This window comes from Paraburkholderia tuberum STM678 (genome assembly GCF_902833905.1).
Classification (GTDB): Bacteria; Pseudomonadota; Gammaproteobacteria; order Burkholderiales; family Burkholderiaceae; genus Paraburkholderia; species Paraburkholderia tuberum.
Genome location: NZ_CADFGP010000023.1, coordinates 55,370 through 111,484 on the forward strand (window position 1 = coordinate 55,370; position 56,115 = coordinate 111,484).

Here is a 56,115-nt window from a genome sequence, read left to right on the forward strand (position 1 = left end):
CGCGCGGCACGTGGGGCGAAGTGCAGCTCGAAGCCTTGCTCGAACAAGTGCTGACCGTCGATCAATACGCGAAGAACGTCGCGACGGTGCCGAAGAGCGCCGATCGCGTGGAGTTCGCGATTCGTCTGCCGGGGCGGCCGGAGCCCGGCGGCGCGAATACGCCGGTATGGCTACCGATCGACGCCAAATTCCCGCGCGAGGACTACGAGCGGCTGATCGAAGCGCAGGAGCGCGCCGATCCGGTCGCGGTCGAGGAAGCATCGCGCGCGCTCGAAGTGCGAATTCGCGCGGAGGCGCGCACGATCGCGGAGAAGTACGTGGCGCCGCCGCATACGACCGACTTCGCGCTGCTGTTCCTGCCGACCGAAGGCCTGTACGCGGAAGTGCTGCGCCGACCGGGACTCACGGATCTGCTGCAGCGGGACTATCGCGTGACGATTGCGGGGCCGACCACGCTGACCGCGTTGCTCAATAGTCTGCAGATGGGTTTCCGCACGCTCGCGATCGAAAAGCGTTCGAGCGAGGTGTGGCAGGTACTCGGCGCGGTGAAGACGGAGTTCGGCAAATTCGGCGACGTGCTCGCGAAGACCAAGGCGCAGCTCGAAACCGTCACGCGTTCGATTGAGGCCGCGGAAACGCGCACGCGCATGATGAACCGCAAGCTGCGCGACGTCGAGGCGTTACCGGGCGACGAGGCGAGCGGGTTGCTCGGCGATGCGCTGTCGAATGTGGAGCCTGATGAGCAATGAGGGGCGAGGCACTGGAATTCACGCCCTTGCAGCCAGCCGCGCCAGCGCATCGCCCGTCACGCGCACGACGCGCCAGTCCGGCAACACCGTCGCCCCCATCTTCTGATAGAAGCTGATCGCCGGCTGATTCCAGTCGAGCACGGTCCACTCGAAGCGCGCGCATTGCCGCTCCACCGCCAGTGCCGCGACGTGTCGCAGAAGCGCGGTGCCGAGCCCGCTGCCCCGCTGCGCGGGCTGCACGTAGACGTCTTCGAGATAGAGCCCGCGGCGGCCCGCGAAGCTCGAAAAATTGTGGAAGAACAGTGCATAGCCCACGATGCTCCCCGCGTCTTCGGCAACCAGCGCTTCGATCGACGGCCGCGCGCCGAACAGCGCGTCGCGCAGGCTATGTTCCGTCGCGACGAAGATGTGCGTGAGGTTCTCGAACTGCGCGAGTTCGTAGGTGAGCGCGAAGATCGCGCCGGTATCCGCGGGCTTGGCGGCGCGGATCGTCGCGGGCATTACGCTTCTTCCGGTGCGTCGGCCAGATGGATTTCGATACCACCGAAGCGCGACGCGACCCAGTTGTAGGCGTGGCACGCGATCCACAACAGCACGAAGCCGAGGATCGCGTTCAGCAGCAGCGCGCTGAACACCGTGCTCAGCTCGACCGAGCCATAGCGCACGAACGCGACCACCACGCCGAGCAGCACGATCGGCACCGAGAACGTCAGATACACGAGGATCAGCGCTTTGGCCGTCTGTCCTGGTGCGATGAACGAGATCTGTTTTTTCATGTAAGTCAAACCCGTGTGTGTCGTAGTAGTGATAGTGGGTGGCGTGTCGATGAAGTGCTGCTGTGGTGCCGATGTCGTGCGATCGATGCGCCGCCTGGAACGTCAGATGAGACCGTCGAACAGCATGATCGACACGCGATCGCCGACGTCGATGTCGCCCTCGTCGTGGCCGAGCACGATGAAGCAGTTCGCTTCGCTCATCGAGCTCAGCACGCCTGAGCTTTGCGACCCGGTCGGGCTCACATGCCAGTGTCCGTGCGCGTCCTGTTCGGCGATGCCGCGCTGGAATTCGGTGCGGCCCGCGCGCTTGCCCACCGCCACGCGGCTCGTCGCGTGAATCACCGGCAGCGGCCGCGGCGTCGCGCCGGCCATCAGCAGCAGCGCTTCGCGCACGATCTGATAGAACGTCACCATCACGGCGACCGGGTTGCCGGGCAGGCCGAAGAATAGCGCAGGTTTGCCGAGCCCGGGCTGTGCGCCGGACCACAGGCGGCCGAACGCGAGCGGCCGGCCGGGGCGCATCGCGAGACTCCAGAAGGCGACGTCGCCGAAGGTCTGTAGCAGCTGCTTCGTGAAGTCCGCTTCGCCCACCGACACGCCGCCCGAAGTCAGCACCACGTCGGCGTTGGCCGCGGCACTGCGCAGCGCGGCTTCGAGCGCGGCCGGCTCGTCACGCACGACGCCGAGATCGAGCGCGTCGACGTTCAGGTGCCGCAGCATCGCAAACAGCGTGTAGCGGTTGCTGTCGTAGACCGAGCCCGCGTCGAGCGGCTCGCCGAGCGAGCGCAGTTCGTCGCCGGTCGAAAAGAACGCGACGCGCAAACGCCGCCGCACGCTGACTTCGCCAATGCCGAGCGACGCGAGCAGGCCGAGGTCCGACGCGCGCACGATGCGGCCGGCATGCAGCGCGACGTGGCCGCGCGCGAGATCTTCGCCGGCGCGGCGGCGGTTCGCACCCGCCGCCGCCGCGCTGGCGGCGAAGCGGATCGAGGTGGAATCCGCACCGTCGCGCTCCACCTGTTCCTGCGGCACGACGGTGTCGCAACCGGCAGGCATGCAGGCGCCCGTCATCACGCGCACGCACTGGTTCGCCGCGACGCGGCCCGCGAACGGATGACCGGCGAGCGCCTTGCCGGCGACCGTCAGCTCGACGCTGTCCGCGCCGCCTCGCATAGCGGCCGCGAGCGCCGCGTGATTGAACGCATAGCCGTCCATCGCGGAGTTGTCGTGCGCGGGCACGTCGATCGGCGACACGATGTCGGCGGCTAGCACGCGGTCGAGTGCATCGCGCAACGCCAGGCGCTCGACGGCCGCGACCGGCGTCGCCCACTGCCGGACGATCGCCTGAGCGGCCGGGACGGGTAGCGCATGAGGATCGTACTGCGCGACGCAGCGGGAAAAGTCGTTGAGCGTGGTCATGAATGGCTGGGCGTCGCGACCGGTGATGGGCGCGGCTGTTGCCGTGCGGCCGGAGCGGATGTCAGCCGGGGCCCCGATTGCGTTCGAGGTCGGCGAGTTCTTGTAACGAGTTGGCATTGTAGAACGCGCGCTCGTCGGCAAAGACGACTTCGACCGTCTTGTGGCGCGCGTACCACGCGCGGACCTTGCGCTCGCCGGAGGCCAGAAACGCGGCCAGGTCGTCCGCGACGGCGGTGCGCATCAGCGCGAATACCGGGTGCAGGGAGGTTTCTCCACCGGTGTCGACGGTGGTGACCGTTGCGATGTCGGCGTGGTTCGCGTCGAGCGCATCCGCGAGGCGCGCGGCGAGGTCGGCCGGTAGCCACGGCGAATCGCAGGGCGCGCTCAGCAGGTACGCCGTGCCGGCGGCGCGCAGTCCGGCGAGCATGCCGGCGAGCGGGCCGGGAAAGTCGGGGAGGGTGTCGGCGACGAGCGTTGCGCGATATGGCGCGCCGAGCGCCGCATAGGTGTCGGGATGGCGGTTCGCGCTGATCATCAGCGGGCCGGTCTGCGGCGCGAGGCGCCGCAGCACGTGAGCGGCGAGCGGTTCGCCGTGCAGCGGCTGCAACCCCTTGTCGACGCCGCCCATGCGCGTGCCGCGCCCGCCCGCGAGCACGAGGCCAGTGATCTGTTCGCGGGGGATGGACATGCGTCGGCCGCTCAGCCGCCGATGTAGGACATTTCCACGCGACGCTTGGCCGGCTCGCCCTGATCGGCCGGCTGGCTGCCGCGCAGCTGCGAGTAGCGGTCGCCGCGGCCCTGCCAGATTTCGGCGATGGCGGTGGCGATCCCGGCATCGCTCGCACCGCCGCGCAACAGCGCGCGCAAGTCATGTCCGGTCGATGCGAACAGGCACAGGTATAGCTTGCCCTCGGTCGACAAACGCGCGCGCGTGCAATTGCCGCAGAACGCGCGGGTGACGCTCGAAATGACGCCGATCTCGCCGCCGCCGTCGACATAACCCCAGCGTTGCGCAGTTTCGGCGGCGCTGTGCGCTTCGAGCGGCACCAGCGGGAAATGCTCGGCGATGCGCGTGACGACCTCGGCGGAAGGCAGCACTTCGGTCATGTTCCAGCCGTTCGAGGTGCCGACGTCCATGTACTCGATGAAGCGCAGCACCGCGCCCGTGCCTTTGAAATGACGCGCCATGGGGACGATTTCGCCGTCGTTGGTACCGCGTTTGACGACCATGTTTACTTTGACCGGCGCGAGTCCGACCGCGTGCGCGGCGGCGATGCCGTCGAGCACGTCGGCGACCGCGAAGTCGGCGTCGTTCATGCGGCGGAACAGCGCGTCGTCGAGCGCATCGAGGCTGACGGTCACGCGCGTGAGGCCGGCGTCCTTCAGGCTGCGCGCCTTGCGCGCGAGCAGCGAGCCGTTGGTGGTCAGCGTGAGATCGAGCGGACGGCCCGCGGGCGTGGTCAACCGGGCGAGCCGGTCGACCAGGAATTCGAGGTTTTTGCGCAGTAGCGGCTCGCCGCCGGTCAGGCGAATTTTCTCGACGCCATGCGCGACGAACAACTGCGCGAGCCGCTCGATCTCCTCGAAACTCAACAACGCGCTGTGCGGCAGGAAAGCATAGTCCTTGTCGAACACGGCGCGCGGCATGCAATACACGCAGCGGAAGTTGCAGCGGTCCGTCACCGAGATGCGCAGATCGTGCAGCGGACGCGCGAGCGCATCGTGCAGCACGCCGCTAGGTGTCTGCACTGGGCCGGTGATGACCGGCGCCGCGCTGAGATCGGCAACAGGGATGATGCGTCGTGACATGAAATGGTTCGTCAGGTGCTTTAACGGACGGGGATGATTTGATTCTATCGGAAATGCCGGTGGCGGCAGATGCGCGACGGACGTTGTGGGGGTATACGGGGAGCGGCGCGGCTCGCGGCGCGGCGCGCGGCGACAAACGACCGCCTAAAGAAAAAGCCCGCCGGAAAGGGCGGGCTTTTTCACGAACAACGACGCGGCTTACTGCGGATGCTTGATCGTTTCGACCTGTTGCATCGGCGCGTGGTCGTCTGGCGGCAGCGCCTTGCGCTCACGGATCACGCGCGGCGGCTTGACGGTCTGCGCCGCCGCTTCCTGCGCGGCACGCAGCTTGTCGGCGTCAGTGTTCACCCAGACCAGGCCAGCCTGCTCGAGGACCGGCTGCAAGGCGTCGGCCGACGCGGCGGCGGGGGCTGCGCTGCGGACGGGGGCCGGCTGCGGGGCCGCGGCGACGGGCGCCGGTTCGACCGCGGCCGGTTCCGATGCGACGACCGGTTGCGGCTCGACGATTTCGGCCTGCGGTGCCGGCACGGCTGCCGGCGCCTCGACGATCGTGGCCGGAGCCGCGGTGTCGAGCGCAGCCGGGACGGCTCGCGGTTCGGTCGGGACGGTCGGCTGCACTTCCAGGGCCGGCTCGACTGCCGGGGATCCGGCACGCGCGGCGGATTCGACCGAAGCGGCCGGCGTAACCGGTTCGCTCGCGGCCGACGCGGCTTGCTCTGCCTGCGCTGGCGCTTCGATAGCCGGCTCCGCCGCCACGGGTTCGATCGACGCCGCCGGGGCCTCTTCGACCGGCACGACCTTTTCGGTCTTCGCGGCATTTTCCGCGGCGAGAGCCGGCGTTTCGGCTGCCGCATGCAGTTCGGCCACGACGGCGCTTTCCGTTGCGACAGCGGCGACCACCACTTCGACCGGGGTCACTTCCTTCGCTTCGCTGGCTGCAGGCGTGTGCTCGACCGGCTGCTGGGTGCGCACCGGCGCTTCGTCGCTGGCGGCAACGTTGTCGCCTTCTGCTTCCGCGACATCCGCCGCGAGATTGCCATTCACGTCCTCTTCACGCTCGCGACGACCACCACGACGGCCACGGCGGCGACGACGACGCTCTTCGCCGTCACGTGCGACTGTTTCCTGATCGACCGGCACGCCGTTTTCACCCGCTGCGGCGCGGTTGCGCGCCAGTTCGTCGGCAGCTTGCGTGTCGGTTTGCGTCAGCGCCGAGGCGACTTCCGCCTGCGGCTTGCGACGCTCGCCACGCTCGACGCGTTCAGCGCGCTCGCCACGCTCGCGACGCTCACCGCGTGCCGTGCCTTCGACGGCTTCCGCGCGCTCGGCGCCGCGGGTGTCGCGTTCGCGAGCCTCGCGCGGTTCACGCGCTTCACGCGGCTCGCGAGCCTCACGCGGTTCACGGCCTTCACGGGCCTCACGCGGTTCGCGTTGCTCACGCGGCGCGCGCGGTTCGCGGCCCTCGCGTGCCTCGCGGCCTTCGCGTTCCTCGCGACGCGGCGACGGCTGCTGACCTTGCGCCTGACGGCCGCCGGTCACGCCTTCGCCACGCGCTGCCGCGTCGCGACCGCCGGCGCCGCCACGGCGATTGCGGTTTCGATCGCCGCCGCGCTCGCCCGTGCGCTCACCGCGCTCGGTGCGTTCACCGCGTTGCGGACGGGCCTGCTTGTCGGTGGTGGCCGGCGCCGCAGGTGCCGGAACAGCCGGCTGCATGCCGAACAGATTCTTCAGCCAGCCGATGAAGCCGCCACTGGCCGGCGTCACCGCGACCGGAGCGGGGATGGCCGCCGGGCGGGCCGGCGCGCTCGGAGCCGGCTTCTCGGGCGTGATGCCCTTGACCGCCGCTTCCTGCTTCGGCTTCACTTCCTCAGCGCGCTTGCTGTAGCCGGTTTCCGATTCGAGTTCGCGGGCCGCTTCTTCGGCCATCTTCCACGATGCGCGCGGCTCGTCGAGGCGCGCGTCGTCGTGACGCAGACGCTCGAGCTTGTAGTGCGGCGTGTCGAGGTGCTTATTCGGGATCAGCACGACGTTGACCTTGAAACGCGACTCGATCTTGTTGATTTCGGCGCGCTTCTCGTTCAACAGGAAGGCGGTCACTTCGACCGGCACCTGGCAGTGGATCGCCGCGGTGTTTTCCTTCATCGCTTCTTCCTGAATGATCCGCAGCACTTGCAGCGCGGACGATTCGGTATCGCGGATGTGGCCCGTGCCGTTACAGCGCGGACACGTGACGTGGCTGCCTTCCGACAGCGCCGGACGCAGACGCTGACGCGACAGCTCCATGAGGCCGAAGCGCGAGATCTTGCCCATCTGGACGCGGGCGCGGTCGTGCTTCAGCGCGTCTTTCAGGCGCTGTTCGACTTCGCGCTGGCTCTTGGCCGATTCCATGTCGATGAAGTCGATCACGATCAGGCCGCCCAGGTCGCGCAGACGCAGCTGGCGAGCGACTTCGTCGGCGGCTTCGAGGTTCGTGCGCGCGGCCGTTTCCTCGATGTCCGCGCCTTTGGTGGCGCGCGCCGAGTTCACGTCGATCGCGACGAGCGCTTCGGTGTGATCGATGACGATCGCGCCGCCCGACGGCAGCGGCACGGTGCGTGAGTACGCGGTTTCGATCTGGTGCTCGATCTGGAAGCGCGAGAAGAGCGGCACGTCGTCGTGGTAGCGCTTTACCTTGCCGACGTTGTCCGGCATCACGATGTCCATGAAGGCGCGGGCCTGGTCATGGATTTCGGTCGTGTCGATCAGGATTTCGCCGATATCGGGCTGGAAGTAGTCGCGAATCGCGCGGATCACGAGGCTCGATTCGAGATAGATCAGCATCGGCTGGCCGGCCGTGCCACTTTGCGACGCGGCTTCGATTGCGCGCCACAGCTGCATCAGGTAGTTCAGGTCCCACTGCAGCTCTTCGGCGCTGCGGCCGATGCCGGCCGTGCGCGCGATGATGCTCATGCCTTCCGGCAGTTGCAGCTGCGCCATGGTTTCGCGCAGTTCCTGACGGTCGTCGCCTTCGATCCGGCGCGACACGCCGCCGCCGCGCGGGTTGTTCGGCATCAGCACCAGATAGCGGCCGGCGAGCGAGATGAACGTGGTCAAGGCTGCGCCCTTGTTGCCGCGTTCTTCCTTTTCGACCTGGACGATCAGTTCCTGACCTTCCTTCAATGCGTCCTGAATGCGTGCGGAACGCATGTCGACGCCGTCGCGGAAGTACTGGCGGGCGACTTCCTTGAACGGCAGGAAGCCGTGACGGTCTTCGCCGTAGTTGACGAAGCAGGCCTCGAGCGACGGCTCGATGCGCGTGATGATGCCCTTGTAAATATTGCCTTTGCGCTGTTCGCGACCGGCGGTTTCGATATCGATGTCGATGAGTTTTTGCCCATCGACGATGGCGACGCGCAGCTCTTCCTGCTGCGTCGCGTTGAACAACATTCGTTTCATTGAACGGCTCCAGAGCGGCCTCGCCAGCCCAGCTGCGCGGTTGTCAGTCGCGAGAGCGGGGAGAGTAGGCGTGCCGCGTCTTATTGTGTTTTCACAAACACGCTGGAGCGGGAAAGATGGCGGGAGAATTGCCTGAGAGGGCCCAGCCCGATAAAAAAAAGGGCACGGTGCCGCAGGGCACATGCGAACACGGCTTCAAATCATGGCCTGACACGCCGCGTTTAGCCAGCAGACCTTCATAAGTCTTCGCCCTCTGAAGCCGGCGCGCCAAATGGGCGCGCGAGCAAAGGGCCGAAGTCCGCGGTCATGCCGCAACGGGAAGTTCGCGCAGGCGGCGCGTCTTTTCCTGCTGGGGGTGTCTCGCCTTCTTTTGACGTCGCCATGTCTTGTACTTTCTACAAGACGCCTTGGGCGCACGCCGTATTTTCGCGACTTGCAGCTTCGTCCAGCTGGGCGTCATACCACCCGGATCACGAAGCTGAAAGCTAAATTCTTTTTTACCAAAATTCCGTTACCGTCGAAGCCGACCTTGACCGAACGCGCCTGCGGGCGCCGTCCCTGCCGGGAGCTGACTTCGTGCGTGCAACTTGTTGCATCTCATTTTCAGGGCGAGCAACCAGACCCCGGCGCAAGTAAAATAACGGTTTATCGCTTGCGCTCGCGCAATCCGCCGCATTCCGGACACTGCGCCGGCCGTCGCGGACTGCTGGGCAAATTATATTCAGAATGAAAGAGTTAGGCAAAACATCCCAGAGATCGGTTGCAGGCGCGGTCGAAGACTCGGTTTCAAGCGACCAGGTTTCGCTGATCGAAATCGACGACCGCTCGGCTGGTCAGCGCATCGACAATTTCCTGCTGCGCGTCTGCAAGGGCGTGCCGAAAAGCCATATTTATCGCATCCTGCGCAGCGGTGAAGTGCGCGTGAACAAGGGCCGGATCGACGCGCAGTACCGGCTCGAACTGGGCGATCTGGTGCGTGTGCCGCCGATCCGCGTCGCGCAGCCGAATCAGGCCGCAGCCCGCGTGCCCGTGCCCGCGCCGCGCTTTCACATCCTGTTCGAAGACGAGCATCTGCTCGTGATCGACAAGCCGGCCGGCGTTGCGGTCCACGGGGGCAGCGGTGTCGCGTTCGGTGTGATCGAGCAGATGCGCGAGGCGCGGCCGCAGGCGAAATTCCTGGAACTCGTGCATCGACTGGATCGAGAGACCTCGGGCATCCTGATGCTCGCGAAGAAGCGCGCGGCGCTCGTCAATCTGCACGAGCAGATTCGCGATAACCGGATGGACAAGCGCTACTACGCGTGCGTGCACGGCGAATGGGCGAGCGACTGGGGTCGCCGCCGCGCGGTAAAGGAGCCACTTCACAAGTACCTGACCGCCGACGGCGAGCGCCGCGTGCGCGTGCAGGCCGATGGCCTCGCTTCGCACACGATCTTCAATCTGGTCGAGCGCTGGCCGGAATATGCGCTGCTTGAGGCGGAACTGAAGACGGGGCGTACGCACCAGATTCGCGTGCATCTGCAGCATCTGGCACTACCGATCGTCGGTGACGCCAAATATGGCGATTTCGCGCTGAACAAGGCGCTTGCGCGCGCCAACGCGAAGCCCGGCATCAAGCGGATGTTTCTGCACGCTTACCGGCTCAAGCTCACGCATCCGGCGACGGGCGCGCCGCTGCAGTTGGAGGCACCGCTGCCTGCCGACTGCCGCGGCTTTATAGAACAACTCAACGAACTACGCACTGGGTTCAACCCGGAGACGACCTTGCATGGCTAGAGAGCAATTCGATCTGATCGTGTTTGACTGGGATGGCACGCTGATGGATTCCACCGCGCATATCACGCGCAGCATCCAGGCGGCGTGCCGCGATCTCCGCCTGCCGGTTCCCGCGGACGAAGCCGCGAGCTACGTCATCGGCCTCGGCCTGCGCGACGCGCTGCAGATTGCCGCGCCGACGCTCGATCCGGCCGACTACCCGCGGCTTTCTGAGCGTTACCGCTTTCATTTTCTTGTAAAAGACCAGACTACGGAGCTGTTCCCCGGCGTGCGCGAGATGCTCCAGGAGTTGCGCGACGTCGGCTATCTGCTCGCGGTCGCGACCGGCAAGAGCCGCGTCGGGCTCAATCGCGCGCTTGACCAGGCGCGCCTGACGAGCCTGTTCGACGGCACGCGCTGCGCTGACGAAACCTTCTCGAAACCGCATCCGGCCATGCTGCACGAGCTCACCCGCGAATTGGGGCAGGATACGGCGCGCACGGTCATGGTCGGCGATACGACACACGATCTGCAGATGGCGCTCAACGCCGGCGTGGCGGGCATTGGCGTGACTTATGGCGCGCATCCGGCGAATTCGCTGAATGCGATGTCACCGAAGTTCGTGGCGTCGAGCATCAGCGATCTGTCCGGTTGGCTGCGGGAGAACGCATGAGCGCCGACGGCGTGGATACTACTACTGCCGCGGCTGCGCAGGCAGTGCGCATTTGCGCGGCCGACGAGCTGGTCGACGGTGGCGACGGCATCCGGCGCGACGCGCGGCTCTGCGGGCAGGATGCCGTGGTGTTTTTCGTCCGCTATGATGGCTGCGCCTACGGCTATTTGAACCGTTGCGCTCATGTGCCGATGGAGCTCGACTGGCAGGAAGGGCAGTTCTTCGAATCGTCCGGCTTATACTTGATGTGCGCGACACATGGCGCGATTTACGCGCCGGATACGGGCAAATGCGTCGGTGGTCCGTGTCGCGGGGGCAGATTGCGTCCCGTGCAGGTCGAGGAACGCGACACGCTCGAGGGCCGTGCGGTATTCTGGCTGCCTGACGGCGATTTGCTGCCGGTTACGCGCTGATTTCCTCTTCCAATTTTCCACTGTCCGCATGTCCGACAACTTGACCCCCGAAAAAGACCCTGCCTCGGGAGGCGGCTCCCGTGCACCCGCCGACCAGCCCGGCTGGGAAAGGGCCGCGCTCGAGCGCATCGCGCTGGCCGCGATCAACGAGCAACGCGCCTCGCGACGTTGGCGGATTTTCTTCCGCTTCCTGTTCCTCGTAGTGCTCGCACTGGCGGTATGGGGTGCGCTGAACTTCTCGGGCGAGCGGGTCGCCACGACTGGCCGTCATACGGCAATGGTTTCGCTTGATGGCGAGATCGCGACCGATACGAGTGCGAACGCCCAAGATATCAACACTGCACTCGATTCCGCGTTTGAGGATTCCGATACAGCCGGCGTGATTCTTTATTGCAACAGCCCGGGCGGCAGTCCAGTGCAAGCGGGCATTATCAACAGCGAAATTCGGCGATTGCGCGGCAAATATCCGTCTATTCCGCTGTATGTCGTGGTCGGCGACATGTGCGCGTCCGGCGGCTACTACGCGGCCGCGGCGGCGGAGAAGATCTATGTCGACAAGGCGAGTATCGTCGGTTCGATCGGCGTGCTGATGGACGGCTTTGGTTTCACCGGCCTGATGGACAAGTTGGGGATTCAGCGCCGACTGCACACATCGGGTGAGAACAAAGGCTTTTTTGATCCGTTTTCGCCCGAAACGCCGAAGATGGACGAACATGCGCAGGTTATGCTCGATCAGATCCACGCGCAGTTCATCGACGCGGTGCGTCAAGGGCGCGGCAAGCGTCTGCACGAGACGTCGGACATGTTCTCGGGTCTATTCTGGACGGGGCAGAAGAGCGTCGAACTTGGACTCACGGACGGTTTTGGCGATGCAGATTACGTCGCGCGTGAGATCTTCAAGGCGCCGGATATCGTCGATTACACGGTGAAAGAGAGCATTGCGGATCGCGTTGCCCGCAAATTCGGCGCGGCCATCGGCGCCGGCGCGGTTCGGGCGATGGCGCTCGGCGCGAAAATGAATCTGCGTTGAATCCACAGTTTTAAAAAGACGCCCGCGCGGTCGGTTTTGGCCGATCGCGCGGACTTTGCGTTGTGAGTTTCGGGCCTGGTCGCTCTCAGTTGCCTGGCCGGTGTCTACGTTCAGGCCGCCAGAATCAGAAAAATCGCCGGCCGCTTATGCAGGTCGATCTCCGCCTTCTTTTTCCAGTCGGCGACGCTCCGGCTTGCGATCAGTTCGCTCGGCAGCGTCAGATCGACCGCCACGCAGACCAGCGTCGACGGCGCGCAGGTCGCGAGCAAGGTATCGAGCAGCGCGCGATTCCGGTACGGCGTTTCAATGAAGATCTGCGTTTGCTTGCTCTTGCGCGACTGCTGCTCGAGATCGCGCAGACGTTTGGCGCGCTCGGTGACGTCGACGGGCAGGTAGCCGTGAAACGCGAAGCTTTGGCCGTTCAGCCCCGATGCCATCAGCGCGAGCAGAATCGAACTCGGCCCGACCAGCGGCACGACCTTTACGCCGCGCTCGTGCGCGCGTCGCACCAGCAGCGCGCCCGGGTCCGCCACTGCCGGGCAGCCAGCCTCGGAGACGAGGCCCGCGTCGGTGCCCGACAGCAGCGGCGCGAGCAGCCTGTCGATTTCGCCGGCCGGCGTATTGACGTTCAGTTCGCGAATCTCGATTTCTTGAATCGGCCGATCGGGGCCGACTTTCTTCAGGAACGCGCGCGTGGTTTTGGCGTTTTCGCCAATGTAATAGTGCAGCAACGCCGCGCGGGCGCGTACGGGCGCGGGCAGTACCAGATCGAGCGCGCTTGCGTCGCCTTCGCCGAGCGTGTTGGGAATGAGATAGAGCGTACCGGTCATCGGGCCCCCAAAAGCGGGTAGTTGGCCGCGAGCAGCATGTGCGACAGCGCGATAAGCGGCAGGCCGACGAGCGCGGTCGGGTCGTCGGAATGGATGGCCTCCAGCAGCGCGATGCCAAGCCCTTCGGATTTGGCGCTGCCGGCCACGTCGTACGGCGTTTCAGCGTGCAGGTAGGCGTCGAGCGCCGCGTCCGGCAGATCGCGAAAGCGCACGCGGGTGATCACGTCGATCGTTTGCGCGCTGTCCGTCGCGCTGTCGAACAGACACAGCGCGCTGTGGAACAACACGTCGTGGCCGCGCATCGCCTGCAATTGCGCGAGCGCCCTGTCGTGCGTGCCGGGTTTGCCGATCTGCAGGCCGTCGTAGGTGGCGACCTGGTCGGAGCCGATCACGAGCGCGTGTTCGTCGGCGGCGAGGCCTTGGGCGACCGCACGCGCTTTGGCTTCGGCGAGGCGCAGCGCAGTGGCTTCGGGCGTTTCGGCGGCGAGCGGGGTTTCGTCGATCGCAGGCACGACGACGTCGAACGGCACGCGCAGGCGTTCGAGCAACTCGCGGCGATACCGCGAACTCGACGCCAGAATCAGGCGTGGCGGGCGTTTGGAGGATTCAGGCATAGTTTGCGGGCAACGGGAGCGGCGGGTCGTACGGGGTCGCGCGAGGCAACCGTACGTACGGGCTTAAGTGTTTGACTCGAAAAGACAAAACGGATATGATTTCGGGCTTTTCACGGTATGCTTGCACTTGAAGGGTCTCGGCGCGTTCAGCGGCTTTCGGCACTTTCGGCAGTCGGAAGGTTGAAGAAAGCCCGGCAGGGTGAACGCAACGGCCGCGGGCCCCACTGGCTGCCCCGCACGCCGGATTATCGTCGCGGCGGATCTGATCATCCTTCGCGAATCACCCCGGCAACATGCTTGCCGACGCAGGAGCGCACATGACTCAACATCCTGGCAAACCTGCAGGTCTGTCCGACCCGCATGAACTCGATCTGTTCGAATTTGCGCGGAGCGGGCGTCAGGCCGCGGGTGTCGTGCGCGTCTCGCAACTGCCGCGCATGTTAAACGAAGTCCCGGCGGAAGCGCCAGATCGCGACAGCGCGTTCACATGGCAGGCCGAAGGGACGATGCAGCCGGAGTTGCAGGACGATGGCACCGAAGGTTCCCAGCCTTATCTGCGGCTGGCGATTCACGGTGCCGCGTGGCTCGAATGCCAGCGGTGCTTGACGCCGTATTCGCAGGCGTTCAACGTCGATGCAACTTACCGGATCGTCAATACGGAGGCGGAAGCCGAAGAGTTTCCGCTGGACGAGGATGAAGTCGAGGTGGTCGTCGGCTCGCGCCAGTTCGATCTCATCGACTTGATCGAAGAAGAGTTGCTGCTTTCCTTGCCGCTCGTGCCCAAACACGAGGTCTGTCCCGAAGTGCACGAGAGCCTTGTCTCGGGCACGGACGGTAGCGAAGGCGAGGGCGACGAAGCCGCGCAGGAAGAAGCTGGCGATGCCAGCAAGCCGGACCAGTCCAGCGAGCGGCGCAATCCGTTCGCGGCGCTCGAAAGTCTGAAACGCGACGAACCGGGCGGCAAGAAGCGCTAAATAGTTGCAGGGGGCGCGATGCGGGCGCATTGGCCATTCGGCCAGTGGTTAAGTCCGTGTCGGGCTGTGTTAGAATTCGGAAAATTTTTTGGAGTTTTAGTCATGGCAGTTCAACAAAACAAGAAGTCGCCGTCGAAGCGCGGCATGCACCGTTCGCACGATTTCCTGACGGCAGCGCCGATGGCCGTCGAGCCGAGTACGGGCGAAGTGCATCTACGTCACCACATTAGCCCGAACGGCTACTATCGCGGCAAGAAAGTCGTCAAGACGAAGAACGACTAATCGTTGACTGCGATGCGCCCTGTGGCGTTTCGCGTAGCGATCGGCTCGCTTGACATTTTCCCGGTTCGGCAAAAAGGCGGCATTCAACTGCCGCTTTTTTGTGTCTGAAATTCGTCGCACTCCATGACAGTAAAGCTCACGATAGATTGCATGGGAGGCGACCACGGCCCGTCCGTGACCGTTCCCGCTGCCGTCAACTTCGTTCGTTCGCATCCCGACGCGCAATTGCTGCTCGTCGGCATTGAAAGTGCGATTCGTGCGCAGCTGAAGAAGCTCAAGGCTCAGGATCTGCCGGCGCTGACCGTCGTACCTGCTACCGAGGTCGTCGCGATGGACGACCCGGTCGAGGTCGCGCTGCGCAAGAAAAAAGATTCGTCGATGCGCGTGGCGCTGAACCGCGTCAAGGAAGGCGAGGCGCAAGCCTGCATTTCCGCCGGCAATACCGGCGCGTTGATGGCGGTCTCGCGCTATGTGCTGAAAACGCTGTCGGGCATCGAACGCCCGGCCATCGCGTTTGCCCTGCCTAATCCCACCGGCTATACGATGATGCTCGACCTGGGCGCCAACGTCGACTGCGAGCCGCAGCATCTGCTGCAGTTCGCCGAGATGGGGCACGCGCTCGTGTCCGCGCTCGAAGGAAAGGAGCGGCCCACCATCGGCCTGCTCAACATCGGCGAAGAAGTCATCAAGGGCAACGACATCATCAAGCGCGCCGGCGAACTGCTGCGTGCGAGTACACTCAACTTTCATGGCAATGTCGAAGGCGACGACATCTACAAGGGCACCGTCGACGTGATCGTCTGCGATGGCTTTGTCGGCAATGTCGCGCTGAAGACGTCGGAAGGTCTCGCGCAGATGCTATCCAACATCATCAAGGAAGAGTTCGGCCGTTCGTGGCTGACCAAGGTGATGGCGGTGCTCGCGCTGCCGGTATTGATGCGCTTCAAGAAACGCGTCGATCATCGGCAATATAACGGCGCCGCGCTGCTCGGCTTGCGCGGTCTCGTGATCAAAAGCCACGGTTCAGCCGATGCCTACGCGTTTGAGTGGGCTATCAAACGCGGGTATGATGCCGTCAAAAACGGCGTGCTGGAGCGCCTTGCGCGAGCGATGGAAGAGAACGCGAGTTCTCTCGAACAGGCGGCGCGCGACGCAAGCGGTGCGGGTCACGCAAGCCCGATCGCAGGCCAGCCGGCCGAGCCCTACGCTGCGCAATCCTCGAAGGCATAATGGCTCAATCCACAATCTACTCCCGCGTGCTGGGCACCGGCAGCTGTCTGCCGCCCAACCGCGTCACCAATCAGGATCTGGCTGAGCGTCTCGCCAGGCAAGGCGTTGAAACGAGCGACGAATGGATCGTCGCGCGCACGGGCATCCATGCGCGTCACTTCGCCGAGCCGGACGTCACGACCAGCGACCTCGCGTTGATCGCCTCGCAGCGAGCGATCGAAGCGGCGGACATCGATCCGCAGTCCATCGACCTGATCGTCGTCGCCACCTCCACGCCGGACTTCGTGTTCCCGAGCACCGCCTGCCTGCTGCAGAACAAGCTCAGGATCAAGAATCACGGTGCCGCGTTCGACATACAGGCGGTCTGCTCCGGCTTCGCTTATGCGGTGGCGATGGTGGACGCCCTGATTCGCAGCGGCCAGCATCGCACGGCGCTCGTGGTCGGCGCGGAAACTTTCTCGCGCATTCTCGATTTCAACGACCGCACCACCTGCGTGCTGTTCGGCGACGGCGCCGGCGCAGTGATCCTGCAGGCGTCCGACGCACCGGGCGTGCTTTCGAGCGCGCTGCACGCGGACGGCAGCCATTCGAACATTCTGTGCACGCCGGGCAACGTGAATGGCGGCGTGGTCGCCGGCAGCGCCTTCCTGCACATGGACGGTCAGGCGGTGTTCAAGCTTGCCGTCAACGTGCTCGAGAAGGTCGCGATCGAAGCATTGGAAAAAGCCGATCTGAAGCCCGAGCAGATCGACTGGCTGATTCCGCATCAGGCCAACATCCGCATCATGCAAAGCACCTGCCGCAAGCTCGGCCTGCCGCAGGAGCGCATGGTCGTCACGGTGGGCGAGCACGGCAATACGTCGGCGGCGTCCATTCCGCTTGCACTCGACGTCGCGGTGCGCGACGGCCGCATCAAGCGCGGCCATAACGTGCTGATCGAAGGCGTCGGCGGCGGCTTCACGTGGGGCGCGTCGGTCATCCGCTACTGAGCGGGACGACGCATTCCGGGGCGTCGCTAGCGGCGCCCGTGCGGCCGGAATAACACCGCGCGCCATCTGGCAGCCGCGGCCGGCCGCCACATCCGATTAAACAGATTTTGGGGACGATATGAAATTCGCGTTCGTTTTTCCTGGGCAGGGTTCGCAGGCGGTCGGCATGCTCAACGCATTCGCCGATTACGCGATCGTGCGTGAGACGGTTCAGGAAGCCTCCGACGCACTCAACCAGGACCTCGGCAAGCTGATCGCCGAAGGCCCCGCCGAAGATCTCAATCTCACCACCAATACCCAGCCGGTCATGCTGACCGCGGCCTACGCTATCTATCGCGCGTGGCAGCAGGCGGGCGGCCCGGCGCCGGCGCTCGTCGCCGGCCATAGCCTTGGCGAATACACGGCGCTCGTCGCGGCCGGCGCGCTTGTGTTCCGCGACGCGGTGCCGCTCGTGCGTTTCCGTGCGCAGGCGATGCAAACCGCGGTACCGGTGGGCGAAGGCGGCATGGCCGCGATTCTCGGCCTCGACGACGACACGGTGCGCGCGGTCTGCGCGGAAGCGTCGGCGGCGGGCGTCGTCGAAGCGGTCAATTTCAATGCGCCGGCGCAAGTCGTGATCGCGGGCCACAAAGCCGCGGTCGAGAAAGCCTGCGAAGTCGCGAAGGCGAAGGGCGCGAAGCGCGCGCTACGGCTGCCGGTGTCGGCGCCGTTCCACTCGTCGCTGCTCAAGCCGGCGTCGGATCAATTGCGCGAATACCTCGCGAGCATCGACGTGCAGGTGCCGTCGATTCCCGTCATCAACAACGTCGACGTCGCCGTGGTCAACGAGCCGGCCAAAATCAAGGACGCGCTCGTGCGCCAGGCGGCTGGTGCGGTGCGCTGGGTCGAATGCGTACAGGCAATGGCAGCGCAGGGCGTCACGCACGTGATCGAATGCGGCCCGGGCAAGGTCCTTGCGGGTTTGACGAGGCGCGTCGAGGGCGATCTCGTCGGCGCGTCGGTGTTCGATCCGGCGTCGCTCGAAGAAACGCTGAAGCTCGTGACGGCAGACTGAGCGCGCATTCGCGAACGGGTATCGACAGAGCAATACCGCGCTGGCGCGGCATTGCTCGACAGACGAATCAACAAGAATCAATGAGCCCTATTTGAAGGGCATCCGGACTGACAGATGGAAAAGACTCTCGACAAGCAGATCGCAATCGTGACGGGCGCATCGCGCGGCATCGGCCGTGCGATCGCGATGGAACTCGCGCGTCAGGGCGCGACGGTGATCGGCACCGCGACGAGCGAAAGCGGCGCGACGGCGATCACCGAAGCGTTCAAGGCGGCGGGCGTGAACGGCCGCGGCGCGGTGCTCGACGTCAACGACGCGGCCGCGGCCGAAGCGCTGATCGACGGCACCGTCAAGGAATTCGGCGCGCTGAACGTGCTGGTGAACAACGCCGGCATCACGCAGGATCAACTGGCGATGCGCATGAAGGACGACGACTGGGACGCCGTGGTCGACACCAACCTGAAGTCGGTGTTCCGTCTGTCGCGTGCGGTGCTGCGCCCGATGATGAAAGCGAAGGGCGGTCGGATCATCAATATCACGTCGGTGGTCGGCTCGGCCGGCAACCCGGGGCAGATCAACTACGCGGCCGCGAAGGCGGGCGTCGCGGGCATGACGCGCGCACTCGCGCGCGAGATCGGCAGCCGCGGCATCACGGTCAATTGCGTGGCACCTGGTTTCATCGATACCGACATGACGAAGGCGCTGCCCGAAGAGCAGCAGACCGCGCTGAAAACGCAGATTCCGCTCGGCCGTCTAGGCAGCCCGGAAGACATCGCGCACGCGGTCGCGTTCCTCGCGTCGCCGCAAGCGGGCTACATCACCGGCACGACGCTGCACGTGAACGGCGGCATGTACATGCAGTAACCAATTTCGGTTACTATCCGCGCCTTGATGCGTTTGCGGAAAGCACGAGGCGCATGCGTTGACAGGAACCCGATGCGCCGCTTTTTTGCCGGGTCAAACCTGATAAAATGCGCGCACCTGTATTTTTGAACTTCTTTTCCCTTGGAGGGGTAATGGACAATATCGAACAGCGCGTCAAGAAGATCGTCGCGGAACAACTGGGCGTTGCGGAAGCGGAAATCAAGAACGAAGCGTCGTTCGTGAACGATCTCGGCGCCGACTCGCTCGACACCGTTGAACTCGTGATGGCCCTCGAAGACGAATTCGGCATGGAAATTCCAGATGAAGAAGCCGAGAAGATCACCACCGTTCAGCAAGCGATCGACTACGCTCGCGCAAACGTCAAGGCCTAAGGTCATTCGCGCCTGCGTTTCTGCACGGGCCGCGCATGACGCCCTGCCGTGCCGCTTGCCGGCGCCAGCAGGGTCGACGCTATCGGGCGTGTCCATTGGCACACCATACGTCGCGCCGTTTGCCACGCAGGAGCCAGCGATGTTGACAGCGCAACTTTCCGCGCGATTGCCGACTTAAACAGCCACAGGGCACACAGGGCGATTCCTGTGGCCGCTGTGGCTTTTGCTTTTTGTCATCTATGAAAAAGGGGTTACCGTGAGCCGCCGTCGTGTTGTTGTTACAGGCCTGGGGCTGATTTCGCCTGTTGGCAATAATGTTGCCGATGGCTGGGCCAATCTGGTCGCCGGCAAGTCTGGGATTGCCAATATCACGAAGTTCGATGCGTCGAACTTCTCGACTCGTTTCGCCGGCGAGGTGAAGGGCTTCAATATCGAGGACTACATCCCCGGTAAGGAAGCGCGCCACATGGATACGTTCATCCATTACGGCGTGGCTGCGGGCATCCAGGCGATGCGGGACAGCGGCCTCGAAGTCACCGAGGAGAATTCGGAGCGCATTGGCGTGGTGGTCGGTTCGGGCATCGGCGGTCTGCCGATGATCGAAATCACCCAAACCGAATTGCTCAATCGCGGCCCGCGTCGCATTTCGCCATTCTTCGTGCCGGCTTCGATCATCAACATGATCTCCGGCCACCTGTCGATCAAGTTCGGCATCAAGGGTCCGAATCTGTCGATCGTTACCGCGTGTACGACCGGTCTGCACTGCATCGGCGAGGCTTCGCGCCTGATCGAATATGGCGACGCCGACGTGATGATCGCGGGCGGCGCGGAATCGACCGTGTCGCCGCTCGGTATCGGCGGCTTTGCGGCGGCGCGCGCGCTGTCGCAACGCAATGACGATCCGGCTACCGCGAGCCGTCCGTGGGACATGGACCGCGACGGCTTCGTGCTGGGCGAAGGCGCCGGCGTAATGGTGCTCGAAGAATACGAGCACGCGAAGGCGCGTGGCGCGAAGATCTACGCGGAAATCGGCGGCTACGGCATGAGCGGCGATGCGTATCACATGACGGCGCCGCTCGAAGACGGTGACGGCGCACGCCGCTGCATGCTCGCAGCGCTGAAGAACGCGGGCATCAACGGCGATCAGGTGAGCTACCTGAACGCGCACGGCACGTCCACGCCACTCGGCGATCTGGCGGAAACGACCGGCATCAAGCGGGCGTTCGGCGACCACGCGAAGAACATGGTCGTCAACTCGACCAAGTCGATGACGGGTCACCTGCTGGGCGGCGCTGGCGGTCTGGAGTCGGTGTTCACGGTGCTCGCCGTGCATCACCAGGTGTCGCCTCCGACCATCAATATTTTCAACCAGGACCCGGCCTGTGATCTCGATTACTGCGCGAACACCGCGCGGGAAATGAAGATCGACGTCGCGCTGAAGAACTCGTTCGGGTTCGGCGGCACGAACGGCACGCTGGTGTTCAAGCGCGCCGGATCGCCTGATCTCGGGTGACGCGTCGGTTCACGACGCCGGCTTCGCCGGCGCTTTCCCCCGCACCGGCAACGTTGGGTAGGGCAGCGCAGCGGATCGCGCTGCGTCGCTCTATCGCAATGCGTGCCGCGGTGGGAGCGTTCGTGCTGATTGCGACGTTAGCCGTTTATTCCTGTCTCGCGCCGCGAATGGGCGCTTGGCAGGCCGCTCCGTTGACGCTCGCCGTCGCAGCACTGCTCACGCTCTGCGCGGCGAGGCATGACGCGGCGCAGGCCATCGCGCTGCATGTCGCGATGGGCGAGATTTCCGCCTGGAACCACGCGGGTGAGTTGCTCGCGCGGGGCCGCATGGTCGGTTGCGCGCAGTGGAGCGGCCGTTTGCTGGTGCTTGAGCTCGAGCCCGAGGGTGGTCGCAGGCGCGGCCTCATGCGCGCACCGTCGGGTCGCAGGCGCTCCCTGCTGCTCGCTGCGGACGCGCTGCCGTCCACTGTTTTCCGCGAACTTTCCGTGCTGGGCCGGCGTGCGGCCGGCGCCTGACTGTAACGACTGTAACCGCTGTTACCGTAGTAACGTGCCCTCACCAGGGGGACGCTACAATGGTCCCCCGCCGTGCGCCCTATAGTTAAGTTAACGGATTTATCAGGTGAGCGAAAAAGAAATTGATCAGGTGCTGGTCGAGCGCGTCCAGAAGGGCGACAAGGCCGCGTTCGAGCTTCTGGTCTCCAAATACCACCGCAAGATTCTCCGGCTGATCTCGCGTCTCGTGCGGGACCCCGCCGAAGTCGAAGACGTCGCGCAAGACGCTTTTATCAAGGCGTATCGCGCGTTGCCGCAGTTTCGCGGCGAGTCGGCGTTTTATACGTGGTTGTACCGGATTGCGGTCAATACCGCGAAGAACTACCTTGCCACCCAGGGCCGGCGCGCGCCGACCTCAACCGAAGCGGATGCTGAAGAAGCTGAAACTTTCTCCGATGCCGACCAACTAAGGGATATCAACACGCCTGAGTCGATGTTGATGAGCAAGCAGATCGCTGAGACGGTCAATGCTGCGATGGCGGTTTTACCGGAAGAATTGCGCACCGCCATTACTCTCCGAGAAATTGAGGGTTTGAGCTACGAGGAAATCGCCGAGATGATGGGTTGCCCGATTGGCACAGTCAGATCACGAATTTTCCGCGCTCGCGAAGCCATTGCGGCAAAATTGCGACCGTTGCTTGACACCCCCGAAGGCAAGCGTTGGTAGACGTTTCCGAACGTCCGGCTGGCTTGGCGGGGCAGCGGTGCAATATCTGGATTAGTGGTGTCACTACGGGGTATTTGGAAGATGGGGAGCATCATGGGGTCGGTCTCGATGCAATCGCAAGCAGGCTCGCACGGCGAGCGTCTGTCCGCTTTCGTCGACGGTGAGTTGTTCGGCGAAGAGCATCTGAATCTGGACAAGTTTCTTGCGGAGCTGGGCGGCGATGATCGCGCTGCCTGGTCGAGCTACCACCTGATCGGCGACGCGCTACGTTCCGACGATCTGGCAGTCAGCCCCGCACGGAGCAGTGCCTTTCTGAGCGGGTTTGCCGCGCGTCTTGAAAGCGAGCCGCATGTGCTGGCGCCCGCCGCCGCGTCTGCATCGGTCGCGCGCCGCCTGCTCGGGCTGCGCCGCAGAGTCGTGCCGGCTCTTGCCGTCGCTGCCGCGGCCGCTACGCTGACCTGGATCGTCGTGCCGCAGCTGCAGGGCGTGCCGGGTGGTCCGGGTGGCCAGCTCGCTTCGCTCCAATCGCACGGCGACGCGGTGCAGCGTGTCGCCATGGCCTCGGTGCCCGCGCAAGACTCCAACATCATTCGCGACGCGAGCCTCGATCAGTACCTCGAAGCTCATCAGCAATTCGCGCAACAACCGGCGATGGCAGGCTCGATGCCGCTGATTCGCGCTGCCTCAGTCTCCACGCAGGGCCAATAGTTTGATGCAGACTCCGCGGTTCAATAAAACGACTATCTGGGGGCGGTTGCCAGCATTTCTGTTCTGCGCAGCCGTGTTGTTGTCCGCTACACCGCGGGTCTTCGCACAAGACGATCCTGCCGTCGCCCGTCGCGCGGCCGCGGAACTGCTCGATCGCATCCATCAGGCCGCCCAGCAGCAGAACTACGAGGGCGCGTTCGTCTATCAGCGCGGCAGTTTCGTGCAGACGTCGCGCATCGCACATTACTCCACGCGTACGGACGGCGAGTTCGAGCAGCTCGAAAGCCTCGACGGCAAGCCGCGCAAAATGCTGCGTCACAACGACGACATGTACACGTTCTTGCCGGAGCGGCGTATCGTGGTCTTCGAAAAACGGCAGAACAAGGACTCATTCCCTGCGCTGCTGTCGGTGAACGGCGAGCAGGTGCTGTCCGTCTACGAGCCGAAGATGCTTGACGACGACCGCGTCGCGGGCGTCGACAGCCTCGTGATGGAACTTGATCCGAAAGACGCGTACCGCTTCGCGTACAAGCTGTGGGCAGACAAAAAGACCGGTCTGCTGTTGCGCGCGCAGACGCTCGACCCGAGCGGTCAGGTGCTCGAGCAGTTGTCGTTTTCGCAGGTCCGCATCGGCGTGCCGGTCGACAAGACGGGCATCGTCAACGGCATCCGCAATCTCACGGGCTGGACGGTAGTGCGTCCGCCAGTCGAGCCGGTCGACATGGCCGCGCAGGGTTGGCAAATCATGCCGCCGGTACCGGGCTTCCATATGATCCGCCAGTTGCGTCGTCCGATGGCGTCGCGCGAGGCGGGGCAGCCTCCGATCCCGGTCGACCAGGCCGTGTTTTCCGACGGCCTCGCAGCGATTTCGGTGTTCGTCGAGCCCGTCGAGAAAAATACGCGTAAGGAAGGCACGGGCGATAGCGGCGCGACGCACGTACTGGTCAAGCGTCAGGGCGACTTCTGGATTACCCTGCTCGGCGAAGTGCCTCAAACCACATTGCAGCAGTTCGCGTCTGCCATAGAATACAAAGCTCCGAAGTAACCCTTCCGAATCCTGAAATCCCTCGGCTTGCTACGATATGACGACTTTCTCGGTGCGCAAATTCCTCGCGGCCGTAGTAGTGGCGGCGTGTTTGCCGCTTGTGCCGCATATGGCATCGGCGGCTCCCGCTGCCAACCTGCCCGACTTTACCGACCTCGTCGACAAGGTTGGCCCGGCGGTCGTCAACATTCGCACGACAACGCGCGTGTCGAACGGTAGTTCCCGCGGCGGCCTGCCGCCGGGTATGGACGACGGCGACATGTCGGAGTTCTTCCGGCGCTTCTTCGGGATTCCGTTGCCGCAGTCACCGCAATCGCCGCACGGGGGTGATAACGGGGGCGGCGGCGGTAGTGGCGGCAGCCCGGATTCACCGGACAACTCGGACGCCGAACAGAACAGCGGGGTAGGCTCGGGCTTCATCCTGTCGGCGGACGGCTACGTGATGACCAACGCGCACGTCATCGACGACGCGGACACGATCTACGTGACGCTGACCGACAAGCGCGAATTCAAGGCGAAGCTGATCGGCGTCGACGACCGTACCGACGTCGCGGTCGTGAAGATCAACGCGTCGAACCTGCCGACCATCACGATCGGCGACTCGAACAAGGTGCGCGTCGGCGAATGGGTCGTCGCGATCGGTTCGCCGTTCGGTCTCGAAAACACGGTGACTGCCGGTATCGTCAGCGCGAAGGGACGCGACACCGGCGACTACCTGCCGTTCATCCAGACTGATGTGGCCGTCAATCCGGGCAATTCGGGCGGTCCGCTGATCAACATGCAGGGCGAGGTGATCGGCATCAATTCGCAGATCTATAGCCGCACCGGCGGGTTCATGGGCATTTCGTTCGCGATTCCGATCGACGAGGCGATGCGCGTGGCCGATCAGCTGAAGAGTTCGGGCAAGGTGGTGCGCGGCCGCATCGCGGTGGCGATTGGTGAAGTGACGAAGGACGTCGCCGAGTCGCTCGGTTTGCCGAAGGCGCAGGGCGCGCTTGTGAGCAGCGTGGAGCCGGGCGGACCCGCCGATAAGGCCGGCGTGCAGCCGGGCGACATCATCCTGAAGTTCAACGGTCATTCGGTCGACACGGCGACGGACCTGCCGCGCATGGTCGGCGATACGAAGCCGGGCACGAAGACGTCGATCACGATCTGGCGCAAGGGTCAAACGCGCGAACTGCCGGTCACGATCGCAGAAATGCAGCCGGACAAGGTCGCGAAGGCGGATCAGAAGAAGCCGCAAGCGCCGCAGCAGCGCGCGACCAACGCGCTCGGCATCGCGGTTAGCGACATTCCCGCCGATCAGCAGAAAGCGCTGAAGATTCAGAACGGCGTGCAGATCGACGCGGTCGACGGTCCGGCCGCGCGTGTCGGGCTCCAAAAGGGCGACATCATCCTGCGGATTGGCGATACGGATGTGACGAGCACGAAACAGTTCGACGAGCTGACCTCACACCTCGATTCGCAGAAGATGGTCGCGTTGCTGGTTCGTCGCGGCGACAACACGCAGTTCGTGCCGATTCGTCCGCGCAGCGCGCAGAAATGACGAAGACGGCATTGCTCACGCTCTATGGGCGCGCGTGGTGCCATCTGTGCGAGGACATGCGCGCTGCGCTCGAGCCAATGCTGGCCGAGTTCGGAGCGCAGCTGGCGGTGATCGACGTCGACAGCGATCCGTTGCTCGAAGCGCGTTACACCGAGTTGGTGCCGGTGCTGGTTTGCGATGGCGTCGAACTGTGCCACTATCACCTCGACGAAGCGGCCGTGCGGGCAGCATTGGCTGCACATGCGTCGCGTGTCGCGGCGGCATCCTGATACGCACCCGCGCGGCATCTGGTTTCGCGCGATCCATGCGCATTTTTGCCTCGGCTCACTGCGATGCGCGCGGTAATTTTCTCGCATCCTCTACGCCGTCTTGAGGCCCGCGCTTCGCAAGATGCGCCGGCCGATGGGCTTTTCGGCTAAAATAGATAAGATTTTCACCTACTTACAAGGCGTGCTCCGCTATTGTCCGGGGCGCGCCTTTTCGCTTGATCGGCACTGAATGGATCATATTCGTAACTTCTCGATCATCGCGCACATCGACCATGGCAAGTCGACGCTCGCCGATCGCATCATCCAGATTTGTGGCGGTTTGTCCGACCGCGAGATGGAAGCTCAGGTGCTCGACTCGATGGATCTCGAGCGCGAGCGCGGCATTACCATCAAGGCGCAAACCGCCGCGTTGTCGTATCGCGCGCGCGATGGGCAGCTCTACAACCTGAACATGATCGACACCCCGGGGCACGTCGACTTCTCGTACGAAGTCAGCCGCTCGCTGTCCGCGTGCGAAGGCGCGCTGCTCGTCGTCGACGCGAGCCAGGGTGTGGAGGCGCAAACCGTCGCCAATTGCTACACGGCCATCGAACTCGGCGTCGAAGTGGTGCCGGTGTTGAACAAGATCGATCTGCCGGCGGCGAACCCCGAAAACGCGATCGCCGAGATCGAGGACGTGATCGGCATCGACGCGACCGACGCGACGCATTGCAGCGCGAAAACGGGCCTCGGCGTCGAAGACGTGCTCGAAGCGCTGATCGCGAAAGTGCCGCCGCCGAAGGGCGATCCGCAAGCGCCGCTGCAGGCTCTCATCATCGACTCGTGGTTCGACAACTACGTCGGCGTCGTGATGCTGGTGCGCATCGTCAACGGCACGCTGCGTCCGAAGGACAAGATCCGGCTGATGGCAACCGGCGCGCAGTATCCGGTTGAACATATCGGCGTGTTCACGCCGAAGTCGAAAGATCTCGAATCACTGTCGGCGGGGCAGGTGGGCTTCATCATCGCCGGCATCAAGGAACTCGCGGCGGCGAAGGTCGGCGACACGGTTACGCTCGTGAACCAGCCGGCGGCCGTGCCGCTGCCGGGTTTCAAGGAAGTGAAGCCGCAGGTGTTCGCGGGTCTGTATCCGGTCGAAGCGAATCAGTACGACGCGCTGCGCGATTCGCTCGAAAAGCTGAAGCTGAACGACGCGTCGCTGCAGTACGAACCGGAAGTGTCGCAGGCGCTCGGTTTCGGTTTCCGCTGCGGCTTCCTTGGTTTGTTGCACATGGAAATCGTGCAGGAACGTCTCGAACGTGAGTTCGACATGGACCTGATCACGACGGCGCCGACCGTGGTCTACGAAGTCCTGCAGCGCGACGGCACGACCCTGATGGTCGAGAATCCGGCCAAGATGCCGGAGCCGTCGAAGATCGAGGAAGTGCGCGAGCCGATCGTCACCGTGAACCTGTACATGCCGCAAGACTACGTCGGCGCGGTGATCACGTTGTGTACGCAGAAGCGCGGCAACCAGATCAACATGCAGTATCACGGTCGTCAGGTTCAGCTTACGTACGAAATTCCGATGGGTGAAGTCGTGCTCGATTTCTTCGACCGTCTGAAGTCGATTTCGCGCGGTTATGCGTCGATGGATTACGAGTTCAAGGAATACCGCGCGTCGGACGTCGTGAAGGTCGACATGCTGATCAACGGCGACAAGGTCGATGCGCTGTCGGTTATCGTGCACCGGTCGCAAAGCCAGTACCGCGGCCGCGAAGTGGCGGCGAAAATGCGCGAGCTGATTCCGCGTCAGATGTACGACGTAGCGGTTCAAGCCACGATCGGTTCGAACATTATTGCGCGCGAAAACATTAAAGCGTTGCGTAAGAACGTGCTGGCAAAATGCTACGGCGGTGATATCACGCGTAAGAAGAAGCTGCTTGAAAAGCAGAAGGCAGGCAAGAAGCGAATGAAGCAGGTGGGCTCGGTTGAAATCCCGCAAGAGGCTTTCCTCGCTATTCTGCGTGTCGAAGACAAATAAGTTGAATAACGGAACCCTATGAATTTTGCGCTGATTCTTTTTGTGCTCGTCGTTTTGACGGGTGTCGCATGGGTCGCGGACAAACTGGTTTTCCTGCCGAAACGGCGCCGCGAGGCGGAAGCCGCAGTCGCCGAATTCGATCGTCAGCAGGCACGCATCGGCGAGCGTTTCGCCGATGAAAACGCCGCGCAAACGCGCGCGCGTCTGCGCGACGACAAGCTGCGTCAGCCGTGGTGGCTCGAATATACGGCGAGTTTTTTTCCGGTGATTCTGGTGGTGTTCGCCGTGCGCTCGTTCGTGATCGAGCCGTTCAAGATCCCATCGGGCTCCATGGTGCCGACGCTGCTGGTGGGCGACTTCATCCTCGTCAATAAATTCGAATATGGTCTACGTTTGCCGATTACCAACACGAGGATCACGCAGGGCAGTCCGGTCCATCGCGGCGACGTGGTGGTGTTCCGTTATCCTAAAGACGAATCGGTCGACTACATCAAGCGCGTCATTGGTCTGCCCGGCGACGTGATCGAGTATCAGGACAAGAAACTCACGATCAACGGCAAGCCGGTGCCTGAAACGCCGTTGCCCGATTATCTCGACGAAGAGCGTCTCGGTTATGCGAAGCAGTTCGAGGAAGATATCGACGGCCGCAAGAACGCGATTCTGAATAATCCGGCGGTGCCGCCGTTCATCGTCGGTGCGGAAGATTATCCGTATCGCGACAACTGCCAGTACAACGCGCGTGGCGTGATCTGCAAAGTGCCGCCGGGCAATTTGTTCATGATGGGCGATAACCGCGACAACAGCGCGGATAGCCGGTACTGGGGTTTTGCGCCTGAACGCAATATCGTCGGCCGCGCATTTTTCATCTGGATGAACTTCAGCGATCTGCGGCGCATCGGCCCTTTCCAGTGAGTCGCATGCATCGATCGCTTCATGAGCGCTTCTCACACGCCGCGCGAATAACCGGCACCCGGTTATCTCGGTCGCGGCGTGTTGTCATGCTACTTTAAGAACTCGCGGTAACGTCGGTTCACCACGCTTTTTCCGCTGGCGCCCCGTGTTTCCGCCGGGTCAGGCGCCCGCGTTATACTCTGCCCATGCCCCTATCTCCGTTGGAAAGCCGTTTGCGCTACGAATTTCGCAATGCGGAATTGCTGCGCCAGGCTCTAACACACCGCAGTCATAGCTCCACGCATAACGAACGGCTCGAATTTCTCGGCGACTCCGTTCTGAATTGCGCGGTGGCTGCGCTTTTGTTCCAACGTTTCGGCAAACTCGACGAAGGCGACCTGTCTCGCGTGCGCGCCAATCTGGTCAAACAGCAGTCCCTCTACGAGATTGCTCAGGCACTCAATATTTCGGAGGGCCTGCGCCTCGGCGAGGGCGAGTTGCGCAGCGGCGGCTTCCGCCGCCCGTCGATCCTCGCGGATACACTCGAGGCGGTGCTCGGTGCGATATTTCTGGACGGCGGATTCGAGGCTGCGCAGACGGTCATCAAGCGCCTTTACGTAGCGATTCTCGACCATATCGACCCGCGCACGCTTGGCAAGGACGCGAAGACGCTGCTGCAGGAGTATCTGCAAGGCCACAAGATTGCGTTGCCTACTTATACGGTCGTCGCCACGCATGGTGCGGCGCACAATCAGCAGTTCGAAGTGGAATGTACGGTGCCGAAGCTGGACGTCAAGGTGTCTGGCTCCGGCGCGAGCCGTCGCGCGGCGGAGCAGGCGGCCGCAAAGAAGGCGCTCGACGAAGTGATGGCCGCGGCGCCTGCCGTGGTCGCGAAGCCGAAGCGCTCGAAGGGCGCGCGTGCCGCGAAAAATGCCGAGCAGGAAATCGTGCCGGGCGTGACCGGCGTACAGGCCGCACTGGATTTGCGCACACCGGATCGCAAGAGCGCGCGCGGTGAAGGGCGCGCGCCTGTCGCGCTGGAAGCGCACGCCGACAAACCTTCCGTGGAAAAATCAGCCGCTGAAAGACCGGCGACCGAGCGTGCCGCGCCGGGTCCCGCCGGTGCGCCGTTGGCTGTAATTCGTGCCGCGCATGTGGAGTACAGCGGACAGGACAAGCCGGAGCGCGCCGAAAAGTCCGAAAAGACGGAGAGGGCCGACAAGGTTTCGATCCACGCGGGCGAGAAACCTGTCGACAAGCCGGCCGAAAAACCCGCAGCGGACAAAACCCCCGACCTCAAAGCCGACACGCCGTCACACGCTCGCGGCACAGATCGTCAGCGCAGCCGCGAAGCCGCGCCGGGGACTGCCGCGTCGAGCGTAACCGCCGCGCCCGCGTCGGTTGTCTCGGTGCCCCCGGCACCTGCCGAACACGAACCCGGCGTCGCCGACGCGGTGCAAACGCGCGTCGCCGATGCGGGCCATTGATTGCCATCGGCGTGCGCGTCGCGCGCGCCGAACTGAACCTGCCGTAGTCCGAATATGAACGCTCCCACTCCCACTGGTTTTCGCTGCGGCATGGTCGCGATCGTCGGCCGCCCGAATGTCGGCAAGTCCACGCTGATGAACGCGCTGGTCGGCCAGAAAGTCAGCATCACGTCGCGCAAGGCGCAGACCACGCGCCATCGCATTACCGGCATCAATACGCTCGAAGACGCCCAGTACATCTTCGTCGACACGCCCGGTTTTCAGACCAAACACAGCGGCGCCCTGAACCGCTCGTTGAACCGCGCCGTTACGTCGACGCTGACCTCGGTCGACGCGATCCTGTTCGTCATCGAAGCAGGCCGCTTCGGCCCTGACGACCAGAAGGTACTCGATCTGATCCCGGCGAAGGTCCCGACGCTGCTGATCGCGAACAAGCTCGATCGCGTGTCGGATAAAGACTCGCTGTTCCCGTTCATGCAGCAGATGAGCACGCTGCGCGAGTTCAACGAGATCGTGCCGCTGTCGGCGAAAAATTCCGACGACATCAAACGTCTGATGGCCACCGTCAAGCCGTTCCTGCCGGAAGGCGAGCCGATCTACGGCGAGGACGACCTGACCGATCGCAGCGAGCGCTTTCTTGCCGCCGAAATCCTGCGCGAGAAAGTCTTCCGCTGGACCGGCGACGAGCTGCCGTACACGAGCACCGTGCTGATCGAGAAGTTCGAAACCGAAGGGCGGCTGCGCCGTATCTTCGCGACGATCCTCGTCGATCGCGACATGCACAAGGCGATGATCATCGGCCAGAAGGGCGCGAAGCTGAAGCAGATCAGCACCGAGGCTCGCCTCGACATGGCAAAGCTGTTCGACGGGCCGGTGTACCTCGAAACCTTCGTCAAGGTGAAGAGCGGCTGGGCCGACAATGAAGCCGGGCTTCGTGCGTATGGGTACGAATGACGCGTGGATGACGCTCAATTCAGACGAGGCTTCGGATCAGCCGGAGCACGAACCGTCTCGGCCCGCGCGTAGCTCGAGGAAATCGTCGGCCGACGCAAAAAGCCCAAAAAGCGCGAAAAGCGCACCCGCCGACGATGGCGAGCCACGCAAAACGCCGGCGCGCCGCGCGCCGCGCACCTCCACATCCGAATATCGGATCACCGAGCAGCCCGCGTTCGTGCTGCATAGCTATCCGTATCGCGAGACCAGCCTGATCATCGACGTGCTGTCGCGCGATCACGGCCGTCTCGCGCTGGTCGCAAAGGGCGCGAAGCGCCCGCACTCCGCGCTGCGCGGCGTGCTGCAAACGTTCCAGCCGCTGTCGCTCGCGTGGTCGGGCAAGTCCGAAATGCGCACGCTGACCGGCGCCGAATGGGTCGGCGGCATGCTGCCGCTGACCGGCGACGCGTTGCTGTGCGGTTTCTACGTCAACGAACTGCTGGTGCGCTTCTGCGCGCGCGAGGACCCGCATCCTCAGTTGTTCCATCACTACGTCGTCACGCTGACGCGGCTCGCGCACGATGAGCCGCCGGTGCAGGTGCTGCGCTCGTTCGAACGCGTGCTGCTACGCGAGACCGGTTATGCGATGGCGCTCGACCGCACGGTCGCACGCAAAGCGGTGCTCGCCGACGGCCGCTACGTGTTCGATCCCGAGCGCGGGGTACGCGAGGCATCGGACGAATGGCCCGCGCAGTGGCCGGTAGTGTCGGGACAAACCTTGCTCGATATGGAAAAGGACGATTACCATCGAGCGCAGACCGTCGCGCAAAGCAAAACGCTGATGCGCTTCCTGCTCAACACCTATCTTGGCGGCGCGCCGCTTGCTACCCGCCAGATCCTGATCGACCTGCAGAACCTATGAGCTTCTTCCTGACTTCGCCGACCGCGATCGACCTCGGCGTGAACATCGACCACGTCGCCACGCTGCGCAACGCGCGTGGCACGTCCTATCCCGATCCGATCCGCGCCGCGCTGATGGCCGAAGAAGCCGGCGCCGACGCGATCACGCTGCATCTACGCGAAGACCGCCGGCATATCGTCGACGCCGACGTACACAAGCTGCGTCCGCTGCTAAAAACGCGCATGAATCTCGAATGCGCGGTCACGCCGGAAATGCTCGACATCGCGTGCGAAGTGCAACCGCACGACGTCTGCCTCGTGCCGGAAAAGCGCGAGGAGCTGACGACCGAAGGCGGTCTCGACGTCGCCGGACAGTTCGAGGCGGTGCGCGCCGCATGCAAGCAACTGGTGGACGCGAGCTCGCGCGTGTCGCTCTTCATCGACCCCGAGGAGACGCAGATTCGCGCCGCGCACGAAGCCGGCGCGCCGGTGATCGAGCTGCACACAGGCCGTTACGCGGAAGCTCATGATTCCGCGGAACAGCAGCGCGAATACGAGCGCATCGTGCGAGCAGTCGAATTCGGCGCGACGCTCGGCCTCAAAGTGAACGCGGGCCACGGCCTGCACTACACGAACGTGCAGCAGATCGCGGCGATCGACGGCATCGTCGAACTCAACATCGGCCATGCGATCGTCGCGCATGCGATCTTCGCGGGCTGGGACAACGCGGTGCGCGAGATGAAGGCGATCATGGTCGCCGCGCGTCTCGGCGCGCGCGCGTAACGCAACCTGGCGACGGACGCACGCATGGCAATCTACGGAATCGGCACCGACATCGTTCAGGTCAGCCGCGTAGCAGCGGTGATGACTCGCACCAATGGCCGTTTCGCGGAGAAGGTGCTCGGTCCCGACGAACTACGCGTGTACCACGCGCGCCACGCCCGTTCGGCGGCGCGCGGTCTTGCGTTTCTCGCGACGCGCTTCTCGGCGAAAGAGGCGTTCTCGAAGGCAATCGGCCTCGGCATGCACTGGCCGATGAGCTGGCGCGCGCTGCAAACGCTGAACCGGCCGAGCGGCGAGCCGATGGTGGTCGCCTCTGGCGAGCTGGCCGACTGGCTCGACGCGCGCGGCATCACGGCGCGCGTGACGATCACCGACGAGCGCGACTACGCGGTGTCGTTCGTGATCGCGGAGACGCAGCGGCCGGGCGATACGGAAGGTTCGTTGGCGGCGTCGGCGTCGCGGGCTTCGTCCGCCCGTTCCGCCACAGAATGAAAAGGTTGAGAGCGGCCGCTGGCGGTCGCGTTTGTGTTGTCTCACAGTTTTCCAGCGGAATTCGATGAAAACCACACCCGGACCGGTGATGCTCGACGTGGTCGGCAAAACGCTGAACCGCGATGACAAAAGGCGTCTCGCTCACCCGATGACCGGCGGCGTGATCCTGTTCGCGCGCCACTACGAGAGCCGCGCGCAACTGGTCGGGCTGACCGATGCCATCCGCGCGATTCGCCCGGATCTGCTGATCGCCGTCGATCACGAAGGCGGCCGCGTGCAGCGCTTTCGCACCGACGGCTTCACGGTGCTGCCGTCGATGGGTAAGCTCGGCGCGCTGTGGGACCAGGACGTGCTGCACGCGACCAAGGTGACGACCGCGGTCGGCTATATCCTCGCCGCGGAACTGCGCGCGTGCGGTATCGACATGAGCTTCACGCCGGTGCTCGACCTCGACTATGGACACTCGCAGGTGATCGGCGATCGCGCGTTCCATCGCGATGCGCGCGTGGTCGCGCTGCTCGCGAAGAGTTTGAACCACGGCCTCGCGCTCGCCGGCATGAGCAATTGCGGCAAGCATTTTCCAGGGCACGGATTCGCGCAGGCAGATTCGCACGTCGCGATGCCCGTCGACGAACGCCCGATCGACGAAATCCTCGGCAACGACGTCGCGCCGTACGACTGGCTCGGTCTGTCGCTTGGCGCGGTGCTGCCCGCGCACGTCGTCTATCCGCGCGTCGATGCGAAGCCGGCCGGCTTCTCGCGCATCTGGTTGCAGGACATCCTGCGCGGCAAGCTTGGCTTCGAAGGCGCGATCTTCAGCGACGATCTGTCGATGGAAGCCGCGCGCCAGGGCGGCACGCTGACCGAAGGTGCGCAAGCGGCCCTGGAGGCCGGCTGCGACATGGTGCTGATCTGCAACCAGCCGGACGAAGCGGAGAAGGTGCTCGACGCGCTGCGCGTCACGCCGTCGAGGGAATCGCAGCGGCGGCTGAAGCGCATGCGGCCGCGCGGTAAAGCGCTCAGGTGGAGCAAGCTGATGGCCGAGCCACGGTACGCCGAAGCGCAGAGGCTGCTGCGCAGTACGTTTGCATAAAAGGAAATGGCGCCTTGAAGCAATTCAAGGCGCCATTTTTTAACAGCTTCGAACGGTGCGAGCCGCCGTCAAGCTTTGCTTGACAACCGCAGCACGCGCGATCCGATCGCTCAGTTCAAGCGCATGCGCTGCAACTTGTTGTACAGCGTCTTCGGGCTGATTCCGAGTAACGACGCCGCTCGATGCCGCGTGCCGCCGACCGCGTCGAGCGTCGCGCGGATCAGCATTTCTTCGACGTCCGCGAGGGGCGTACCGACGGTCACCTGCACGCGACTGCCGTTCAGATCGCGGCCGTTCGCCGTGCTGGCTTCGTCGGCGCGCAACGACTCGATCACGTCGCCCGATGCCTGATAAGCGCGCCGCACGCGCTCCTGCAGTTCGCGCACGTTGCCCGGCCAGTCGTACGCGAGGCATTCGCGCAGGAAATTCGGCGCCGCCTGCTTCGCGACCTCGGCCGTACCGCGTGCGGTCGCTTCCACATTCAGTTCGTCGACGGCTGCCTGCGCAATCAGCAGCGGATCTTCACCACGCCCGCGCAGCGGTGGCAGCATGACCACGGCGGCTTCGAGGCGCAGCGCGAGGTCCTGATGCAGCGAGCCGTCCGCGACCGCCGCGCGCGGCGGCTTGCGCGTCGACGCGATGAGCCGGAAGTCGGTCACGATCTGGCTGGTACCGCCCACGCGCATGAAGGTCTGCGAATCGAGCGCGCGCAACAGCGCTTCCTGCTGCGTGCGCGGCAGCTCGGTGATTTCGTTGATGAACAACGTGCCGCCGCTCGCCTGTTCGAAGAGGCCCGGCTCGCGCTGCTCGGCGCCGCCGAACGCTCCGCGTTCGTGACCGAGCAGCATGCTGTCGAGCGAGCGATTGAGCCCGCCCGCGGTCGCGCCGCGGCAATCGAACGTGACGAACGGGCCTTTGCGGCGGCGGCTCATGTCGTGCAGCGTGCGCGCGGCGATCTGCTTGCCGGTGCCAGCCTCGCCGGAGATCAGCACCGCGGCTTCTGTCGGCGCAAGACGCTCGATCGTGTCGTACACGTGCTGAATGGCGCCGCTGCGACCGAGCATCGCGCCGAAGCGCCCAAGCTGACGCAGCGCCGCGCGCAGCGCCTGGACCTCCTCGGTCAGCTCATAAGGCCGCGGAATGCGCGCGAGCAGGCTGCGCAGGCGCGGAATGTTGACCGGCTTCAGCAGATAGTCCCAGATACCGTGCCGCAAGCCCTCGATCGCACTCTCGACGGTCGCATTGCCGGTCATCACGATCACCGGAAGCGCGCCGCCCGGCGGATGCGCGGGCAGATGCTGCAACAGATCGAGGCCGCTGCCGTCCGGCAGATTCAGATCGACGAGCACGACGTCGGGGATGAAGCGCGTCAATGCGCCGCGGGCCTCGGCGAGCGTGGTCGCGGTGTCGACTGAAAAGCCGTCGGCGGCGAGGATTGCCGACAGACCGGACAGGCTATTGGGATCGTCTTCAACAATCAGGGCGTGTGGCATGGCGAGCGCAATTTATGAATGGGTCGAATGCCCGGCGCGCCGCCAACGCTGATGGCGCGCACTCCGGGCTCTGAGGGCTCGATGACAGGGCTAAACCAACGGTCCTGGGGCGGTGAAAAAACGACAGCCGCCGGCACTGCGCCTTGAGTCGCGCGGGCCGGCGCCTGTAGTTCCTTCACTGGTCCTGTCAGAAATCCCGGTTGCTATCGAAAAACCGGCGCACTTCGAGTTCCGCCTGTTCACGGGTTTTGCCATAGCGTTCCTGAATCAGACCGGCGAGCTTGTCGGCCCGGCCTTCGGCCTTGGTCAACTCGTCGTCCGTCAGTTCGCCCCATGCGGTCTTCGCCTTGCCGATCATCTGTCTCCATTTACCTTCAGCAATGTCGTTGTTCATGGTGCCTCTCCAGGAGTGGAAAATGAGCGTACTCGCGTAACTCTCTCCACCTAGCAGAGATCGTGCCAAAGGGTGTGGATGAAATCGATCAAGGCCTTGCCGCGCGCGCAACGCGAAATCCGGATGTCGCGATGGTAATTTTGAGAAATTTGCCGGTAAAGTTTTCCTAAACCATACACGGCGCGACAGAAAAGAAAAAGCGCCCAAAAAATTGAGCGCTTTTTGTGCAGGCCGGCAGGGCGCCGGCGCTGGCGGGGTGACGCGGGCGGGCGCTTAGGCGCGGCTGCGGTATTCGTGCGTACGCGTGTCGATTTCGATCTTGTCGCCGATGTTGCAGAAGAGCGGCACTTGGAGTTCGAAGCCGGTGTTCAACTTGGCGTTCTTCAGCACCTTGCCCGACGACGTATCGCCCTTGACGGCCGGTTCCGTGTAGATGATTTCGCGAACCAGCGTGGTCGGCAGTTCGACCGAGATCGCCTTCTCGTTGTAGAACACGACTTCGCAAGCCATGCCGTCTTCGAGGTAGTGCATCGCGTCGCCCATCATTTCGGCTTCGACTTCGTACTGGTTGTAGTCGGCGTCCATGAACACGTACATCGGGTCGGCGAAGTACGAGTACGTCACTTCCTTGCGCTCGAGCACGACGACGTCGAACTTGTCGTCCGCCTTGTACACGGTTTCCATGCCTGCGCCGGTCAGCAGGTTCTTGAACTTCATCTTGACGACGGCGGAGTTACGGCCCGATTTGTTGTATTCGGCCTTTTGCACGACCATTGCGTCTGCGCCGATCATCACGACGTTGCCGGTGCGGAGTTCCTGTGCGGTCTTCATAAAACTGTCCTGTACGAGATAAATAGCTTAACTGTTGCTCAACGGCATACGGCGCAAGCGGCTTCGGCGTTTCGCCCACCGCCTGCCGCGCGCCGCGTGAAGCGGCCGCGCAGCCCGCATGCGTGAAACGGGATCGGCTCGCGGCGAAAACCCGGGGGCGTGATGCCTCGGCGTTCCACCTGTCCGTTACCTGATTTTTACCCTGTTCGGGCGTGTACACGAGTGGCGCCGATCTGCAACACGCCCAAACATACGTCCCTTTTTTGACATTCGCGTGCCCGACCGGAAGATTGGGACGCGTGCTGTGTTTTTCGAGGGGACCGGTCAGACGGGCTGACCATGGGGTAGTTGGTCTAATCGGGCCGCGCTTGCGTCGTCGGCCGTTGGATAACCGCTTATTTTAACTGAGTTTTTGCGAACGAGGTCAGATTTCCGGCGAGATCGCCGACTTGCGCGAGTTCGACCGCCCAGCCCGCGGCGCGCCGTTTCAGGGCCGGATAGTGGCGCTGGAATTCCGCCCAGTCCGGCTGACCAGCGCCGTTCCACGCGTGCCAGAAGCGCTCGAGCGCGGCGCGCGCGTCAGCTGGGAGCGTGCGGGTGTAGTGCGCAAGTGCGGCGTCGAGCTTTGGCAGATGGGCGTCGTCGGCCTGCGGGTAGATGTGCCAGACGAACGGCTTGGCGGCCCACTGCGCGCGCACGAACGAGTCCTCGCCGCGTACGAAATTGACGTCGCTTGCCCATAGCAGTGCGTCGTAGCCAGGCTGTTCGGTGAACGCGAGCGCGTGCGCGCTGAGGTTGCCGAGCGTCGCATGGGTGCCCGCTGCAAACGACGGTAGGCCGAAAAAGCGCGCCAGCGCGCCGGAAATGCGTCCTTCGGGCACCAGCAGCACGATCGGGCTTGCGTTGTCGCGCCATTGTTCGAGCAGGCTGTCGACGGCCGGGTTTTCGTAGGCGAACAGCGACACGACCGTCGCGTCGGCGGGCGGCGGCGCGTGGCCCGTGACGTTGCGCCACCAGTCGGAGCGCGCGGCGGGCGACGCTTCGAACGCGGCGCGCGCCGCGTCGAGATCGCGCTCCTTGAGGACGCCACCGGTGCCGGGGCCGAGTCCGGGGAAAAAGAAGGTCTTGCTGAGTGCGTAGCGCGGATGCGGTGATGGCCGCAGATGAAAATCGGCGATCCAGTCCTCGGCGCTCAGATATTCGAGGTTGAACCAGAGCGGCACGCACGCTCGCTCTGCCATCGCCGCGATATAGACGGGCGGCAGTTCGCAGGCGAACGCCTCGATCACGACGTCGGCGACTTCGAGCGTATCGCCAGCGTGGGACGGCTCGTGCCAATGCTCGACGACGATGCCGTCGAGCGTCTGCCGCGCACGCTCCAGCTCGAGCGACGGGCACAGCCTCCTGAACGCATGCAGATCGTCGACGAACACGCGCACCTGCCAGCCGTGCTCGCGCGCGAGTTGGCGCGCAAGGCGCCAGCACACGCCGATGTCGCCGAAGTTGTCGATCACCGCGCAGAAGATATCGCAGGCGATCGGGTTGGCAGGGGCGGCGGGTGATCCGGAATCGGGCGCGACGGAGGACATGGCGGCTCGGCTGGCTCGGTGACTCCGGCGAACGGAGCGGGTTCGAACGAACGCGTAATGTTCTAAACTGGCGATTCTAAAGCCTCGCTCGCGATCGCGCGCGCCCTTTGTCCGCCATGCGGGCCGCATCGGCGACACGCGACATGACCCCCGGCGCACGATGCCGGGCACCCGGCGGTGCAATCGGTGCAATCGGTGCAATCAGTGCAACCGGTGCAAGCGGCGAGGCAGCGCGAGACAGTCCCACCCCAATCGATCCCGCATGACCGAACCCGAAGCCAGCGACGCCCCCGACACCTTCGAGCCGAAAACAGTGCTCGCCCAACTGCCGCATCTGCCCGGCGTCTACCGCTATTACGACACGAGTGGCGCGGTGCTCTACGTCGGCAAGGCGCGCGATCTGAAGAAGCGCGTATCGAGCTACTTCACGAAGACGCAGCTGTCGCCGCGCATCGCGATGATGGTCACGCGCATCGCGCGCATCGAGACCACGGTCACGCGTTCCGAGGCCGAGGCGCTGCTGCTCGAAAACAATCTGATCAAGGCGCTCACGCCGCGTTACAACATCCTGTTTCGCGACGACAAGTCGTATCCCTATCTGAAGCTGACCGGCCACAAGTTTCCGCGCATGGCCTATTACCGCGGCTCGGTCGATCGCAAGAACCAGTACTTCGGCCCGTTCCCGAGCGCGTGGGCGGTGCGCGAGAGCATCCAGATCCTGCAGCGCGTGTTTCAGCTGCGCACCTGCGAGGACTCGGTGTTCAACAACCGCACGCGGCCGTGTCTGCTGCATCAGATCGGCCGTTGCACGGCGCCGTGCGTCGCGAACATCAGCGAGGAGGATTACGCGCGCGACGTCGCCAACGCGTCGCGCTTTCTGCTCGGCCGTCAGGGCGAGGTGATGAAGGAGCTCGAGCAGAAGATGCATGCGTTCGCGAGCGAGTTGAAGTTCGAGCAGGCCGCGGCGGTGCGCAACCAGATGAGTTCGCTGTCGACGGTGCTGCATCAGCAGGCAATCGAAGTCGGCAGCGACAGCGACGTCGACATTCTCGCGGTAGTCGCGCTGGGCGGCCGCGTGTGCGTGAATCTCGCGATGGTGCGCGGCGGACGACATCTCGGCGACAAGGCGTACTTTCCCACGCACGTGGAAAGCGCGTTGACGGCGGAGGAAGGCGGGCTCGCAGAAGACGGCGATCAGGACGATGCATCGGCGGATGCACGAGCGGCCGCGCCATCGGCCGCGGCGGCGAGCGCCTCGGCCGATGCGCTCGCGATCGCTCAGGACATGCCGTCGGAAGACGAGGACGTCGATGGTAGTGAAGAAGACGCGATCGACGAGGCTGCCGAAGCGACTCCGGACGCCGTCAGCGACGAAGGCGCGGACGAAGGCACCGACGGGAACGCAGGGTCCGGCCCCGCGGCGAAGCGCCGCAACGGCCGCGCGCCAGGCGGCATCGAATCCGAAGTGCTCGAAGCGTTCATCGCGCAGCATTACCTCGGCAATCGCGTGCCGCCGGTGCTGGTGGTCAGCCACGCGCCGGCGCGCGAACTCGTCGACGTGCTGATCGAGCAGGCGGGCCACAAGGTGACCGTACTGCGTCAACCGCAAGGACAGCGGCGCGCGTGGCTCGCGATGGCCGAGCAGAACGCGCGGCTCGCGCTCGCGCGCCTGCTCTCCGAGCAGGGCTCGCAGCAGGCGCGCACGCGCGCGTTGACCGACACGCTCGGCATGGAGTGCGACGACCTCGCGCATCTGCGCATCGAATGCTTCGACATCAGTCACACGATGGGCGAGGCGACGCAGGCGTCCTGCGTCGTCTTTCACCACCACAAGATGCAGTCGTCCGAGTATCGCCGCTACAACATCGCCGGCATCACGCCCGGTGACGATTACGCGGCGATGCGCCAGGTGCTCACGCGCCGCTACGAAAAGATGGTCGCGCAGGCCGCCGCGAATGCGAGCGACGAAGCCGCCGAATCGCAAAGTGACGCGGCCGCCGATCCCGCGCTCGCCGCCGATGCCGCCGAGCCGGCCGCGGCCGGCGGCGTGCTGCCGACCATCGTGCTGATCGACGGCGGCAAGGGGCAGGTGGAGATCGCGCGGCAGGTGTTCACGGAGTTGGGGCTCGATACTGGCATGCTCGTCGGCGTCGCAAAGGGCGAGGGGCGCAAGGTCGGTCTCGAGACGCTGATTTTCGCGGACGGCCGCACGCCGCTCGAACTCGGCAAGGAAAGCGCCGCGCTGATGCTGGTCGCGCAGATCCGCGACGAAGCGCATCGTTTCGCGATCACCGGCATGCGCGCCAAACGCGGCAAGACGCGCCAGACCTCGCGGCTCGAAGAACTCGAAGGCGTGGGGGCGAAGCGGCGTCAGCGCCTGCTGGCGCGCTTTGGCGGCTTGCGCGGCGTGGTGGCCGCGAGCGTCGAGGATCTCGCAAGCGTCGAAGGCATTTCGCAGGCGCTCGCCGAGCAGATCTACCGGCAACTGCATTGAATTGGCGGGCCGCGCCGCGCCGTGATCGGAACGACGGTTCGTCGGACCCGCGGCGTCGCGCTGCGGATGCGCTGGCTGCGAACCACGCGCCGGGGGCGGCTCGCTTGCCGCCGCCGCGCGGCGATGCCTGGGCGCGCTTGCTTGTGGCAGGCCCTGTGACACGGCACAATTGCAACTCACTCGTCAGACGCTGCGCCTGCCCCATGCCGTTTAATTTCCCGATATTCCTGACCTGGCTGCGGATCGTGCTGATTCCGCTCGTCGTCGGTGTGTTCTATTTGCCCGACATGATGATGAGCCCCGCGCACCGCAATCTCGCGGCCGCGACGATCTTCATCCTGGCGGCGCTCACCGACTGGTTCGACGGCTTTCTGGCCCGCAAATGGAATCAGACCTCGGCATTCGGCGCGTTTCTCGATCCGGTCGCCGACAAGCTGATGGTGACCGCGGCGCTGCTCGTGCTCGTGCAACTCACGCGGATCGATTCCGCGATCGCGCTCGTGATCGTCGGACGTGAAATCGCGATCTCGGCCCTGCGCGAATGGATGGCGCAGATCGGGGCGTCGAAGAGCGTCGCGGTGAACTCGCTCGGCAAGTTCAAGACCGCTTGCCAGATGGTCGCGATTCCGATGCTGCTGTTCTATGGCCCGCTGCCGCTCGGTGGCGGCGTGACGGTCGACACGCGCGTGTGGGGCCTGTGGCTGATCTATCTGGCTGCGTTCCTGACGATCTGGTCGATGCTGTACTACATGAAGCTCGCGTGGCCGCAGATTCGCGAGCGCGGCGGCATTGCGTGACGGTGTGAATAGAAGAGCACGGGGGCGCAAAAGTGTGTTCGAACCCCGCACTACTACGAGAGAAATATTTTCTTTAACACAGACGGGCAAAGGGGTTGACACGTTTCAGTCGATTATCCATAATCTCGTTTCTCCGATGCACGCAACGCGAAACACCGGAGACGCAGTAAATGCAGCACAACGCGGGAATAGCTCAGTTGGTAGAGCGCAACCTTGCCAAGGTTGAGGTCGCGAGTTCGAGCCTCGTTTCCCGCTCCAGTATTCGAAGCATCGCGTTGTTTGGCGAAGTAAAAAAGGCAGCGCGGTGAAGCAGTTCAATGCGGGAGTAGCTCAGTTGGTAGAGCGCAACCTTGCCAAGGTTGAGGTCGCGAGTTCGAGCCTCGTCTCCCGCTCCATACATCAGGGGAAGCAGCGCTTCCCTTTTTGTTTGGAAGGCCGCTCGTTCTGAACTTCCAGAGCTTCGGTTCTTCTGGTTATCACCAGATAAATCTGCGAACCCGTGTCCAGGTTCCAGTCCGCTTGTGGCGCGATAGCAAAGCGGTTATGCAGCGGCCTGCAAAGCCGTTTAGGCCGGTTCGACTCCGGCTCGCGCCTCCAGTCTTTGATGTAAAGCGAAAGCCCCGACTTGTCGGGGCTTTTGTTTTTCTGTTCCTCTCTTCGCCAGCCTTGTCGATCGTCGTCATCAAGGTGAGCGGAGCGGTCGATCCGACTGCGTGCCGCAGACGTTCCTCCGAATCGATCAGAAATTGAGCGCGGATTTGATTGACTGCACGGCAGCGGTGTTCAGGAAGCAGTAGTGCTCTTGCGGCGTACCGCCGGACATATACATCGACGAGCGAGAGAGGGCCATCGGGCTGGAACCAGACGCACGAGCAGGTGACGGTGCTGCGGGCGACGCCATCGCACATCTATTTCGAATCGAAGATCTCGGGTTCGACGCAGGCGCCACGCGAAGTGATCGCCGGAGCGGACTGGAGCCGCGAGCGCAGCGTGAACGGCACCGATACAGTCGTGAACCGGCCGTTCGCGTTTCCGTTGTCGCCGGGTAAGAGCGGGACGGTCGAATACGCCGGGCAGCATCCGAACCGGGTATTCGCTTCGCAGAAGTGGAACTCGCAGTATCGGGTGGTCGGAACGGAAACCGTCGAAGTGCCCGCCGGCAAATTCCAGGCGATCAAGATCGAAGCCGAAGGCGACTGGGACGCGCAACTCGAGCCGCGGCAGACGGTCACGCAAGCCAGCCAGGTCGAGCAGGGCGACACCGCGATGATCACGCATGCGCAGAAACTCGGTCCTGTTCAGGCGACAGGACGCACGTATAAAGCGTTTTGGTATGTGCCGGAAGTCGGCCGTTGGGTGAAATCGGTGGAAGAGTATTACGGCAGCAATGGCGTGAGAAACGAGCGCTATACGACCGAACTCGAGTCGTTTAAAAAGAGCGGGCAATAATCGGGTTCAGGCGTTTGATGCGTTCCCGCATTCATTGGGGCAGCGCATTCCGCTCAACGGCGTCTCCGGCGCGCGCACGGGAAGGGCAACGCACGCCGGCGCGCCTCATCCAGGCCGGGCGATAGAATCGCACCATCGTCATCGCCCGTTTTCATTGAAGCCGCATGTATTTCCAACTCACCGGCACTCAGGTCCGCCTGCTCGGCTCGATGCATCTGTTTCCCGCGACGAGCCGTCGAACGCCGCCATGGGTCGCCGAAGCCTATGACTGGGCCGACGCGCTCGTATTCGAGTCCGACCCAGCAACGATCCTGCCGTTTCTCAAAGCCGACGCACACCCCGACGCCGCGCAACTGCGGCCCCTGATGCGCGACGAAGCCTGGACGCAACTGCGGGCGCTGTGGCCGACCGATGGCCTGCTCGCGCCGCTTGAAACACTGCGTCCGTGGGCCGCGCTGATCGTCGCGCCGACGCTGCTGCAGCAGGTCGTCGAGGGTGTCGAGCGGCGCATGTTGCGCTCGGCGCTCGCGCAGGCGAAGCCGTATCGCTATCTCGAGTCCGCGCGGGACGTCGCAGTCGCGCTCGAATCGATTCCGCTCGAAGCCATTGCCGCGGCGCTCGACATGCTGATGGCCGACCGCGGCGAACCGCAGCGCACGCTCGAACGGATGCACGCGGCGTGGCTGGAGGGCGATCTGCACGCGATACAGCAAATCGCCGTCGAAGCGCCGATGTTCAATCTGGCCGGCATCCGTCAGGCGATTCTCGACGTGCGCAATCGCGCGTGGGCCGCGCGGCTGAGCGAGTTGCTGGACGTTCGCGAGCGCACGCTGGTGGTCGTCGGCGCGCTGCATCTATGCGGCCCCGGCAATCTCCCCGACTGTCTCGCGCGACCCGTGCAAGCGGTGTTCTGAACGCGTGCGCGGCTTTCGCGACTGAAAACAGCCGTGTCGACCGCCCGGATGCCAGGCCTGCGCATGCTCGATGACGAGGCGCGCGGCATAATTGCGGATCGTTGCCCGCGCTGTCGCGCATTGACCCTGAAAGCTACCGATGACTGAACCGCAACACACCGCCGCCGCGCGGCTCGCCCAGCTCGAATGGCGCTGGAAGCCGTTCGGGAACCTCACGAGCGTCGAAGTCTATGAGATGCTGGCCGCCCGCAGCGCGGTGTTCGTCGTCGAACAGAACTGCGTGTATGGCGATATCGATGGGCTCGACGTCGAAGCCTGGCATCTGCTTGCGTATGGCACCGGCGACGGTGCGGCGCTGCCGCCGTTGGCCGGCTATCTGCGCGTGTTGTTGCCCGATGCGGCGGATGCCGATGTGCGCATCGGCCGGGTGTTGACGACCGCGCCGTTTCGCGGCATCGGTCTCGGCAATGCGATGCTCGAACGCTCGCTCGCGCAAATCCGTGCGCAGTGGCCCGATACGCCGATCCGTCTGCACGCGCAGGCGCATCTGCAAGGCTTTTACGGTGCGTTCGGCTTCGAGCCGGTCTCGGAGATTCACGACGAAGACGGCATCCCGCATGTGCGGATGCGCGCGCTGTGAACGCGAACGGGTCAGCGGGGCACGTTCGTGGTCGTCGACGCCGCATGCGTGAGCCCGCGTGCCGCTTTTGCATGCCGCTCGGCGCGCAGGCGTCCGCGAGACGACAGCCGCATCCAGTGACGCAGCGCGATCAGCGCGCCGACCACGCTCATCATCGAACCCGGAATCCATAGCAGGAGCCCGCCGATCTGCTGATCGCGCATCGGGCTCAGCCACGTGAACGCGCGGCCGCAGATCGAGTAGATCGGATACAACTCGTGCGTCGTAAAAAAGATGAATGCGCCGAGAACGATCTGCGGCGGAATCGCCGCGATCACGACGAGCACGCGCTTGCCCGGAGACAGACGCGCGGGCGGCGCCGGACGCGGATCGAGTACGAGCCACCAGAACAGCAGGCCGTCGATCGCCATGCTCCAGTTCATTACGCGATAGAGCCGCCAGTCGAGCATCGCGACGAAATGGACCGGCGACAGCAGCCAGAAATAGATCAGCCCGACGAATAGCGTGACCGCGACGACCGGGTGCATGACGACGTCGAGCGCCGTGCGCACGAGCGGTGTTTGCAGCGCGGGCCGCACGAAGCGCTGTCGCCAGCGCAACGGAATTCCCGCGCGCAACGCCGCGCCCGGATACGACAGCGCAATGAAGAACGGCCCGAGATGATGCAGCACCAGATGCTGCAAGCGATGCATGAAGAATTCATGCTCGAAGAAATAATCGAGCCGCGTATGCAGCACGACATACAGCGCGACCAGCCCGAACCAGAATGACAGACGCCGCGCGAACGACAGCCGCGCCTTGCGTGCGCCGCGCACGAACAGGATCGCGGGGATCAGCAACGCGATCACGACGGTCGGCGAAAACTCCCAGGGATCGAGCCAGTAGAGCAGGTTCATGGCGATGGCGCGTGTGGTGGCGGCGGCCCGTCGTGCCGCTTACTTGGTCTGGCCCGGCGACTTGACCGCGAACGGCGCGCTCACTGTTTCGCCGTCGGAGAACTTCAGCGTCAGACGCACGGTGTCGCCCGGCGCGACCTTGTGCTTCGCGTCCTCGAGCATCACGTGATAGCCGCCCGGCGCGATCGCGACCTGGCCATGCGCGGGCACCGTCAGCTTGTCGACCATCACCATCTTCTGCGTCGAACCGTTCGATACGGTTTGATGCAGCATCGCATCGCCGTAGTCGTCACTCGATACATCGACGAGGTCGATCGGCTTGTCGCTCGCGTTGACGAGCGTCGCATAGCCGGCCGCGGGCAGGTTGTTCGGCAGCCAGCGCACCCACGCGTCCTTGATGCTGATCGCGTGAGCATCGGCCGCTTGCGCGGCCGACGCGGCGCCGAGTGACAGCGCGAGCGCGCAGGCGAGGGAAGCGATTGGTTTGAGCTTGATCGTCATGATGGAATGGAGTGGGATCAAAGAAGAATCAGGATTGGTCATCGATGATGCGGCGCAGGTCCTGCGCGATCGCATCGGGCGTGTCGTGATCGGTGGCGAGCAGGCGCGCGCGGCCCCGGCTGTCGAACACATAGACGGCGGAGCTGTGCGTGACCTCGTAGTTGCCGTTCGAGTCGCGCTTTTCCATCTGATAAGCGACACGATAGCGCTTGGCCAGCGACTCGATCTGCCAGTCGGTGCCGGTCAGCCCTTCGGCGTGCTGTGCGTCGAACGCGCCGACATAGTCGTGCAAGGCCCGCGGCGTGTCGCGCGCGGGATCGACGGTGATGAACAGAATGCGCACTTTCTGCGCATCGGGACCGAGCTTGCCGAGCACCTGCATCAGACGGCCCATCGTTTCGGGACAGACGTCCGGGCAATGCGTGTAGCCGAAGTAAACCAGCGACGTGCGACCCCTGAACGACGCGGCGTTGACGGGACGGCCGGTGTCGTCGGTCAAGGTGAAGTCCAGATCCGGCAGGTGGCCGGTCACGTTGGTCAACTGCCACGGCTCGGCGCGCTGTGTGCAACCGGTCAGCGCGGCGAGCGCGACCAGCGTGCCCAGCGCAGTTGCCGCCGCAAACCGGCGTGCCAACCCGTGCATCAAGCGGTGCGTGAGTCGCTTGGGTCGTGAGCGGGACAGGTTCGGCCGCGGGCGCTGGGGTGGCAGGATCGGGAACAAAGCAGGGTTCAATGACTCGATTGAAGAGCAGGCAACACGAATCGATGGAGCAGGCAGGCCGCACCGTCGCCCGATCATGCCGCGCAAGATTCGCGCGCGGCACGCGATTGAGCGAGAGCGTGCAACGATGTCCATCACGCCGACGGTCCGCGTGGCAGCGACTGTAGCGCAAAATTGGCGCCAGCGTCGCGCAGCGCGCCGGGCGCACGATTTGCGGGTCAATTTGACGCAGCTTGCTGAAAGCCGGTTGAAGCCCGATCGTTGCGCTTTTGAACGCAATCGATGGAGGCGGATGAATAGATCGCCCATCGGGCTTGAGTCCCAGCTTACTTTCTCGAAAAATTGACGGATGCGCGGTAAGATGCGCACACTTTTCCGGCCATAGATGGCTGAAAGGCGAACCCAGGCGATGCAAGCACTTCCGGCTGTTCTGTCTCCGAGCGAGACGGCATTTTTCTTCGACTTCGATGGCACGCTCGTCGAACTCGCCCCCACACCGGACGGCGTGCTGGTGCAGCCGCGCGTGATCGACCTGCTGCGCGAACTGCGCAGTCTGACGAATGGCGCGGTCGCGGTGGTGTCGGGGCGCGGCATCGACAGCATCGACAGTTTTCTCGGCATGCCCGATCTGCCGGTCGCGGGTCTGCACGGCGCCGAGCGGCGCGATGCGAATGGCGACACGCAGCGCATCGGCTTTCACGACGAGCGCCTGTTGCGCATGGAGCAGGTGCTCGCGCAGGTCGTCAACGAACATCCGGGCATGCTGCTCGAGATCAAGGGCGCGGCGCTCGCGCTGCACTACCGCAACGCGCCGGACCGCGAGCCGGTCGCGCGCGAGGCGACCGAGCGGCTCGTCGCCGATTACCCCGCTTCTTACGTGCTGCAGCCCGGCAAGATGGTCTACGAGATCAAGCCGAAGGACGTCGACAAGGGCCGCGCGACGCGCGCGTTCCTCGACGAGCTGCCGTTCACCGGCCGCACGCCGATCTTCGCCGGCGACGATCTGACCGACGAGAAGGGCTTCGCGGTCGTCAACGAGCGCGGCGGTCTGTCGATCAAGGTCGGCGCGGGCGAAACGATGGCGCACACGCGCGTCGAATCGGTGTCGTCGCTGCTCGACTGGCTCGAAACCATCGTCGCGGCGGCGCGCGGCGCATGACGCCGGTGGCCCCGTTCAACGAAAACAACATATTGCATCGGGAATCGCGCTTCATGAGCCGACTGATCATTGTTTCGAACCGGGTGGCGCCTATTTCGGAGGGCGGTCCGGCGGCGGGCGGTCTGGCGGTCGGCGTGTACGACGCGCTGAAGGAGACCGGCGGCATGTGGTTCGGCTGGAGCGGCGACGTGCTGAGCTCCGGCCAGCCGCAGATCAAGCTCGAGGAGCGCGGTCCGGTGACTTTCGCGACCGTCCCGCTGATGCGGCGCGATTACGACCAGTACTACCGTGGTTTCTCGAACGCGACGCTGTGGCCCGCGTTCCACTATCGATCCGACCTGCTGCATTACGACCGGCACGACTTCGAAGGCTACTGCCGCGTCAACGCGTGGCTCGCGCAGCAACTCGTGCCGCTCCTGCGCGAGGACGACGTGATCTGGGTGCACGACTATCACCTGATTCCGTTCGCTCAGGCGCTGCGCTCGGCAGGCGTGAAGAACCGCATCGGTTTTTTTCTGCACATTCCGTTTCCGGCCGCGCAGGTGCTGCTGACGGTGCCGCCGCATCGCGAGCTCGTCGAGGCGCTGTGTTCGTTCGACCTGCTCGGCTTCCAGACCGGTCCCGATCTGCGCGCGTTCTGCGACTACGTGATCAACGAGGCGGGCGGCTCGATCGACGCGTCGGCGAAAGGACCGCTGAGTGTGCATGCGTTCGGCCGCACGTTGCGCGCCTCTGCGTATCCGATCGGCGTCTATCCGGACGAGATCGCCGAGCTCGCGAAGGCGGGCGAACGCGGCAAGCCGGTGCGCACGATGAAGGCAACGCTGCATTCGCGCAAGCTGATCATGAGCGTCGACCGGCTCGATTATTCGAAGGGGCTGGTCGAGCGATTCCGCGCGTTCGAGCGCCTGCTCGAGCATACGGCCGCGCAGCGCAACAAGGTGTCGTTCCTGCAGATCGCCCCGCCCACGCGCGCCGACCTGCACGCGTATCAAGACATCCGGCTACAGCTCGAAGGCGAGTCGGGACGGATCAACGGACGTTTCGCCGAGCTGGACTGGACGCCGATCCTATACATCCACAAGCAGTACGAGCGCTCGGTGCTGGCGGCGCTGTTCCGTGCCGCGCACGTCGGCTATGTGACGCCGTTGCGCGACGGCATGAACCTCGTTGCGAAGGAATACGTGTCGGCGCAGGATCCGGAGAATCCCGGCGTGCTGGTGCTGTCGCGCTTCGCGGGCGCGGCGCAGGAGCTCGACGGCGCGCTGATCGTCAATCCGGTCGATATCGACGGCATGGCCGAAGCGCTCGCGCGGGCGCTCGACATGCCGCTCGCCGAGCGCCAGGGGCGCTATCGCGACATGATGGCGCAGCTGCGCGAGAACAACGTGTCGGTGTGGCGCGATAACTTCATGCGCGATCTGCAGAGCGTCGAGGGCGCGAAGCGCGCCGGAAGCGGCAAAGCGCACGCGGCCACGGGTGCGGCGGGCGCCGCGCGCAAGAGGGCGGCGCGCGAGAGCGTGACCGGCTAAGCCAAGCCGGGCCGCGAGCCAGACAGCCAAAAGCCGCTCCAGGGAGCGGCTTTTTTTCAAGCGATGCGCAGCGCGTGGACCAGGCGTGCGTCAGGCTACGTGCTGTTCGTCGACCTTCTTGCCGCCGATATGCAGCGTCTGGCCCTTGCCATACTGCTTCGAGAGCAGGTCGCGATAGAGGCCCGGACGCTGGCGCAGTTCTTCCGGCGTGCCGTCGTCGATGACCTTGCCGGCGCTCATCACGATGATCCGGTCGAAGTTGTTCAGCGTCGACAGACGGTGCGCGATCGCGATCACGGTGCGGCCGACCATCAGGCGGTCGAGCGCCTTCTGGATCGCTTCCTCGGACGCGCTGTCGAGCGCGGACGTGGCTTCGTCGAGCAGCAGGATCGGCGCGTTTTTCAGAATCGCGCGCGCGATTGCGATGCGCTGGCGCTGACCGCCCGATAGCTTCACGCCGCGGTCGCCCACGATCGTGTCGTAGCCTTCCGGCATCGCTTCGATAAAGTCCACGCAACGCGCCTCGCGCGCGGCGGCGAACACTTCCTCGCGGCTCGCGTCCGGGCGGCCGTACGCGATGTTCTCGTACACCGTGCGATGGAACAGCGAGATGTCCTGGGGCACCAGCGCGATCGCGTGGCGCAGGCTGTCCTGGGTAATCGACGCGATGTCCTGGCCGTCGATCTTGATCGCGCCACCCTGGGTCTCGTAGAAGCGCTGCAACAGCGCGAGCACGGTCGATTTGCCGGCGCCCGACTTGCCGATCAGCCCGACGCGCTGACCCGGTTCGATATCGAGGTCGAAGTGATCGAGAATCGGCCGGCGGCGCGGATAGGCGAACGTGACGCTGTCGAACGTGACGCGGCCGCCCTGCGGCACAAGTTCGGTCGCGTCGTCGCGATCGGGCATGCCGTGCGGTTCGAGCAGCGTGCGCACGGCCTCTGCGAGTCGCGCGACGTGCTGCGTGACGTCGACGAGCGCGACGGCGAGATCGCGCGTGCCGTGCAGGATCGTGAAGCCGAGCGAGCTGACGAGCACGATGTCGCCCGAGGTCGCGCGGCCCTGGTCCCACAGCCATAGCGCCCAGCCTAGCAGGCCGGCCGACAGCAGCGCGGTGACCACGGCGTGCAGCAGACGCAGCTTTTCCAGGTACAGCAGGCTTTGCTGGCGCGCGTCCATTTCCGACTTGACCGTCGAAGCAAAGCGGTGCTGTTCGCGGAACGTCATGCCGAACGCGCGCACGAGCCCCATATTGCTGATCACGTCGACAAGCTCGCCGTCGACCGATGCCGCCTTGGTCGCGAAATTATGGTGACGCGCGGAACCGCGGCCCGCGAGCTTGTACAGCACGACCGACAGGATCGCCGAGCACAGCATCAGGCCGGCGGCCATCAGCGGGTTCACCGCGATGATCATCACGATCGCGCCGAGCACCGCGATGCACGGCGGCAGCACGTTCCACGCGGTGGTGTTTTCGGCGGTGTAGACGGCGTTCGAGGTCGCGGTGATCCGGCTTGCCAGCATGCCGGGCTGCTTTTCGGCGTAGTAGGTCGGCGAGTGGCCGCTCAGGTACTGAAACAGGTCGCGCCGCAAATCGCCTGTCACGGCGACGAACGTGTGCGCGGCGAACCAGCCGCCGATCCGCCACAACAGGTTGTCGGCAGCGATCAGGCCGACGAGGATCGCGAACGCGCCCCACAGCGGTCCCGGATGATGCCTGCCGCCGCCGAGCACGTCGATCAGATGTTTGATCGCGTACTGCGAAGCGAGTGCACAGCCCACGGCCGCAAACACGCTGCACAACACGATCGCATGCGCGAGCGGATGGCGGCGGATAAAGCGGAAGAGAAACGCAAGTGGCCGGTGCGCATAGCTCGCGAGCTTGGCGTTCTGGGCGTTACGCTGGGCGATGGTCAAGTGTTCCAATTGAGCTGAGATCGATGTGTTGCGGGTTGTGCATGCAATGCGCGGACCACACGGACAAGCATGGCTCTGCGTGAAGCCGATGCTTCGCATTGTAAACATGCAAAGGCGATTGCGCCCTGTGTATCCGGGCTTTGACGCGATTGATTTCGCGATGGACCTCCGCGATCTGCGTCGTCCCGACACACCAGCCGACGGGCCATTCAGGCAGATTGCGGAAAATTTCGAGATATGATTACAGATTGCATTCGACCGCGCTGCGGCAATTTTGCAATTCCTACCGGCAACGTTGATGGGCGAGAGCTCACAGACACGGTACCGCCGCGCCTCCCGAAACCTCGTGCATACTGTAGAACTGTCTTTGAAAACAAGGGTTTGCAAAGTGTTTCGCATTTGTAACAACGTAAAGACTTTGAAATGCTGCGGTGCTGCAACAATCCAGGCATCGATAATGCGTGCTCGTTAGCCCGGCAATTTTTCTGACAGTTTGTCAACGTCGGTGCAGCGGGCGCGTTTACTCGCACATGCCCAGTCGCTGATCCACTTGTCCGGGCTCGTTACCAAGCGATCCATCGCAGGATTTCTCAAAAGAATCAGGCCCGCGCCGGCATTTCCGGCCAGACTGCCCTGGCGAGCAAGCGAGTCGCTTTTTCCAAATGCAGTACTTTTGCCTGATTTTTTACTAGGAGTTCGTCAATATGCGAATCGCTCAAATCGCTCCGCTGCACGAGGCGGTTCCTCCCAAGCTGTACGGTGGTACGGAACGCGTGGTGTCCTATCTGACCGAGGCGCTGGTCGAGCAGGGCCACGACGTCACGCTGTTTGCAAGCGGTGATTCGCAAACCTCGGCGAAGCTCGAAGCTTTCTGGCCGCAGGCGCTGCGCCTCGACCCGACGATCCGCGACGTGATGGCGCCGCACATGCTGCTGCTCGAAGAAGTGCGCCGCCGCGCGGACGAATTCGACGTGCTGCATTTCCACATCGACTACTACCCGTTCTCGCTGTTCGCGCGTCAGCCTGTGCCGTTCGTCACGACGCTGCACGGCCGTCTCGATCTGCCTGAGCTGCAGCCGATCTTCAACACGTTCAATGACGTGCCGGTCGTGTCGATCTCGGACAACCAGCGCATTCCGCTGCCGCAGGCGCACTGGCTGCAAACCGTCTATCACGGTTTGCCGGAAGACGTGCTCAAGCCGATTCCCAACGTCGAGCCCGGCTACCTCGCATTCCTGGGTCGCGTCTCGCCGGAGAAGGGGCTTGACAGGGCGATTCGCATCGCCGGGCAGGCAGGCATGAAGCTCAAGGTCGCCGCCAAGATCGACAAGGCCGACCGTGCCTACTACGAAGAAGTCATCAAGCCGCTGATGTCGTTGTCGCACGTCGAGTACATCGGCGAAATCGGCGAAGCTGAAAAGCGCGAGTTTCTCGGCAATGCGCACGCACTGGTGTTCCCGATCGACTGGCCGGAGCCCTTCGGTCTCGTGATGATCGAGGCGATGGCTTGCGGCACGCCGGTGATCGCGTTCAATCGCGGTTCGGTGCCGGAAGTGATCGAAAACGGCGTGTCGGGTTTCGTCGTCGAGGACGAAATCAGCGCGGTCGCCGCCGTCAAACGTCTGCACACGCTGCCCCGCGCTGGCGTGCGCAAGGCGTTCGAGGCGCGCTTCTCGTCGAAGGTGATGGCGCAGAACTACGTCGCCACCTATGAAGAGCTGCTGCGCCGCAAACATCGCACGGTGCTGCGCGAAGTCAACGCGGGCTGATTGGCGATTGTTTCGCGGTAGATAAAACGCTGTCGGCAGGAACCCGTTGCACGCTTCCCTGCTGCTCTGAACGCCCCGCCAGCACGTCGCCGGCGGGGCGTTGTTGCATGCGCGCTGCGTTTTTCGTCGGTGCACAACTGAAAATACGGGTTTCCGCGCGGCGCGAACGAGCCAGTCTCGGTAATATCCCTATAATTGCCGTGCCGCAAATTGGGCTGCGGTGCCGCCGACGACAGGAGGATGCCTTGGCGAGAACGAAAGAGACGCGCGCGAACGCCGCGCCCGGCGCCGGAACGATTTTTACGTTGCGCGCCATCGGTCTCGTGCTCGCTGCCCGCTGGTTTTTCTCGATGTCCGAGATGAAGCTGACCACCGCGCTGACCGCGATGGCGTCTTCACCGTGGGCATGTATCAACCTCGTTTTTCTGTTCCTGCTGATCTTCCTGCCGGGCGCGCGCGCCGTCGCGGAGCGTCCGTTCCATCCGTTGCCGCAATGGCTGCGTCAGGCGCTGCGCCTGTTCGCGTTCCTCGGGTTTTTGTTTGCGCTGTGGTCGGTCGGCGCGTTCGTCGCGAGCGCAGGCTGGCGTCGCGCGATGCAGGCGGTCGCGGCCAGCAACGGTTGGCTCGTCGCGGCGCCGGTGCTGTATGCGATCGTCTTGTGGATCTGCCGGCCGCTGCCGTTGTGGCGCACCAATGTGGCGGCGCGGCGCTTCGCGATCGGCCGCTATGCGGTGTCGCTCGATCCGCTGACCCGCACCGTCGTCGTGTGGGCTGAGCGGCGCAAGGTGGGGCAATACGATGCGCGCGAATTGTCGGTGCGCTGGGCGAGCGGTTCCAATGCGCGCGCGACGCCGGCGCCCGCGGTCGCGTTCGGCGCGCCGGGCAAGGCCGGCGCGTCAGCGGCGCCGATAGGGGCGGTCGCGGCGCCCTCGCTTGCGCGCAGCGCGTTCGGCGTACGTCCGAAGGTCGAGTTGCTGTGGGATTCGCCGGCCGCCGCGGGTCATAACCGGCAGACCGTTTTCCGCGCCGCGCTGACGACCGAAGGCGATCGCGTCGCCGCTCGCGCGCTCGACACGACGCTGCGCCAGGTCTGACGCTGCATGTTTTGTGCTATCGGTCACATCGCGTGGCCGCTGCACGCATCCCGAAGCGAAGCTTCGTCGATAATGCAATCAAGGCGCCCGGCCTGCAGGCGGGCGAGTGGGACACTCATCGATCATATTGCGTCTTTCGCAGGAGTCGCCATGCTGGTTCGCTGGTTGCTTGCCGCCCTTCATCTGCTCGCTTATGGTTTTGCGCTCGCGTCGATTCTCAGACGCACGTGGTCGCTGCGTCGCGCGTCGGTGCCCGCCGCGTTGCGTTCGGTGTTCCGCGCCGATTCACGCTGGGGCATCGCCGCGCTGGTGCTGATCGTGACCGGCCTGATGCGCATGTTCGGTAGCTATGAGAAGGGCGCCGACTACTACCTGCACCAGCCGCTCTTTCACGTGAAGATGACGTTGCTCGCGCTGATCCTGATCCTCGAAGTGCCCACGATGCTCGGCCTGATGCGCTGGCGCGCGTCGATCCGCAGCGGCGCGGCGCCGAATCTGAAGAAGGCGCGATCTTACGCGCATTTCAGCGTGATCCAGACCGTGCTGCTGGTTCTGATGGTGTTTGCCGCGACCGGAATGGCGCGCGGCATCGGGTTGCCCGCTGGCGCGGTGTAGCGCGGCGGGCCTTCTATTGCCAGGGGCTTGGTGGCGCCAGGCGTGGCATCGTTTGCCGCGAAGCCTGGTGCATGCCTGCGTCGCGCTAGCCGACCAACAAGCCAGAATCGTCGACCCGGTCGGCTTTGACCTTTGCCGACTCGCGCACGAGCTCCGGCTCGCCGAGACCCTTGATCAGCTCCAGCGCCTGACGCTCGAACAAGCGACGGTACAAGCCGTTGTCGCGTTTGATCAGCGCGTCGTGGCTGCCTTCCTCGATCACCTTGCCCTTGTCGAGCACGAGGAGCCGGTCGAGCGCACGCACCGTCGACAGCCGATGCGCGACCACCAGCGTCGTGCGCCCCTGCATCAGCCGCTCCATCGCGCGCTGGATCAGCACTTCGCTTTCGCTGTCGAGGCTCGACGTGGCTTCGTCGAGAATCAGGATCGGCGCGTCGGCGAGAAAAGCCCGCGCGATCGCGACGCGTTGACGCTCGCCGCCCGATAGCTTGATGCCGCGTTCGCCGACCAGCGTGTCGTAGCCGTTCGGCAGCGCGGCGATGAAGTCGTGCGCGCTCGCGAGCCGCGCGGCCCGCTCGATGTCGGCGCGGCTCGCGCCGGGCCGTCCATACGCGATGTTCTCGGCAAGCGAGCGGTGAAACAGTAGCGGCTCCTGCTGGACGATCGCGATCTGGCTGCGCAGCGACGCTTGCTGGACCTGCGCGATGTCCTGGCCGTCGATCGTGATCCGCCCGCCCGAAATGTCGTGAAGGCGCTGGATCAGCTTGATGAAGGTCGTCTTGCCCGAGCCGGAATGACCGACCAGCCCGACGCGCTCGCCCGCCGCGATGCGGATGGAAAAGTCGTCGTAGAGCGGCCGGCTGTGCGCGCCATAGTGAAACGACACCTGCTCGAAGCGGATCTCGCCGTCGCGGATCGCGATGGCGCCGGCGCCGGGACGATCCTCGACGCCGAGCGGCTGACTCTCGAGCGACACCAGTTCCTCCATGTCGTTGACCGAGCGCTGCAGGTTACGGATGTGCATGCCGATGTCACGCAGATAGCCTTGCAGCATGAAGAACATCGTCAGCGCGAACGTGATGTCGCCGACGCTCGCTTCGCCGCGTGCCCACAGCAGT

At 64.3% G+C, this 56,115-nt stretch carries 54 protein-coding genes and 3 tRNA genes (2 of these 57 only partly in view); 40 read left to right on the plus strand and 17 right to left on the minus strand.

Features of this window, described 5'->3' with window-relative positions; genetic code table 11:
• On the plus strand, nt 1–749 hold the 3' portion of the coding sequence (locus tag HWY30_RS20885; RefSeq protein ID WP_090801201.1) for a DNA recombination protein RmuC. Its footprint begins 700 nt before the window's first position; 749 of the gene's 1,449 nt are visible here — the last part of the coding sequence; the start codon falls outside the window, past its left edge; it ends in the stop codon at nt 747–749.
• Between the two features lie 18 nt (nt 750–767).
• Here HWY30_RS20885 and HWY30_RS20890 read toward each other — a convergent pair whose 3' ends face one another.
• The 6 genes from HWY30_RS20890 to HWY30_RS20915 form a co-directional block, all read right to left on the minus strand.
• On the minus strand, nt 768–1,250 hold the full coding sequence (locus HWY30_RS20890; protein WP_090801199.1) for a GNAT family N-acetyltransferase: 483 nt from the start codon (nt 1,248–1,250) through the stop codon (nt 768–770).
• A complete protein-coding gene (locus HWY30_RS20895) occupies nt 1,250–1,525 on the minus strand; it encodes a hypothetical protein (protein ID WP_008923126.1) in 276 nt (91 codons plus the stop codon). Before HWY30_RS20895 ends, HWY30_RS20890 begins: the two co-directional genes overlap by 1 nt.
• 102 nt (nt 1,526–1,627) lie before the next feature.
• On the minus strand, nt 1,628–2,944 hold the full coding sequence (gene moeA / locus HWY30_RS20900; protein WP_090801197.1) for a molybdopterin molybdotransferase MoeA: 1,317 nt from the start codon (nt 2,942–2,944) through the stop codon (nt 1,628–1,630).
• A 61-nt stretch (nt 2,945–3,005) separates the two neighbouring features.
• Complete coding sequence (mobA, locus tag HWY30_RS20905; RefSeq protein WP_090801195.1) at nt 3,006–3,632, minus strand: molybdenum cofactor guanylyltransferase MobA; 627 nt, start codon at nt 3,630–3,632, stop codon at nt 3,006–3,008.
• Between the two features lie 11 nt (nt 3,633–3,643).
• Nucleotides 3,644–4,753 (minus strand): GTP 3',8-cyclase MoaA, encoded by a 1,110-nt coding sequence (moaA, locus tag HWY30_RS20910; RefSeq protein ID WP_090801193.1) that lies wholly within the window; start codon nt 4,751–4,753, stop codon nt 3,644–3,646.
• Between the two features lie 198 nt (nt 4,754–4,951).
• On the minus strand, nt 4,952–8,188 hold the full coding sequence (locus tag HWY30_RS20915) for an Rne/Rng family ribonuclease (protein ID WP_090801191.1): 3,237 nt from the start codon (nt 8,186–8,188) through the stop codon (nt 4,952–4,954).
• Nucleotides 8,189–8,914: 726 nt separating this feature from the next.
• Here HWY30_RS20915 and HWY30_RS20920 point away from each other — a divergent pair.
• The 4 genes from HWY30_RS20920 to HWY30_RS20935 are packed head-to-tail and all read left to right on the plus strand — an operon-like array spanning nt 8,915 to nt 12,059.
• Complete coding sequence (locus HWY30_RS20920) at nt 8,915–9,964, plus strand: RluA family pseudouridine synthase (protein ID WP_090801189.1); 1,050 nt, start codon at nt 8,915–8,917, stop codon at nt 9,962–9,964.
• Nucleotides 9,957–10,616, plus strand: coding sequence for an HAD-IA family hydrolase (locus HWY30_RS20925; protein ID WP_090801188.1), 660 nt, complete (start codon nt 9,957–9,959; stop codon nt 10,614–10,616). Before HWY30_RS20920 ends, HWY30_RS20925 begins: the two co-directional genes overlap by 8 nt.
• The gene (locus HWY30_RS20930; protein WP_090801187.1) at nt 10,613–11,029 is read left to right on the plus strand and encodes a Rieske (2Fe-2S) protein; all 417 of its coding nucleotides are present in this window, start codon (nt 10,613–10,615) and stop codon (nt 11,027–11,029) included. The genes HWY30_RS20925 and HWY30_RS20930 overlap by 4 nt, the downstream gene beginning before the upstream one ends.
• A 28-nt stretch (nt 11,030–11,057) precedes the next feature.
• Complete coding sequence (locus tag HWY30_RS20935) at nt 11,058–12,059, plus strand: S49 family peptidase (protein WP_090801185.1); 1,002 nt, start codon at nt 11,058–11,060, stop codon at nt 12,057–12,059.
• 110 nt (nt 12,060–12,169) lie between these two features.
• Here HWY30_RS20935 and HWY30_RS20940 read toward each other — a convergent pair whose 3' ends face one another.
• Together HWY30_RS20940 and HWY30_RS20945 are read right to left on the minus strand one after the other, a co-directional pair.
• Nucleotides 12,170–12,889, minus strand: a complete 720-nt coding sequence (locus tag HWY30_RS20940) for an SAM-dependent methyltransferase (protein ID WP_090801183.1) — start codon at nt 12,887–12,889, stop codon at nt 12,170–12,172.
• Nucleotides 12,886–13,503, minus strand: coding sequence for a Maf-like protein (locus HWY30_RS20945; RefSeq protein ID WP_090801181.1), 618 nt, complete (start codon nt 13,501–13,503; stop codon nt 12,886–12,888). Before HWY30_RS20945 ends, HWY30_RS20940 begins: the two co-directional genes overlap by 4 nt.
• 317 nt (nt 13,504–13,820) lie before the next feature.
• On the opposite strand from HWY30_RS20945, the gene HWY30_RS20950 reads away from it, so the two are divergent.
• From HWY30_RS20950 to nagZ, 22 genes are all read left to right on the plus strand, one after another.
• A complete protein-coding gene (locus HWY30_RS20950; protein WP_090805409.1) occupies nt 13,821–14,477 on the plus strand; it encodes a DUF177 domain-containing protein in 657 nt (218 codons plus the stop codon).
• Between the two features lie 102 nt (nt 14,478–14,579).
• Entirely contained in the window at nt 14,580–14,759 is a 180-nt protein-coding gene (gene rpmF / locus HWY30_RS20955; RefSeq protein ID WP_027198353.1) for a 50S ribosomal protein L32, read from the plus strand.
• Nucleotides 14,760–14,882: 123 nt separating this feature from the next.
• Nucleotides 14,883–15,989, plus strand: a complete 1,107-nt coding sequence (plsX, locus tag HWY30_RS20960) for a phosphate acyltransferase PlsX (protein WP_090801179.1) — start codon at nt 14,883–14,885, stop codon at nt 15,987–15,989.
• Entirely contained in the window at nt 15,989–16,978 is a 990-nt protein-coding gene (locus HWY30_RS20965; protein WP_090801177.1) for a beta-ketoacyl-ACP synthase III, read from the plus strand. The genes plsX and HWY30_RS20965 overlap by 1 nt, the downstream gene beginning before the upstream one ends.
• A 118-nt stretch (nt 16,979–17,096) precedes the next feature.
• Entirely contained in the window at nt 17,097–18,032 is a 936-nt protein-coding gene (fabD, locus tag HWY30_RS20970; RefSeq protein WP_090801176.1) for an ACP S-malonyltransferase, read from the plus strand.
• Between the two features lie 114 nt (nt 18,033–18,146).
• On the plus strand, nt 18,147–18,896 hold the full coding sequence (gene fabG / locus HWY30_RS20975) for a 3-oxoacyl-ACP reductase FabG (RefSeq protein ID WP_090801174.1): 750 nt from the start codon (nt 18,147–18,149) through the stop codon (nt 18,894–18,896).
• Between the two features lie 152 nt (nt 18,897–19,048).
• The gene (gene acpP / locus HWY30_RS20980; protein ID WP_004197638.1) at nt 19,049–19,288 is read left to right on the plus strand and encodes an acyl carrier protein; all 240 of its coding nucleotides are present in this window, start codon (nt 19,049–19,051) and stop codon (nt 19,286–19,288) included.
• 256 nt (nt 19,289–19,544) lie between these two features.
• Nucleotides 19,545–20,801 carry a beta-ketoacyl-ACP synthase II gene (gene fabF, locus HWY30_RS20985; RefSeq protein ID WP_090801172.1) on the plus strand — a complete coding sequence of 419 codons (1,257 nt, stop codon included), beginning with the start codon at nt 19,545–19,547 and terminating at the stop codon, nt 20,799–20,801.
• 122 nt (nt 20,802–20,923) lie between these two features.
• A complete protein-coding gene (locus HWY30_RS20990; protein WP_425199389.1) occupies nt 20,924–21,316 on the plus strand; it encodes a hypothetical protein in 393 nt (130 codons plus the stop codon).
• Nucleotides 21,317–21,422: 106 nt separating this feature from the next.
• Complete coding sequence (gene rpoE, locus HWY30_RS20995; RefSeq protein ID WP_006051939.1) at nt 21,423–22,022, plus strand: RNA polymerase sigma factor RpoE; 600 nt, start codon at nt 21,423–21,425, stop codon at nt 22,020–22,022.
• Between the two features lie 93 nt (nt 22,023–22,115).
• Nucleotides 22,116–22,730, plus strand: a complete 615-nt coding sequence (locus HWY30_RS21000; RefSeq protein WP_090801169.1) for a sigma-E factor negative regulatory protein — start codon at nt 22,116–22,118, stop codon at nt 22,728–22,730.
• 4 nt (nt 22,731–22,734) lie between these two features.
• On the plus strand, nt 22,735–23,775 hold the full coding sequence (locus tag HWY30_RS21005; protein WP_090805408.1) for a MucB/RseB C-terminal domain-containing protein: 1,041 nt from the start codon (nt 22,735–22,737) through the stop codon (nt 23,773–23,775).
• Nucleotides 23,776–23,812: 37 nt separating this feature from the next.
• Complete coding sequence (locus tag HWY30_RS21010) at nt 23,813–25,321, plus strand: DegQ family serine endoprotease (RefSeq protein WP_090801167.1); 1,509 nt, start codon at nt 23,813–23,815, stop codon at nt 25,319–25,321.
• A complete protein-coding gene (locus tag HWY30_RS21015) occupies nt 25,318–25,590 on the plus strand; it encodes a glutaredoxin family protein (protein WP_090801165.1) in 273 nt (90 codons plus the stop codon). The genes HWY30_RS21010 and HWY30_RS21015 overlap by 4 nt, the downstream gene beginning before the upstream one ends.
• Before the next feature lie 229 nt (nt 25,591–25,819).
• Nucleotides 25,820–27,613 (plus strand): translation elongation factor 4, encoded by a 1,794-nt coding sequence (lepA, locus tag HWY30_RS21020; protein WP_090801163.1) that lies wholly within the window; start codon nt 25,820–25,822, stop codon nt 27,611–27,613.
• An 18-nt stretch (nt 27,614–27,631) separates the two neighbouring features.
• A complete protein-coding gene (gene lepB, locus HWY30_RS21025) occupies nt 27,632–28,525 on the plus strand; it encodes a signal peptidase I (RefSeq protein WP_090801160.1) in 894 nt (297 codons plus the stop codon).
• Nucleotides 28,526–28,710: 185 nt separating this feature from the next.
• Nucleotides 28,711–29,991 carry a ribonuclease III gene (rnc, locus tag HWY30_RS21030; protein ID WP_090801159.1) on the plus strand — a complete coding sequence of 427 codons (1,281 nt, stop codon included), beginning with the start codon at nt 28,711–28,713 and terminating at the stop codon, nt 29,989–29,991.
• 54 nt (nt 29,992–30,045) lie between these two features.
• Entirely contained in the window at nt 30,046–30,945 is a 900-nt protein-coding gene (gene era, locus HWY30_RS21035) for a GTPase Era (RefSeq protein WP_026225953.1), read from the plus strand.
• Nucleotides 30,932–31,846: a DNA repair protein RecO gene (gene recO, locus HWY30_RS21040; protein ID WP_090805406.1), complete on the plus strand. Its 915-nt coding sequence runs from the start codon at nt 30,932–30,934 to the stop codon at nt 31,844–31,846. The genes era and recO overlap by 14 nt, the downstream gene beginning before the upstream one ends.
• Entirely contained in the window at nt 31,843–32,607 is a 765-nt protein-coding gene (gene pdxJ, locus HWY30_RS21045) for a pyridoxine 5'-phosphate synthase (RefSeq protein WP_090801157.1), read from the plus strand. The genes recO and pdxJ overlap by 4 nt, the downstream gene beginning before the upstream one ends.
• 24 nt (nt 32,608–32,631) lie before the next feature.
• A complete protein-coding gene (gene acpS / locus HWY30_RS21050) occupies nt 32,632–33,099 on the plus strand; it encodes a holo-ACP synthase (RefSeq protein ID WP_090801155.1) in 468 nt (155 codons plus the stop codon).
• Nucleotides 33,100–33,163: 64 nt separating this feature from the next.
• Nucleotides 33,164–34,192 (plus strand): beta-N-acetylhexosaminidase, encoded by a 1,029-nt coding sequence (nagZ, locus tag HWY30_RS21055; protein WP_090801153.1) that lies wholly within the window; start codon nt 33,164–33,166, stop codon nt 34,190–34,192.
• A 110-nt stretch (nt 34,193–34,302) separates the two neighbouring features.
• On the opposite strand, the gene HWY30_RS21060 is transcribed toward nagZ, so the two are convergent.
• The 4 genes from HWY30_RS21060 to earP form a co-directional block, all read right to left on the minus strand.
• Nucleotides 34,303–35,685 (minus strand): sigma-54-dependent transcriptional regulator, encoded by a 1,383-nt coding sequence (locus HWY30_RS21060; protein ID WP_090801151.1) that lies wholly within the window; start codon nt 35,683–35,685, stop codon nt 34,303–34,305.
• A gap of 187 nt (nt 35,686–35,872) precedes the next feature.
• Nucleotides 35,873–36,079, minus strand: coding sequence for a CsbD family protein (locus HWY30_RS21065; protein ID WP_090801149.1), 207 nt, complete (start codon nt 36,077–36,079; stop codon nt 35,873–35,875).
• A 273-nt stretch (nt 36,080–36,352) separates the two neighbouring features.
• Complete coding sequence (gene efp, locus HWY30_RS21070) at nt 36,353–36,910, minus strand: elongation factor P (RefSeq protein WP_008919334.1); 558 nt, start codon at nt 36,908–36,910, stop codon at nt 36,353–36,355.
• Nucleotides 36,911–37,305: 395 nt separating this feature from the next.
• Entirely contained in the window at nt 37,306–38,499 is a 1,194-nt protein-coding gene (gene earP / locus HWY30_RS21075; RefSeq protein ID WP_090801147.1) for an elongation factor P maturation arginine rhamnosyltransferase EarP, read from the minus strand.
• A gap of 262 nt (nt 38,500–38,761) precedes the next feature.
• Here earP and uvrC point away from each other — a divergent pair, with 262 nt between their 5' ends.
• The 8 genes from uvrC to HWY30_RS21115 all read left to right on the plus strand — a co-directional run bounded on the left by uvrC (nt 38,762) and on the right by HWY30_RS21115 (nt 44,793).
• A complete protein-coding gene (uvrC, locus tag HWY30_RS21080) occupies nt 38,762–40,993 on the plus strand; it encodes an excinuclease ABC subunit UvrC (RefSeq protein WP_090801146.1) in 2,232 nt (743 codons plus the stop codon).
• 203 nt (nt 40,994–41,196) lie between these two features.
• On the plus strand, nt 41,197–41,790 hold the full coding sequence (pgsA, locus tag HWY30_RS21085) for a CDP-diacylglycerol--glycerol-3-phosphate 3-phosphatidyltransferase (protein WP_062127799.1): 594 nt from the start codon (nt 41,197–41,199) through the stop codon (nt 41,788–41,790).
• Between the two features lie 182 nt (nt 41,791–41,972).
• Nucleotides 41,973–42,048: transfer RNA gene (locus HWY30_RS21090), tRNA-Gly, on the plus strand.
• 61 nt (nt 42,049–42,109) lie between these two features.
• Nucleotides 42,110–42,185 (plus strand) — tRNA-Gly (locus HWY30_RS21095).
• 128 nt (nt 42,186–42,313) lie between these two features.
• Nucleotides 42,314–42,387: transfer RNA gene (locus HWY30_RS21100), tRNA-Cys, on the plus strand.
• Between the two features lie 279 nt (nt 42,388–42,666).
• Nucleotides 42,667–43,239, plus strand: coding sequence for a hypothetical protein (locus tag HWY30_RS21105; RefSeq protein WP_244144952.1), 573 nt, complete (start codon nt 42,667–42,669; stop codon nt 43,237–43,239).
• Between the two features lie 164 nt (nt 43,240–43,403).
• Nucleotides 43,404–44,153: a TraB/GumN family protein gene (locus tag HWY30_RS21110; RefSeq protein ID WP_090801144.1), complete on the plus strand. Its 750-nt coding sequence runs from the start codon at nt 43,404–43,406 to the stop codon at nt 44,151–44,153.
• A 139-nt stretch (nt 44,154–44,292) separates the two neighbouring features.
• Nucleotides 44,293–44,793 (plus strand): GNAT family N-acetyltransferase, encoded by a 501-nt coding sequence (locus HWY30_RS21115; RefSeq protein ID WP_090801142.1) that lies wholly within the window; start codon nt 44,293–44,295, stop codon nt 44,791–44,793.
• Between the two features lie 11 nt (nt 44,794–44,804).
• On the opposite strand, the gene HWY30_RS21120 is transcribed toward HWY30_RS21115, so the two are convergent.
• From HWY30_RS21120 to HWY30_RS21130, 3 genes are read right to left on the minus strand one after another with little or no spacing between them, the layout of a single operon-like run.
• Nucleotides 44,805–45,689, minus strand: coding sequence for a cytochrome c oxidase assembly protein (locus HWY30_RS21120; RefSeq protein ID WP_090801140.1), 885 nt, complete (start codon nt 45,687–45,689; stop codon nt 44,805–44,807).
• A 39-nt stretch (nt 45,690–45,728) separates the two neighbouring features.
• Nucleotides 45,729–46,190: a copper chaperone PCu(A)C gene (locus HWY30_RS21125; protein WP_090801139.1), complete on the minus strand. Its 462-nt coding sequence runs from the start codon at nt 46,188–46,190 to the stop codon at nt 45,729–45,731.
• Between the two features lie 28 nt (nt 46,191–46,218).
• Nucleotides 46,219–46,833: an SCO family protein gene (locus HWY30_RS21130; RefSeq protein ID WP_176078925.1), complete on the minus strand. Its 615-nt coding sequence runs from the start codon at nt 46,831–46,833 to the stop codon at nt 46,219–46,221.
• A gap of 487 nt (nt 46,834–47,320) precedes the next feature.
• Between HWY30_RS21130 and otsB the strand changes: the two genes are divergently transcribed.
• Nucleotides 47,321–48,070, plus strand: a complete 750-nt coding sequence (gene otsB / locus HWY30_RS21135; protein WP_090801136.1) for a trehalose-phosphatase — start codon at nt 47,321–47,323, stop codon at nt 48,068–48,070.
• 53 nt (nt 48,071–48,123) lie between these two features.
• Nucleotides 48,124–49,602, plus strand: a complete 1,479-nt coding sequence (otsA, locus tag HWY30_RS21140) for an alpha,alpha-trehalose-phosphate synthase (UDP-forming) (RefSeq protein ID WP_090805405.1) — start codon at nt 48,124–48,126, stop codon at nt 49,600–49,602.
• A gap of 90 nt (nt 49,603–49,692) precedes the next feature.
• Here the strand turns inward: otsA and HWY30_RS21145 are convergent, their stop codons facing one another.
• Nucleotides 49,693–51,528, minus strand: a complete 1,836-nt coding sequence (locus tag HWY30_RS21145) for an ABC transporter ATP-binding protein (RefSeq protein ID WP_090801134.1) — start codon at nt 51,526–51,528, stop codon at nt 49,693–49,695.
• Nucleotides 51,529–52,223: 695 nt separating this feature from the next.
• On the opposite strand from HWY30_RS21145, the gene HWY30_RS21150 reads away from it, so the two are divergent.
• The 3 genes from HWY30_RS21150 to HWY30_RS21160 all read left to right on the plus strand — a co-directional run bounded on the left by HWY30_RS21150 (nt 52,224) and on the right by HWY30_RS21160 (nt 54,997).
• Nucleotides 52,224–53,288 carry a glycosyltransferase family 4 protein gene (locus HWY30_RS21150; protein ID WP_090801132.1) on the plus strand — a complete coding sequence of 355 codons (1,065 nt, stop codon included), beginning with the start codon at nt 52,224–52,226 and terminating at the stop codon, nt 53,286–53,288.
• Between the two features lie 245 nt (nt 53,289–53,533).
• On the plus strand, nt 53,534–54,382 hold the full coding sequence (locus tag HWY30_RS21155) for a hypothetical protein (RefSeq protein WP_090801130.1): 849 nt from the start codon (nt 53,534–53,536) through the stop codon (nt 54,380–54,382).
• Nucleotides 54,383–54,532: 150 nt separating this feature from the next.
• A complete protein-coding gene (locus HWY30_RS21160; protein ID WP_090801129.1) occupies nt 54,533–54,997 on the plus strand; it encodes a DUF2214 family protein in 465 nt (154 codons plus the stop codon).
• Between the two features lie 85 nt (nt 54,998–55,082).
• Here the strand turns inward: HWY30_RS21160 and HWY30_RS21165 are convergent, their stop codons facing one another.
• Nucleotides 55,083–56,115, minus strand: the 3' portion of a protein-coding gene (locus HWY30_RS21165; protein WP_090801127.1) for an ABC transporter ATP-binding protein. 842 nt of this gene lie beyond the right edge of the window; only the last 1,033 of its 1,875 coding nucleotides appear in the window; its start codon lies off the right edge, out of view; the stop codon is at nt 55,083–55,085.

What these genes read in the sequence shown, in the direction of transcription:
- HWY30_RS20890 (WP_090801199.1), bottom strand. Translation starts at nt 1,250, where the DNA reads ATGCCCGCGACGATCCGCGCCGCCAAGCCCGCGGATACCGGCGCGATC.
- HWY30_RS20895 (WP_008923126.1), bottom strand. Translation starts at nt 1,525, where the DNA reads ATGAAAAAACAGATCTCGTTCATCGCACCAGGACAGACGGCCAAAGCG.
- moeA (WP_090801197.1), bottom strand. Translation starts at nt 2,944, where the DNA reads ATGACCACGCTCAACGACTTTTCCCGCTGCGTCGCGCAGTACGATCCT.
- mobA (WP_090801195.1), bottom strand. Translation starts at nt 3,632, where the DNA reads ATGTCCATCCCCCGCGAACAGATCACTGGCCTCGTGCTCGCGGGCGGG.
- moaA (WP_090801193.1), bottom strand. Translation starts at nt 4,753, where the DNA reads ATGTCACGACGCATCATCCCTGTTGCCGATCTCAGCGCGGCGCCGGTC.
- HWY30_RS20915 (WP_090801191.1), bottom strand. Translation starts at nt 8,188, where the DNA reads ATGAAACGAATGTTGTTCAACGCGACGCAGCAGGAAGAGCTGCGCGTC.
- HWY30_RS20920 (WP_090801189.1), top strand. Translation starts at nt 8,915, where the DNA reads ATGAAAGAGTTAGGCAAAACATCCCAGAGATCGGTTGCAGGCGCGGTC.
- HWY30_RS20925 (WP_090801188.1), top strand. Translation starts at nt 9,957, where the DNA reads ATGGCTAGAGAGCAATTCGATCTGATCGTGTTTGACTGGGATGGCACG.
- HWY30_RS20930 (WP_090801187.1), top strand. Translation starts at nt 10,613, where the DNA reads ATGAGCGCCGACGGCGTGGATACTACTACTGCCGCGGCTGCGCAGGCA.
- HWY30_RS20935 (WP_090801185.1), top strand. Translation starts at nt 11,058, where the DNA reads ATGTCCGACAACTTGACCCCCGAAAAAGACCCTGCCTCGGGAGGCGGC.
- HWY30_RS20940 (WP_090801183.1), bottom strand. Translation starts at nt 12,889, where the DNA reads ATGACCGGTACGCTCTATCTCATTCCCAACACGCTCGGCGAAGGCGAC.
- HWY30_RS20945 (WP_090801181.1), bottom strand. Translation starts at nt 13,503, where the DNA reads ATGCCTGAATCCTCCAAACGCCCGCCACGCCTGATTCTGGCGTCGAGT.
- HWY30_RS20950 (WP_090805409.1), top strand. Translation starts at nt 13,821, where the DNA reads ATGACTCAACATCCTGGCAAACCTGCAGGTCTGTCCGACCCGCATGAA.
- rpmF (WP_027198353.1), top strand. Translation starts at nt 14,580, where the DNA reads ATGGCAGTTCAACAAAACAAGAAGTCGCCGTCGAAGCGCGGCATGCAC.
- plsX (WP_090801179.1), top strand. Translation starts at nt 14,883, where the DNA reads ATGACAGTAAAGCTCACGATAGATTGCATGGGAGGCGACCACGGCCCG.
- HWY30_RS20965 (WP_090801177.1), top strand. Translation starts at nt 15,989, where the DNA reads ATGGCTCAATCCACAATCTACTCCCGCGTGCTGGGCACCGGCAGCTGT.
- fabD (WP_090801176.1), top strand. Translation starts at nt 17,097, where the DNA reads ATGAAATTCGCGTTCGTTTTTCCTGGGCAGGGTTCGCAGGCGGTCGGC.
- fabG (WP_090801174.1), top strand. Translation starts at nt 18,147, where the DNA reads ATGGAAAAGACTCTCGACAAGCAGATCGCAATCGTGACGGGCGCATCG.
- acpP (WP_004197638.1), top strand. Translation starts at nt 19,049, where the DNA reads ATGGACAATATCGAACAGCGCGTCAAGAAGATCGTCGCGGAACAACTG.
- HWY30_RS21000 (WP_090801169.1), top strand. Translation starts at nt 22,116, where the DNA reads ATGGGGTCGGTCTCGATGCAATCGCAAGCAGGCTCGCACGGCGAGCGT.
- HWY30_RS21005 (WP_090805408.1), top strand. Translation starts at nt 22,735, where the DNA reads ATGCAGACTCCGCGGTTCAATAAAACGACTATCTGGGGGCGGTTGCCA.
- HWY30_RS21010 (WP_090801167.1), top strand. Translation starts at nt 23,813, where the DNA reads ATGACGACTTTCTCGGTGCGCAAATTCCTCGCGGCCGTAGTAGTGGCG.
- HWY30_RS21015 (WP_090801165.1), top strand. Translation starts at nt 25,318, where the DNA reads ATGACGAAGACGGCATTGCTCACGCTCTATGGGCGCGCGTGGTGCCAT.
- lepA (WP_090801163.1), top strand. Translation starts at nt 25,820, where the DNA reads ATGGATCATATTCGTAACTTCTCGATCATCGCGCACATCGACCATGGC.
- lepB (WP_090801160.1), top strand. Translation starts at nt 27,632, where the DNA reads ATGAATTTTGCGCTGATTCTTTTTGTGCTCGTCGTTTTGACGGGTGTC.
- rnc (WP_090801159.1), top strand. Translation starts at nt 28,711, where the DNA reads ATGCCCCTATCTCCGTTGGAAAGCCGTTTGCGCTACGAATTTCGCAAT.
- era (WP_026225953.1), top strand. Translation starts at nt 30,046, where the DNA reads ATGAACGCTCCCACTCCCACTGGTTTTCGCTGCGGCATGGTCGCGATC.
- recO (WP_090805406.1), top strand. Translation starts at nt 30,932, where the DNA reads ATGGGTACGAATGACGCGTGGATGACGCTCAATTCAGACGAGGCTTCG.
- pdxJ (WP_090801157.1), top strand. Translation starts at nt 31,843, where the DNA reads ATGAGCTTCTTCCTGACTTCGCCGACCGCGATCGACCTCGGCGTGAAC.
- acpS (WP_090801155.1), top strand. Translation starts at nt 32,632, where the DNA reads ATGGCAATCTACGGAATCGGCACCGACATCGTTCAGGTCAGCCGCGTA.
- nagZ (WP_090801153.1), top strand. Translation starts at nt 33,164, where the DNA reads ATGAAAACCACACCCGGACCGGTGATGCTCGACGTGGTCGGCAAAACG.
- HWY30_RS21060 (WP_090801151.1), bottom strand. Translation starts at nt 35,685, where the DNA reads ATGCCACACGCCCTGATTGTTGAAGACGATCCCAATAGCCTGTCCGGT.
- HWY30_RS21065 (WP_090801149.1), bottom strand. Translation starts at nt 36,079, where the DNA reads ATGAACAACGACATTGCTGAAGGTAAATGGAGACAGATGATCGGCAAG.
- efp (WP_008919334.1), bottom strand. Translation starts at nt 36,910, where the DNA reads ATGAAGACCGCACAGGAACTCCGCACCGGCAACGTCGTGATGATCGGC.
- earP (WP_090801147.1), bottom strand. Translation starts at nt 38,499, where the DNA reads ATGTCCTCCGTCGCGCCCGATTCCGGATCACCCGCCGCCCCTGCCAAC.
- uvrC (WP_090801146.1), top strand. Translation starts at nt 38,762, where the DNA reads ATGACCGAACCCGAAGCCAGCGACGCCCCCGACACCTTCGAGCCGAAA.
- pgsA (WP_062127799.1), top strand. Translation starts at nt 41,197, where the DNA reads ATGCCGTTTAATTTCCCGATATTCCTGACCTGGCTGCGGATCGTGCTG.
- HWY30_RS21110 (WP_090801144.1), top strand. Translation starts at nt 43,404, where the DNA reads ATGTATTTCCAACTCACCGGCACTCAGGTCCGCCTGCTCGGCTCGATG.
- HWY30_RS21115 (WP_090801142.1), top strand. Translation starts at nt 44,293, where the DNA reads ATGACTGAACCGCAACACACCGCCGCCGCGCGGCTCGCCCAGCTCGAA.
- HWY30_RS21120 (WP_090801140.1), bottom strand. Translation starts at nt 45,689, where the DNA reads ATGAACCTGCTCTACTGGCTCGATCCCTGGGAGTTTTCGCCGACCGTC.
- HWY30_RS21125 (WP_090801139.1), bottom strand. Translation starts at nt 46,190, where the DNA reads ATGACGATCAAGCTCAAACCAATCGCTTCCCTCGCCTGCGCGCTCGCG.
- HWY30_RS21130 (WP_176078925.1), bottom strand. Translation starts at nt 46,833, where the DNA reads ATGCACGGGTTGGCACGCCGGTTTGCGGCGGCAACTGCGCTGGGCACG.
- otsB (WP_090801136.1), top strand. Translation starts at nt 47,321, where the DNA reads ATGCAAGCACTTCCGGCTGTTCTGTCTCCGAGCGAGACGGCATTTTTC.
- otsA (WP_090805405.1), top strand. Translation starts at nt 48,124, where the DNA reads ATGAGCCGACTGATCATTGTTTCGAACCGGGTGGCGCCTATTTCGGAG.
- HWY30_RS21150 (WP_090801132.1), top strand. Translation starts at nt 52,224, where the DNA reads ATGCGAATCGCTCAAATCGCTCCGCTGCACGAGGCGGTTCCTCCCAAG.
- HWY30_RS21160 (WP_090801129.1), top strand. Translation starts at nt 54,533, where the DNA reads ATGCTGGTTCGCTGGTTGCTTGCCGCCCTTCATCTGCTCGCTTATGGT.